Annotated in this window: 53 protein-coding genes (1 of these 53 running past the window's edge); 24 read left to right on the top strand and 29 right to left on the bottom strand. The window is 55.1% G+C overall.

The annotated features are described in order from the left end of the window. The 4 genes from mukB to ACMWJS_RS00535 all read left to right on the top strand — a co-directional run. Positions 1 to 1073, top strand: partial view of a chromosome partition protein MukB gene (gene mukB / locus ACMWJS_RS00520; RefSeq protein ID WP_414746440.1) — the 3' end only. It extends 3379 nt beyond the left edge of the window; 1073 of the gene's 4452 nt are visible here — the last part of the coding sequence; its start codon lies beyond the left edge, outside the window; its stop codon occupies positions 1071 to 1073. A gap of 178 nt (positions 1074 to 1251) precedes the next feature. Beyond that, positions 1252 to 3075, top strand: coding sequence for a L,D-transpeptidase (gene ldtD, locus ACMWJS_RS00525; RefSeq protein WP_414746441.1), 1824 nt, complete (start codon positions 1252 to 1254; stop codon positions 3073 to 3075). Between the two features lie 174 nt (positions 3076 to 3249). After that, positions 3250 to 3801, top strand: coding sequence for a YcbK family protein (locus ACMWJS_RS00530; RefSeq protein WP_014169403.1), 552 nt, complete (start codon positions 3250 to 3252; stop codon positions 3799 to 3801). A gap of 20 nt (positions 3802 to 3821) precedes the next feature. Beyond that, positions 3822 to 4469, top strand: coding sequence for an MBL fold metallo-hydrolase (locus ACMWJS_RS00535; RefSeq protein WP_414746442.1), 648 nt, complete (start codon positions 3822 to 3824; stop codon positions 4467 to 4469). Between the two features lie 48 nt (positions 4470 to 4517). Here the strand turns inward: ACMWJS_RS00535 and aspC are convergent, their stop codons facing one another. The 4 genes from aspC to pncB all read right to left on the bottom strand — a co-directional run bounded on the left by aspC (position 4518) and on the right by pncB (position 10401). After that, positions 4518 to 5708 carry an aspartate transaminase gene (gene aspC / locus ACMWJS_RS00540; RefSeq protein WP_045908377.1) on the bottom strand — a complete coding sequence of 397 codons (1191 nt, stop codon included), beginning with the start codon at positions 5706 to 5708 and terminating at the stop codon, positions 4518 to 4520. A gap of 184 nt (positions 5709 to 5892) precedes the next feature. Further along, a complete protein-coding gene (locus ACMWJS_RS00545; RefSeq protein ID WP_111966978.1) occupies positions 5893 to 7026 on the bottom strand; it encodes a porin in 1134 nt (377 codons plus the stop codon). A gap of 605 nt (positions 7027 to 7631) precedes the next feature. Then, positions 7632 to 9032 (bottom strand): asparagine--tRNA ligase, encoded by a 1401-nt coding sequence (gene asnS, locus ACMWJS_RS00550; RefSeq protein ID WP_023615887.1) that lies wholly within the window; start codon positions 9030 to 9032, stop codon positions 7632 to 7634. Between the two features lie 166 nt (positions 9033 to 9198). Then, positions 9199 to 10401 (bottom strand): nicotinate phosphoribosyltransferase, encoded by a 1203-nt coding sequence (gene pncB, locus ACMWJS_RS00555; RefSeq protein WP_048027215.1) that lies wholly within the window; start codon positions 10399 to 10401, stop codon positions 9199 to 9201. 254 nt (positions 10402 to 10655) lie between these two features. Here pncB and pepN point away from each other — a divergent pair, with 254 nt between their 5' ends. Then, positions 10656 to 13268 (top strand): aminopeptidase N, encoded by a 2613-nt coding sequence (gene pepN, locus ACMWJS_RS00560; protein ID WP_047651293.1) that lies wholly within the window; start codon positions 10656 to 10658, stop codon positions 13266 to 13268. 104 nt (positions 13269 to 13372) lie between these two features. Here pepN and ssuB read toward each other — a convergent pair whose 3' ends face one another. From ssuB to ssuE, 5 genes are read right to left on the bottom strand one after another with little or no spacing between them, the layout of a single operon-like run. Beyond that, entirely contained in the window at positions 13373 to 14143 is a 771-nt protein-coding gene (gene ssuB / locus ACMWJS_RS00565; protein ID WP_048027219.1) for an aliphatic sulfonates ABC transporter ATP-binding protein, read from the bottom strand. Continuing rightward, the gene (gene ssuC / locus ACMWJS_RS00570) at positions 14140 to 14931 is read right to left on the bottom strand and encodes an aliphatic sulfonate ABC transporter permease SsuC (protein WP_414746443.1); all 792 of its coding nucleotides are present in this window, start codon (positions 14929 to 14931) and stop codon (positions 14140 to 14142) included. The genes ssuB and ssuC overlap by 4 nt, the downstream gene beginning before the upstream one ends. Positions 14932 to 14940: 9 nt before the next feature. Then, on the bottom strand, positions 14941 to 16086 hold the full coding sequence (gene ssuD, locus ACMWJS_RS00575; RefSeq protein WP_045908372.1) for an FMNH2-dependent alkanesulfonate monooxygenase: 1146 nt from the start codon (positions 16084 to 16086) through the stop codon (positions 14941 to 14943). Continuing rightward, positions 16083 to 17045, bottom strand: a complete 963-nt coding sequence (locus ACMWJS_RS00580) for a sulfonate ABC transporter substrate-binding protein (RefSeq protein WP_334755289.1) — start codon at positions 17043 to 17045, stop codon at positions 16083 to 16085. The genes ssuD and ACMWJS_RS00580 overlap by 4 nt, the downstream gene beginning before the upstream one ends. Next, complete coding sequence (ssuE, locus tag ACMWJS_RS00585; RefSeq protein ID WP_008499940.1) at positions 17038 to 17613, bottom strand: NADPH-dependent FMN reductase; 576 nt, start codon at positions 17611 to 17613, stop codon at positions 17038 to 17040. Before ssuE ends, ACMWJS_RS00580 begins: the two co-directional genes overlap by 8 nt. A gap of 248 nt (positions 17614 to 17861) precedes the next feature. Here ssuE and pyrD point away from each other — a divergent pair, with 248 nt between their 5' ends. Together pyrD and zapC are read left to right on the top strand one after the other, a co-directional pair. Further along, positions 17862 to 18872, top strand: a complete 1011-nt coding sequence (pyrD, locus tag ACMWJS_RS00590; RefSeq protein ID WP_023618346.1) for a quinone-dependent dihydroorotate dehydrogenase — start codon at positions 17862 to 17864, stop codon at positions 18870 to 18872. A gap of 166 nt (positions 18873 to 19038) precedes the next feature. Next, positions 19039 to 19581, top strand: coding sequence for a cell division protein ZapC (gene zapC / locus ACMWJS_RS00595; RefSeq protein WP_032651189.1), 543 nt, complete (start codon positions 19039 to 19041; stop codon positions 19579 to 19581). Here the strand turns inward: zapC and ACMWJS_RS00600 are convergent. After that, the gene (locus ACMWJS_RS00600; RefSeq protein WP_334755290.1) at positions 19578 to 20687 is read right to left on the bottom strand and encodes a YcbX family protein; all 1110 of its coding nucleotides are present in this window, start codon (positions 20685 to 20687) and stop codon (positions 19578 to 19580) included. The genes zapC and ACMWJS_RS00600 overlap by 4 nt on opposite strands. 98 nt (positions 20688 to 20785) lie before the next feature. On the opposite strand from ACMWJS_RS00600, the gene rlmKL reads away from it, so the two are divergent. The 6 genes from rlmKL to rmf all read left to right on the top strand — a co-directional run bounded on the left by rlmKL (position 20786) and on the right by rmf (position 28712). Then, entirely contained in the window at positions 20786 to 22894 is a 2109-nt protein-coding gene (gene rlmKL / locus ACMWJS_RS00605; protein WP_414746444.1) for a bifunctional 23S rRNA (guanine(2069)-N(7))-methyltransferase RlmK/23S rRNA (guanine(2445)-N(2))-methyltransferase RlmL, read from the top strand. Positions 22895 to 22906: 12 nt separating this feature from the next. Further along, positions 22907 to 24814, top strand: a complete 1908-nt coding sequence (locus ACMWJS_RS00610) for an ABC transporter ATP-binding protein (protein ID WP_167212489.1) — start codon at positions 22907 to 22909, stop codon at positions 24812 to 24814. Between the two features lie 13 nt (positions 24815 to 24827). After that, on the top strand, positions 24828 to 26081 hold the full coding sequence (gene pqiA / locus ACMWJS_RS00615; protein WP_414746445.1) for a membrane integrity-associated transporter subunit PqiA: 1254 nt from the start codon (positions 24828 to 24830) through the stop codon (positions 26079 to 26081). Between the two features lie 4 nt (positions 26082 to 26085). Beyond that, entirely contained in the window at positions 26086 to 27726 is a 1641-nt protein-coding gene (gene pqiB / locus ACMWJS_RS00620) for an intermembrane transport protein PqiB (protein WP_024907768.1), read from the top strand. Continuing rightward, on the top strand, positions 27723 to 28289 hold the full coding sequence (gene pqiC, locus ACMWJS_RS00625; RefSeq protein WP_045908366.1) for a membrane integrity-associated transporter subunit PqiC: 567 nt from the start codon (positions 27723 to 27725) through the stop codon (positions 28287 to 28289). The genes pqiB and pqiC overlap by 4 nt, the downstream gene beginning before the upstream one ends. Positions 28290 to 28544: 255 nt before the next feature. Continuing rightward, positions 28545 to 28712: a ribosome modulation factor gene (gene rmf, locus ACMWJS_RS00630; RefSeq protein WP_013097261.1), complete on the top strand. Its 168-nt coding sequence runs from the start codon at positions 28545 to 28547 to the stop codon at positions 28710 to 28712. Between the two features lie 71 nt (positions 28713 to 28783). Here rmf and fabA read toward each other — a convergent pair whose 3' ends face one another. Both fabA and ACMWJS_RS00640 read right to left on the bottom strand, forming a co-directional pair. After that, positions 28784 to 29302 (bottom strand): 3-hydroxyacyl-[acyl-carrier-protein] dehydratase FabA, encoded by a 519-nt coding sequence (gene fabA, locus ACMWJS_RS00635; RefSeq protein ID WP_008499931.1) that lies wholly within the window; start codon positions 29300 to 29302, stop codon positions 28784 to 28786. A gap of 68 nt (positions 29303 to 29370) precedes the next feature. Continuing rightward, positions 29371 to 31131: an AAA family ATPase gene (locus ACMWJS_RS00640; protein ID WP_414746446.1), complete on the bottom strand. Its 1761-nt coding sequence runs from the start codon at positions 31129 to 31131 to the stop codon at positions 29371 to 29373. 186 nt (positions 31132 to 31317) lie between these two features. On the opposite strand from ACMWJS_RS00640, the gene matP reads away from it, so the two are divergent. Continuing rightward, positions 31318 to 31770 (top strand): macrodomain Ter protein MatP, encoded by a 453-nt coding sequence (gene matP, locus ACMWJS_RS00645; RefSeq protein ID WP_008499929.1) that lies wholly within the window; start codon positions 31318 to 31320, stop codon positions 31768 to 31770. 66 nt (positions 31771 to 31836) lie between these two features. Here matP and ompA read toward each other — a convergent pair whose 3' ends face one another. Together ompA and sulA are read right to left on the bottom strand one after the other, a co-directional pair. After that, on the bottom strand, positions 31837 to 32892 hold the full coding sequence (gene ompA / locus ACMWJS_RS00650) for a porin OmpA (RefSeq protein WP_008499928.1): 1056 nt from the start codon (positions 32890 to 32892) through the stop codon (positions 31837 to 31839). A gap of 354 nt (positions 32893 to 33246) precedes the next feature. Continuing rightward, positions 33247 to 33768 (bottom strand): SOS-induced cell division inhibitor SulA, encoded by a 522-nt coding sequence (gene sulA / locus ACMWJS_RS00655; protein WP_414746653.1) that lies wholly within the window; start codon positions 33766 to 33768, stop codon positions 33247 to 33249. Between the two features lie 217 nt (positions 33769 to 33985). Here sulA and ACMWJS_RS00660 point away from each other — a divergent pair, with 217 nt between their 5' ends. Then, on the top strand, positions 33986 to 34612 hold the full coding sequence (locus ACMWJS_RS00660) for a TfoX/Sxy family DNA transformation protein (RefSeq protein WP_023618860.1): 627 nt from the start codon (positions 33986 to 33988) through the stop codon (positions 34610 to 34612). On the opposite strand, the gene yccS is transcribed toward ACMWJS_RS00660, so the two are convergent. Both yccS and ACMWJS_RS00670 read right to left on the bottom strand, forming a co-directional pair. Continuing rightward, on the bottom strand, positions 34569 to 36731 hold the full coding sequence (gene yccS, locus ACMWJS_RS00665; protein WP_414746447.1) for a YccS family putative transporter: 2163 nt from the start codon (positions 36729 to 36731) through the stop codon (positions 34569 to 34571). The two genes, ACMWJS_RS00660 and yccS, sit on opposite strands and share 44 nt — an antisense overlap. Before the next feature lie 19 nt (positions 36732 to 36750). After that, positions 36751 to 37197 carry a YccF domain-containing protein gene (locus ACMWJS_RS00670; RefSeq protein ID WP_023343701.1) on the bottom strand — a complete coding sequence of 149 codons (447 nt, stop codon included), beginning with the start codon at positions 37195 to 37197 and terminating at the stop codon, positions 36751 to 36753. Positions 37198 to 37320: 123 nt separating this feature from the next. Here ACMWJS_RS00670 and helD point away from each other — a divergent pair, with 123 nt between their 5' ends. After that, positions 37321 to 39375, top strand: a complete 2055-nt coding sequence (gene helD, locus ACMWJS_RS00675; RefSeq protein ID WP_414746448.1) for a DNA helicase IV — start codon at positions 37321 to 37323, stop codon at positions 39373 to 39375. Between the two features lie 59 nt (positions 39376 to 39434). Here helD and mgsA read toward each other — a convergent pair whose 3' ends face one another. Next, positions 39435 to 39893 carry a methylglyoxal synthase gene (mgsA, locus tag ACMWJS_RS00680; RefSeq protein WP_008499922.1) on the bottom strand — a complete coding sequence of 153 codons (459 nt, stop codon included), beginning with the start codon at positions 39891 to 39893 and terminating at the stop codon, positions 39435 to 39437. 80 nt (positions 39894 to 39973) lie between these two features. Then, complete coding sequence (csgI, locus tag ACMWJS_RS00685) at positions 39974 to 40636, bottom strand: curli synthesis inhibitor (protein ID WP_262750070.1); 663 nt, start codon at positions 40634 to 40636, stop codon at positions 39974 to 39976. Positions 40637 to 40809: 173 nt separating this feature from the next. Here csgI and ACMWJS_RS00690 point away from each other — a divergent pair, with 173 nt between their 5' ends. Continuing rightward, positions 40810 to 41223, top strand: a complete 414-nt coding sequence (locus ACMWJS_RS00690; RefSeq protein ID WP_008499920.1) for a CoA-binding protein — start codon at positions 40810 to 40812, stop codon at positions 41221 to 41223. A gap of 37 nt (positions 41224 to 41260) precedes the next feature. Here ACMWJS_RS00690 and hspQ read toward each other — a convergent pair whose 3' ends face one another. Together hspQ and rlmI are read right to left on the bottom strand one after the other, a co-directional pair. Continuing rightward, positions 41261 to 41578: a heat shock protein HspQ gene (gene hspQ / locus ACMWJS_RS00695; RefSeq protein ID WP_414746449.1), complete on the bottom strand. Its 318-nt coding sequence runs from the start codon at positions 41576 to 41578 to the stop codon at positions 41261 to 41263. 60 nt (positions 41579 to 41638) lie between these two features. Then, on the bottom strand, positions 41639 to 42829 hold the full coding sequence (gene rlmI / locus ACMWJS_RS00700; RefSeq protein ID WP_045908360.1) for a 23S rRNA (cytosine(1962)-C(5))-methyltransferase RlmI: 1191 nt from the start codon (positions 42827 to 42829) through the stop codon (positions 41639 to 41641). 169 nt (positions 42830 to 42998) lie between these two features. Between rlmI and ACMWJS_RS00705 the strand changes: the two genes are divergently transcribed. Then, positions 42999 to 43808: a DUF4225 domain-containing protein gene (locus ACMWJS_RS00705; RefSeq protein ID WP_414746450.1), complete on the top strand. Its 810-nt coding sequence runs from the start codon at positions 42999 to 43001 to the stop codon at positions 43806 to 43808. Here ACMWJS_RS00705 and ACMWJS_RS00710 read toward each other — a convergent pair. Then, complete coding sequence (locus ACMWJS_RS00710; RefSeq protein ID WP_047071946.1) at positions 43805 to 44119, bottom strand: hypothetical protein; 315 nt, start codon at positions 44117 to 44119, stop codon at positions 43805 to 43807. The two genes, ACMWJS_RS00705 and ACMWJS_RS00710, sit on opposite strands and share 4 nt — an antisense overlap. A 201-nt stretch (positions 44120 to 44320) precedes the next feature. Here ACMWJS_RS00710 and ACMWJS_RS00715 point away from each other — a divergent pair, with 201 nt between their 5' ends. The 3 genes from ACMWJS_RS00715 to yccX are packed head-to-tail and all read left to right on the top strand — an operon-like array spanning position 44321 to position 45970. Beyond that, a complete protein-coding gene (locus ACMWJS_RS00715; RefSeq protein WP_414746451.1) occupies positions 44321 to 44878 on the top strand; it encodes a kinase inhibitor in 558 nt (185 codons plus the stop codon). Positions 44879 to 44888: 10 nt separating this feature from the next. Continuing rightward, positions 44889 to 45677, top strand: a complete 789-nt coding sequence (locus tag ACMWJS_RS00720; RefSeq protein WP_196095761.1) for an AraC family transcriptional regulator — start codon at positions 44889 to 44891, stop codon at positions 45675 to 45677. Between the two features lie 11 nt (positions 45678 to 45688). Then, positions 45689 to 45970 (top strand): acylphosphatase, encoded by a 282-nt coding sequence (gene yccX, locus ACMWJS_RS00725; RefSeq protein ID WP_023617863.1) that lies wholly within the window; start codon positions 45689 to 45691, stop codon positions 45968 to 45970. On the opposite strand, the gene tusE is transcribed toward yccX, so the two are convergent. The 7 genes from tusE to ACMWJS_RS00760 all read right to left on the bottom strand — a co-directional run bounded on the left by tusE (position 45967) and on the right by ACMWJS_RS00760 (position 52183). Further along, complete coding sequence (tusE, locus tag ACMWJS_RS00730) at positions 45967 to 46296, bottom strand: sulfurtransferase TusE (RefSeq protein ID WP_008499913.1); 330 nt, start codon at positions 46294 to 46296, stop codon at positions 45967 to 45969. The two genes, yccX and tusE, sit on opposite strands and share 4 nt — an antisense overlap. A 68-nt stretch (positions 46297 to 46364) precedes the next feature. Beyond that, positions 46365 to 46916, bottom strand: a complete 552-nt coding sequence (locus ACMWJS_RS00735) for a LuxR C-terminal-related transcriptional regulator (RefSeq protein ID WP_047071952.1) — start codon at positions 46914 to 46916, stop codon at positions 46365 to 46367. A 10-nt stretch (positions 46917 to 46926) separates the two neighbouring features. After that, positions 46927 to 48084, bottom strand: coding sequence for a CfaE/CblD family pilus tip adhesin (locus tag ACMWJS_RS00740; RefSeq protein WP_414746452.1), 1158 nt, complete (start codon positions 48082 to 48084; stop codon positions 46927 to 46929). A gap of 1 nt (position 48085) precedes the next feature. Next, entirely contained in the window at positions 48086 to 50803 is a 2718-nt protein-coding gene (locus tag ACMWJS_RS00745) for a TcfC E-set like domain-containing protein (protein ID WP_414746453.1), read from the bottom strand. Positions 50804 to 50875: 72 nt separating this feature from the next. Further along, complete coding sequence (locus ACMWJS_RS00750; protein WP_045908356.1) at positions 50876 to 51382, bottom strand: CS1 type fimbrial major subunit; 507 nt, start codon at positions 51380 to 51382, stop codon at positions 50876 to 50878. Positions 51383 to 51457: 75 nt separating this feature from the next. Beyond that, positions 51458 to 51712: a hypothetical protein gene (locus ACMWJS_RS00755; RefSeq protein ID WP_414746454.1), complete on the bottom strand. Its 255-nt coding sequence runs from the start codon at positions 51710 to 51712 to the stop codon at positions 51458 to 51460. 147 nt (positions 51713 to 51859) lie between these two features. Next, complete coding sequence (locus tag ACMWJS_RS00760; RefSeq protein WP_414746455.1) at positions 51860 to 52183, bottom strand: hypothetical protein; 324 nt, start codon at positions 52181 to 52183, stop codon at positions 51860 to 51862. A gap of 327 nt (positions 52184 to 52510) precedes the next feature. On the opposite strand from ACMWJS_RS00760, the gene ACMWJS_RS00765 reads away from it, so the two are divergent. Next, positions 52511 to 53266 carry a winged helix-turn-helix domain-containing protein gene (locus ACMWJS_RS00765; RefSeq protein WP_048027267.1) on the top strand — a complete coding sequence of 252 codons (756 nt, stop codon included), beginning with the start codon at positions 52511 to 52513 and terminating at the stop codon, positions 53264 to 53266. Continuing rightward, entirely contained in the window at positions 53263 to 53739 is a 477-nt protein-coding gene (locus tag ACMWJS_RS00770) for a hypothetical protein (protein WP_414746456.1), read from the top strand. Before ACMWJS_RS00765 ends, ACMWJS_RS00770 begins: the two co-directional genes overlap by 4 nt. 53 nt (positions 53740 to 53792) lie before the next feature. Here ACMWJS_RS00770 and yccA read toward each other — a convergent pair whose 3' ends face one another. Further along, positions 53793 to 54452 (bottom strand): FtsH protease modulator YccA, encoded by a 660-nt coding sequence (gene yccA / locus ACMWJS_RS00775; protein ID WP_023335168.1) that lies wholly within the window; start codon positions 54450 to 54452, stop codon positions 53793 to 53795. A gap of 270 nt (positions 54453 to 54722) precedes the next feature. Between yccA and ACMWJS_RS00780 the strand changes: the two genes are divergently transcribed. Then, complete coding sequence (locus ACMWJS_RS00780) at positions 54723 to 56351, top strand: ABC transporter substrate-binding protein (protein ID WP_048027269.1); 1629 nt, start codon at positions 54723 to 54725, stop codon at positions 56349 to 56351. Positions 56352 to 56401 lie beyond the last annotated feature (50 nt).

The raw sequence follows: 56401 nt of genomic DNA on the forward strand, positions 1-56401 counted from the left end.
ATAACGTTGAGCGTCGCCTGCACCGTCGCGAGCTGGCATATCTTTCTGCCGATGAGCTGCGTTCCATGTCGGATAAGGCGTTGGGTGCTCTGCGTCTGGCGGTGGCGGATAACGAACACCTGCGCGATGTCCTGCGCATGTCCGAAGATCCGAAACGTCCTGAACGTAAAATCCAGTTCTTCGTGGCGGTTTACCAGCACCTGCGCGAACGTATTCGTCAGGACATCATTCGTACTGACGATCCGGTCGAGGCTATCGAACAGATGGAAATCGAGCTGGGTCGCCTGACGGAAGAGCTGACCTCCCGCGAGCAGAAGCTGGCGATCAGCTCCCGCAGCGTGGCGAACATCATCCGTAAAACCATTCAGCGCGAGCAGAACCGTATCCGCCAGCTCAACCAGGGTCTGCAGAGCGTGTCGTTTGGCCAGGTGAACAGCGTGCGCCTCAACGTTAACGTGCGCGAAGCGCATGCCACCCTGCTGGAAGTGCTGTCTGAGCAGCACGAACAGCATCAGGATCTGTTCAACAGTAACCGTCTGACCTTCTCTGAAGCGCTGGCTAAACTGTATCAACGCCTGAACCCGCAGATTGATATGGGCCAGCGTACGCCGCAAACCATCGGTGAAGAGCTGCTGGATTACCGTAACTACCTGGAAATGGAGGTAGAGGTAAACCGTGGTTCAGACGGCTGGCTGCGTGCGGAGTCCGGAGCACTCTCAACCGGTGAAGCGATCGGTACCGGTATGTCAATTCTGGTGATGGTGGTACAGAGCTGGGAAGACGAAGCGCGCCGCCTGCGCGGCAAAGACATCTCACCATGCCGACTGCTGTTCCTGGATGAGGCGGCGCGTCTTGATGCGCGCTCCATTGCTACGCTGTTTGAGCTTTGCGAACGTCTCGATATGCAGCTCATCATTGCGGCACCGGAGAACATCAGTCCTGAAAAAGGGACAACCTACAAGCTGGTGCGTAAAGTGTTCCAGAACAGCGAACACGTGCACGTTGTGGGGCTGCGTGGCTTTGCGCCGCAGCCGCCAGAGTCACTGCCAGAAACCACGGCGGACGCTTCCTGACGCGTTTTCCGATCCGAAGCGGCGCCCTGGCGCCGCTTTTTTTTTAAACTTAACTTGTGCTTAGGGCTGCGTTATCTTTAAACTTCTTTACATAAGGTAAGGCAACAGCTTAGCCGTCTACCTATAATGAAAGAAAGCCCCAACGTGATGGGCATGTCGTGAAAACAGGGGGCAAGGGATGTTGCTTAAGAAAGAATGTGGTCGTCAGCTGTCGGCGCTAAGTTTATGTCTGGCAGTGATGTTTGCTCCACTGTTAACCGCCCAGGCCGACGAGCCTGAAATTGTGCCGACTGACAGCTCGGCAACGACAGGCACGCAGCCTACGTCGTTGTCCCAGCCGCTGGAACAGTCTCCGGCGACGGCTATCATGGCCGGTATTAAGCCGCTGCCGGAAGGCATCGATGCCGAATCGCTCAGCCAGCAGCTGAAGTCAGGGTTGCCGTCAGGCTACACGCCGGTCTATCTCAATCAGCTCACGCTGCTCTATGCTGCCCGCGATATGAAACTGATGTGGGAAAACCGCGATGCCGTGCGCGCCTTCCAGCAGCAGCTGGCGGAGGTCGCGATTGCAGGGTTTCAGCCGCAGTTTACAAAGTGGGTTGAGCTGTTAACCGATCCTGCCGTGTCCGGTCAGGCACGGGACGTCGTGCTTTCCGATGCCATGATGGGCTATCTGCAGTTCGTGGCGGGTATTCCGGTCAATGGCAACCGCTGGCTGTACAGCGACAAGCCGTATAAGCTGGCGACGCCGGCGCTGTCGGTGATTAACCAGTGGCAGTTAGCCCTGGATAACGGCGAACTGCCGCGCTTTATTGCCAGCCTTGCACCAGCGCATCCACAATATGCCACTCTGCACGAGTCGCTTCTCGCGCTGGTGGGCGACTCGCGTCCATGGCCGCAGATGCGCGGCACCGCGACGCTGCGTCCGGGGCAGTGGAGCAGCGATGTGCCTGCTCTGCGTGAGATCCTGACGCGCTCCGGTCTTCTTGATGGCGGGCCACATATCGCTCTGCCTGGTGACGATCCACAAAACGCGGCGGTCAGCCCGTCAGCGCCCGTGAAAGAGAAAAAAGCGATTGCCGTCAGCAATAAACCCGCAGCATACGATCGTGAGCTGGTTGCGGCAGTGAAGCAATTCCAGGCCGCTCAGGGACTGGGAGCCGATGGCGTCATTGGCCAGACGACACGAGACTGGCTGAACGTATCGCCTGCGCAGCGGGCTGGGGTGCTGGCGCTTAATATCCAGCGTTTGCGCCTGCTGCCTGGAACCCTCTCTACCGGGATTATGGTTAACATTCCGGCGTATTCACTGGTCTATTACCAGGACGGTAGCGAAAAACTGGCGTCACGCGTGATTGTCGGGCGTCCGGATCGCAAAACGCCGATGATGAGCAGCGCGCTGAATAACGTGGTGGTTAACCCGCCGTGGAACGTGCCACCGACGCTGGCGCGTAAAGACATTCTGCCGAAGGTCTGGAACGATCCGGGTTATCTGGAACGTCATGGTTATACGGTGATGCGTGGCTGGAACAGTAAAGAGGCCATCGATCCTTATATGGTCGACTGGTCGACAATCACGGCTTCTAACCTGCCGTTCCGTTTCCAGCAGGCACCGGGGGCGCATAACTCTTTAGGGCGTTACAAATTCAATATGCCGAGTTCTGACGCTATCTATCTGCACGATACGCCGAACCACAATCTGTTTCAGAAAGATACGCGCGCGCTGAGTTCTGGCTGCGTGCGCGTGAATAAAGCCTCGGAGTTGGCCAATATGCTGCTGCAGGACGCGGGCTGGAACGATACGCGCATTTCGGATGCCCTGAAGCAGGGGGATACGCGTTACGTTAATATTCGACACAATATTCCGGTCAATCTTTACTATCTGACGGCGTTTGTTGGCGAAGACGGGCGGACTCAGTACCGTACAGATATTTACAATTATGATCTCACCGCGCGATCTGGCGCACAAATTTTGCCAAAAGCGGAACAATTAATCAGGTAAATGAAGCAGTTCGGGAAAAATGATTGTCGTAAGTTAGGGTGAATAAGGGGCTATATCGCTGCAAGCCGCGTATTCACTGGGGTTGGGCGCCTTGACGTACCCGGTTTTGCCAGTTAAGGTGCCCTTCGTGCGCTAAGCATATTACGATTTCTTTTACCTGTAGACCTGATTATCATGGACAAATTTGACGCTAATCGCCGCAAACTGCTGGCGTTAGGTGGTGTTGCGCTTGGCGCAGCGGCCATCTTGCCGACGCCAGCATTTGCCACCCTCTCGACACCTCGTCCGCGAGTTTTAACACTCAACAATCTTCATACCGGTGAGTCGTTAAAAGCGGAGTTCTTCGATGGCAGAGGCTATATTCAGGATGAATTAGCAAGACTTAACCATTTTTTCCGTGATTTCCGCGCGAATAAAATTAAAGCCATCGACCCAGGACTGTTTGATCAGCTTTTCCGCCTTCAGGGCCTGCTGGGTACCAGCAAGCCGGTGCAGCTTATTTCTGGTTATCGCTCGGTTGATACCAATAATGAACTGCGCGCCCACAGTCGCGGGGTAGCGAAAAAAAGCTATCACACGAAGGGCCAGGCAATGGATTTCCATATTGAGGGCGTTTCGTTAGCCAATATTCGCAAAGCTGCGTTATCTATGCGCGCAGGTGGTGTAGGATATTACCCCAGCAGCAACTTTGTGCATATTGATACCGGTCCGGTTCGGCACTGGTAATAACGAAACACAGGAGCAGTATGAACTATCGTATTATTCCGGTTACCGCGTTCTCCCAGAATTGTTCACTCATCTGGTGCGAACAGACTAAACTGGCCGCGCTTGTCGATCCCGGCGGTGACGCTGAGAAGATCAAGCAGGAAGTCGCCGACAGCGGCGTGACGCTCATGCAGATTTTACTGACGCATGGTCATCTCGACCATGTGGGCGCAGCGGCTGAACTGGCTGAACACTACGGCGTGCCGATTGTCGGTCCGGAAAAAGAAGATGAGTTCTGGCTGCAGGGGTTACCTGCCCAAAGCCGCATGTTTGGCCTTGATGAGTGTCAGCCCCTGACGCCCGATCGCTGGCTGAATGAAGGAGAGCGCGTTAGCATAGGGAATGTGACTTTACAGGTGTTGCATTGTCCTGGGCATACGCCAGGCCATATCGTCTTCTTTGATGACCAGTCCCGTCGGCTGATCTCCGGCGATGTGATTTTCAAAGGTGGCGTAGGACGCAGCGATTTTCCGCGCGGCGATCACGGACAGCTGATTCAGTCGATTAAACAGAAGTTATTGCCGCTGGGTGATGATGTGACGTTTATCCCTGGGCACGGTCCGATGTCGACGCTGGGCTATGAACGGCTCCATAATCCGTTCCTTCAGGATGAAATGCCTGTCTGGTAACCCGCATAAAAAAAGCCTGCATAATGCAGGCTTTTTTATAGGCGCAAATTACAGTACGGCGACAATCGCTTCGCACAGCGGCGCCATGTTGTCAGGCGTCATGCCTGCAACGTTCACGCGGCCAGACGCCACTGCGTACACGCCGAACTCTTCACGCAGACGCAGAACCTGCTCTTTGGTCAGGCCGCTGAAAGAGAACATGCCGTTCTGTTTGATGATAAAGCTGAAGTCGCGATCCGCGCCTTTCTCCGCCAGGGTGTTCACAAACAGCAGGCGCATGCGCTGAATACGCTGACGCATATCGTTCAGCTCTTGTTCCCAGATGGCGCGCAGCGCATCGTTGCTCAGGATAGTCGCAACGACAGATGCACCGTGAGCCGGCGGGTTAGAGTAGTTAGCGCGGATAACGGATTTCATCTGGCTGAACGCGCGATCGACGGTCTCATCGTTAGCCGCAACCAGCGTACAGGCACCTACACGCTCATTGTACAGACCAAAGTTCTTGGAATAGGAACTGGCAACGATCAGCTCCTGATGCACGGCAGCGAACGCGCGCAGGCCTTCAGCATCTTCTTCCAGACCACGGGCGAAGCCCTGGTAGGCAAAGTCAAACAGCGGCAGCCAGCCTTTCTCTACGGACAGCTTCGCCAGGTGTTCCCACTGCTCAAGCGTTGGATCGATACCGGTTGGGTTGTGGCAGCAGCCGTGGAACAGCACCACGTCACCCGCTTGCGCTTCGTTCAGGCTTGCCAGCAGGCCGTCAAAGTCCAGAGAGTGGTTTGCTGCGTCGTAGTAGGCGTATTCACGCACTTCCAGACCCGCAGAGTTAAACACGCTCTTGTGGTTCGGCCAGCTTGGATTGCTTACCCAGACACGCTTCACAGAGGTGTTTTTCGCAAGGAAATCCGCCGCCACGCGCAGCGCGCCGGTACCGCCCGGGGTCTGAGCTGTACGGGCACGTTTGTCACTCACAATTGCGCTGCCTTTACCGAACAGCAGCTCCTGGGTGCAGCGACCAAATTCAGGGATACCATCAATACCGAGGTAGTTTTTGGTGGTTTCGTTTTCCAGCAGATACTGCTCAGCTTTCTTTACGCTGGTCAGTACCGGAGTTTTGCCGGTTTCATCTTTATATACACCAATACCCAGGTTGATTTTGCCAGGGCGGTCGTCGGCACGAAACAGATCGGCCAGGCCCAGAATCGGGTCGGCAGGAGCGGCGGTAATGTTCTCAAACATGACGAAGTTCCATTGTGATTACAGAAGTGAAATCCGCTATCAGGTTAACGGTAGATTTACAAAATGCCAACCGTTTGCGACGAAAAGCGTGCGGCTTTTCAAAAGTCGCCATTATTTTCTGTCAGGCATAAAAAAACAGGGCCGAAGCCCTGTTCATTAAGCATATAACAAAGTGGTGTACTGATTAGAACTGGTAAACAGCTGCCAGGCCAACCTGGTCGTCGGTACCAACCCAGCCGCCGCCAGTGCGCTTGGCCTGATCTTCGTCGATCAGGTTGATACGGTAGTCAGCAGATACGTTGAAGTTTTTGTTGAAGTAGTAAGTAGCACCAACTTCAACGTACTTAGCCAGATCTGCATCGCCGCCAGATACGGTGTTCAGGTTTTTACCTTTACTCTGGACGTAGGAGAGGGATGGACGCAGGCCGAAGTCGAACTGGTACTGAGCAATGACTTCGAAGTTCTGGGTTTTATTCGCTACGTTGAACACGTCGCCATCAGCATCCGGAGTATTAGAACCGGTGCTGTTGCCCAGGATGCTCATGTTGCGGGTTTCTGCATACACAGCTGCCAGATACAGGCTGTTGGCATCGTATTTACCGCCAATTGCCCATGCTTCAGCTTTGTCGCCCTTACCATCGGCCTTCTGGTCAACAGTACGGTTAGCATTGCTGTACGCACCAGTCAGAGCAAAGCCACTGCCGAAGTCATAAGCTACAGAGTAACCAACACCGTCGCCATTCGCACGACGCAGGTCAGCGCGTTCGTTTTTAGCCTGGTACTGGAGACCGAAGCTCAGACCATCAACCAGACCGAAGAAATCGTTGTTACGGTAGGTCAGCAGGCCAGTAGAACGGCTGGTCATGTAGTTATCAACATAACCACCACCCCAGGTTTCGCCGGACCAGGTTGGCGCCATGTCGGTGTAGGATTCTACATCGTATACGATGCCGTAGTTACGGCCGTAGTCGAGGCTACCAGCGTCAGCCATTTTCAGGCCAGCGAAAGCCAGACGAGTACGAGTAGAGTTGTTTGCAGATTGTTCACCTTCCGCAGAGCTTGCCAGTGCACGGTATTCCCACTGACCATAACCGGTCAGTTGGTCGTTGATCTGAGTTTCGCCTTTGAAACCGATCTGAGCGTAAGTTGAATCTGAGTTATTGGTGTTATCACCATTGGTAACGAAGTCACGCTCAGCATTAACTTTCCCGTACAGATCCAGTTTGTTGCCGTTCTTGTTATAGATTTCTGCAGCGTTCGCTGCACCGGCTACCAGCAGGGCAGGGATTACCACTGCCAGAATATTGCGCTTCATCATTATTTATTACCCTCATTGGTTTTTTTATGACACTCGCCACTGCCGTCAATAAATTCTGTCAATAAATATTTCCGGAACTATTGATGAGAGTTTGGTGTCTTTATGTATCTGACAGGCATCTTTCCATTCGCCGAAGCGTTTCGCTAGCCTGAAAGTGCTACAATTCTCAAGATTAGGTAACCAAAAGAAAATATGTGTAACTAAATATGTATTTTTGGGAACTTTGTGAACCACCTCAAACTTCAGAGCGCCCTGGCGAATTAAGCGACAGGACATATCCTATATATATGAATTCCTTATGATTAATTTGGATAAAGGCATTTCATATAAACAGACGCTAAACGACTCGTTTTTTCTTATGGCGCCGAAAAGCCTTCTGGACGGCTGTAAAGCTGATTGAAATTTGTGCTATCGCTTGAGAATGTAATAATCGCAATAAGAATGGGGTTTGTTTTTTGTGGCTGGATATTTCGTGGAAATAAAACGTAACAACCAGGGATTGTGACGGGGTGATGGTTTAAAGAAGCTGACTTTGCGCTGACGAAAACTGACAATGCAGAATAAAATAATGGCCAGCATAAGCTGGCCATTTTAGTCTTTACTGATTAGAAGCTGGCGTTACGTGGTGTACGTGGGAACGGAATCACGTCACGAACGTTCTGCACACCGGTCACGTAGGCGATCAGACGCTCGAAGCCCAGACCAAAACCAGCGTGCGGTACGGTACCGTAACGACGCAGATCGCGGTACCAGCTGTAGTCCGCAGGGTTGAGACCCATCTCTTCCATACGCGCGTCCAGCACGTCAAGACGCTCTTCACGCTGTGAACCACCGATGATTTCACCGATGCCCGGCGCCAGGACGTCCATCGCTGCCACGGTTTTACCGTCTTCGTTAAGGCGCATATAGAAGGCCTTAATGTCTTTCGGATAGTTTTTAACGACAACCGGCGCTTTGAAATGCTTCTCGGCCAGATAGCGCTCGTGCTCAGACGCCAGGTCTACGCCCCAGTAAACCGGGTTTTCGAACTTCTCACCGCATTTCTCGAGGATCGCCACCGCGTCGGTGTAGTCCACCTGCGCAAAATCGGCAGAGACGAAGCGCTCCAGACGGGCTACTGCGTCGCTGTCTACGCGCTCGGCGAAGAATTTCATGTCGTCCGGACGCTCTTCCAGCACCGCTTTGAAGACATACTTCAGCATTGCTTCCGCCAGACCCGCAACATCGTCCAGGTTGGCGAACGCCACTTCAGGCTCCAGCATCCAGAATTCCGCCAGGTGACGGCTGGTGTTGGAGTTTTCGGCACGGAAGGTAGGGCCAAAGGTATAGATTTTAGACAGCGCGCAGGCGTACGTTTCGCCGTTGAGCTGACCGGATACGGTCAGGAAGGCCTCTTTACCAAAGAAGTCTTTGTCATAGTCCACTTTACCTTCCGGGGTGCGCGGCAGGTTTTCGAGATCCAGCGTTGAGACGCGGAACATCTCACCGGCGCCTTCCGTATCGGACGCGGTGATCAGCGGGGTAGACACCCAGAAATAACCCTGCTCATCGAAGAAACGATGCAGCGCCTGCGCCAGCGTATGACGTACGCGAGCAACCGCACCAATCAGGTTGGTACGTGGACGCAGGTGCGCCACTTCACGCAGATACTCAATGCTGTGACGTTTAGCCGCCATCGGATAGGTATCCGGATCTTCAACCCAGCCGGTGACTTCAATGGCAGAAGCCTGAATTTCGAAACTCTGACCCTGACCCGGGGATGCCACGACCACGCCGGTGACAATAACGGAACAGCCCGTCGTCAGGTGCAGAACGTCATCATTGTAATTGGGCAGAGAATTATTAATGACGGCCTGTACAGGATCAAAGCAGGAACCGTCATAGACGGCAAGGAAGGAGATGCCAGCTTTAGAATCTCGGCGGGTACGCACCCATCCGCGCACGGTGACTTCCTGGTCAACGGCGACACGGCCCTGGAGTACGTCGGCTACAGGCACAACGCTCATAATATTCTCTCTGTTAATAGTCGGAAAAAATAAACACTTGTCCACCCTTATGGGGGGATATCTATGTTACCTGCCATCCGCTATCAGACAAGTAAATTTCGCAGTCAAAAGAGAAGAATTGAGAAATAAATAAGAAGAGGGGAGCCATGAAGGCTCCCTTAAGCGCTTAACTGGCTTTTTTGATCTGGGGAAGATCGAAGGCTTTACGCAATGCGCGGACAAACGCCTTGTCATGGCAGATGGTTTTGCCCGGGCTGTCGGAGAGTTTCGCCACCGGCTTGCCGTTACATTCCACCAGCTTTATCACGATATTCAGAGGTTTTACCTGAGGAATATCGCAGGTTAACCGGGTACCAATCCCGAAGCTCAGGTTCACTCTGGCGTTGAAATGGCGATAGAGTTCGACGGCTTTCGCCAGATCGAGGTTATCGGAGAAGACCAGCACCTTGCTCATCGGGTCAATACCCAGTTTCTCGTAATGGGCAATGGCCTTCTCGCCCCACTCAATCGGATCCCCTGAATCGTGGCGTAGCCCCTGATAACGCTCCGCAAATTCAGGTCCAAAGTCGCGCAGGAAGGCATCCATCGTAATACAGTCGGTGAGGGCGATCCCGAGTTGATTCGGGTACTCCTCAAGCCATGCAGCCAGTGCCGCGCGCTGGCTGTTTGCCAGGTCAGGGCTGATCTGCTGATGCGCCTGGAACCACTCGTGTGCCTGGGTACCCATTGGCGTCAGGTTGAGGCGACGGGCCAGATCGTAGTTACTGGTGCCCACGAACCATGGCTCCTGTTGCAGACGTTTAACGATGGCCTCCTGGACGTCGCGCGAAAAACGGCGACGGGTGCCAAAGTCCATCAGGCGGAAGCGGGACATGTCCAGCCCTGCGGTCAGCGTGGAGAAGTCAGCGAGCTTGTTTTCCAGCGAGGCGACCGCCTGCGCTACGCCCGTTTCCGGTGAGCGATAGCGGTGAGCCAGTTCGCTGATCACCGCCAGAAGCGGCACTTCCCACATGATCACTTCCCGCCACGGACCTTCAAGGCGAATATCCAGCTTGCCGTTATCGTTAACCACGGTGACCTGCTCCGGTCTATAGCGGAAATCGCGCAGCCAGTTCAGGTAGTCGGCTTTGAAGAAAGGCAGGCCAGAAAGCCACTGATATTCCTCGTCCTGCAGCGTCAGATGCTGCATAGCATTGACCTGTTCACGAATGGCGTCTGCGTAGATACCGAGCAAGTCGTCGCCACGGCAGCGGAATTCCGCCGCGACATGAACGTCATAGTAATGGTGGAAAACGGCTTGCTGCATATGCAGTTTATACGCGTCGGTATCCAGCAACGTATGCAGAACTGGAGAAGCGAATTGAGTCATAGGTGCGCAGTAGCATCCTCTCACAGGAGCGTTTAGTACAATAAACAACTCCGGAGTATACCTTGTTTAGTGATTTATTGAACCCCGATCACAACATAAGCGCGTTTTATGGTCGAGGGCATTTTGTGCCCCGTGTTATACAAATGTAGCAAAAAAAGGTGTTGACCCTGAAAAGATGAACATTCTGCATAGCGCGTTTTGCGCAACAGGAATATATTGAAACGTTACTCGACAAACGATGCATAAGGTTTTCTATGACACAACAGCCACAAGCCAAATACCGCCACGACTACCGTGCGCCGGATTATCTGATTAGCGAAATCGATCTGACTTTTGACCTGGATGCCACTAAAACCGTTGTCACGGCGGTGAGTCAGGTGACGCGCCACAGCGCAACTGCCGTGCCGCTGCGTCTGGATGGCGAAGACCTGACGCTGGTCTCCCTGCATATTAATGATGAAGCCTGGTCGGACTATAAAGAAGAAAACAACCAGCTGGTCATCGACAACCTGCCGGATCAGTTTACGCTGCGCATCGTGAATGAAATCAGCCCGGCCGCCAATACCGCGCTGGAAGGGCTGTACCAGTCTGGCGTGGCGCTGTGTACCCAGTGTGAAGCGGAAGGGTTCCGCCACATTACCTGGTATCTCGACCGCCCGGATGTCCTGGCGCGCTTCACCACTAAAATCATCGCCGATAAAACCCTGTATCCCTTCCTGCTCTCCAACGGCAACCGCGTAGGTGAAGGCGAGCTGGAGAATGGCCGTCACTGGGTTCAGTGGCAGGATCCCTTCCCGAAACCGTGCTACCTGTTTGCGCTGGTGGCGGGCGATTTCGACGTGCTGCGCGACACCTTCAAAACGCGCTCAGGCCGCGAGGTGGCGCTGGAGCTGTTTGTTGACCGTGGTAACCTGGACCGCGCGCCGTGGGCGATGACCTCGCTCATCAACTCCATGAAGTGGGATGAAGAGCGCTTCGGCCTCGAATATGACCTCGACATCTATATGATCGTCGCCGTTGATTTCTTCAACATGGGCGCAATGGAAAACAAAGGCCTGAACGTCTTTAACTCCAAATACGTGCTGGCGCGCACCGATACCGCCACCGATAAAGATTATCTCGATATCGAACGCGTCATCGGCCACGAATATTTCCACAACTGGACCGGTAACCGCGTCACCTGCCGCGACTGGTTCCAGCTGAGCCTGAAAGAGGGCCTGACCGTCTTCCGTGACCAGGAGTTTAGCTCCGATCTGGGGTCACGCGCGGTGAACCGCATCAACAACGTGCGAACCATGCGCGGCCTGCAGTTTGCGGAAGATGCCAGCCCAATGGCGCATCCGATCCGCCCGGATAAAGTCATCGAAATGAACAACTTCTACACCCTGACGGTGTATGAGAAAGGCGCTGAAATTATCCGCATGATCCACACTCTGCTGGGTGAAGAGAACTTCCAGAAAGGGATGCAGCTCTACTTCGAGCGTCATGACGGCAGCGCGGCCACCTGCGACGATTTTGTGCAGGCAATGGAAGATGCCTCTAATGTCGATCTTTCCCACTTCCGCCGCTGGTACAGCCAGGCCGGTACGCCGATTGTTACCGTCAAAGACGATTACAATCCAGAGACCGAGCAGTACACCCTGACCATCAGCCAGCGCACGCCGCCGACGGCAGAGCAGGAAGAGAAATACCCGCTGCATATTCCGTTCAGCATTGAGCTGTACGATAACGAAGGCAAAGTGATCCCATTGCAGAAGGGCGGTCACCCGGTACACCACGTGCTGAACGTGACCCAGGCCGAGCAGACCTTTATCTTCGATAACGTCTATTTCCAGCCGGTGCCTGCGCTGCTGTGTGAATTCTCCGCGCCGGTGAAGCTGGAGTACAAGTGGAGCGATCAGCAACTGACGTTCCTGATGCGTCACGCGCGTAACGACTTCTCCCGCTGGGATGCCGCACAAAGCCTGCTGGCGACCTACATCAAGCTCAACGTAAACCGTCATCAGCAGGGCCAGCCGCTGTCGCTGCCTGTTCACGTAGCTGACGCGTTCCGCGCGATCCTGCTGGATGAGAAGATTGACCCGGCGCTCGCCGCTGAAATTCTGACCCTGCCGTCAGCAACGGAAATCGCGGAGTTGTTCGAGATTATCGATCCGATCGCGATCGTGGCGGTGCGTGAAGCGCTGACCCGTACGCTGGCTGCTGAGCTGGCGGACGAGTTCCTCGCCATTTATAACGCCAACAAGCTCGACGCTTATCGCGTTGAGCACGCGGACATCGGTAAACGTTCTCTGCGCAACACCTGCCTGCGCTATCTGGCGTTTGGTGAAACCGAGCTGGCGAACACCCTGGTGAGCAAGCAGTATCACGAAGCGGATAACATGACCGACGCGCTGGCTGCGCTGGGCGCAAGCGTTGCCGCCGAACTGCCGTGCCGCGATGCGCTGATGCAGGAGTACGATGACAAGTGGCATCAGGATGGCCTGGTGATGGACAAGTGGTTCATCCTGCAGGCGACCAGCCCGGCGGCCGATGCGCTCAGCAACGTGCGCAGCCTGCTGAAGCATCGCTCCTTTACCCTCAGCAACCCAAACCGCGTGCGTTCGCTGATTGGCGCGTTTGCCAGCAGCAACCCGGCCGCGTTCCACGCCGAAGACGGCAGCGGTTATCAGTTCATGGTGGAAATGCTGACCGAGCTGAACAGCCGTAACCCGCAGGTGGCGTCGCGTCTGATTGAGCCGCTGATCCGTCTGAAACGCTACGATGCGAAGCGTCAGGCGAAGATGCGTGCCGCGCTTGAGCAGCTGAAAGGGCTGGAAAACCTGTCTGGCGATCTGTACGAGAAGATTGCTAAAGCCTTAGCGTAATGTAGAAAAAAGCCTGGTGGGCAGGTAAAAGCAAAACGGCAACCTCGGTTGCCGTTTTTAGTGTTTTCTCCCTCTCCCACATGGAGAGGGCCGGAGTGAGGGGATCAGACATTAGCCTTAACTCGCCGCAACTCCGTTTCCCCTCGCTTCATCACCCGATCCAATACCTCAGCCTCCAGCTCCGCCAGTCTTGCCGAACCCACGCGACGAGGCCGCGGAAGATCCACCGTCAGATCCAGACCGATTTTCCCTTCCTCTATTAACAGCACCCGGTCGGCCATTGCGACGGCTTCACTCACGTCATGCGTCACCAGCAGTACCGTAAAGCCGTGCGCCTGCCAGAGGGATCCAATCAAATCCTGCATTTCGATTCGCGTCAGGGCGTCGAGCGCGCCCAGCGGTTCATCGAGCAACAGCAGGCCCGGACGGTGAATTAACGCCCGCGCCAGCGCCACGCGCTGCTTCTGTCCACCCGAAAGGGCAGCAGGCCACTCATCGGCGCGATTTTCCAGCCCAACGGCGGCCAGCGCCTGGCGGGCTTCATCCCGCCAGCTGCCCTTAAGGCCAAGCCCGACATTGTCGATAACCGTTTTCCACGGCAGCAGCCGCGCGTCCTGGAACATCATGCGGGTATCGTCCTGGATATTCGCAAGCGGCGTTGTCCCTGCCAGAATGTCGCCACCGTTGGGGGCTTCCAGACCGGCCAGCAGCCGTAGCAGCGTACTCTTGCCGCCGCCGCTGCGACCGACAACGGCCACAAACTGTCCGGCGGGAATATGCAGATCCAGCCCGTTAAGAATGGTGTTTTCGCCGTAGCGTTTGGTGACGCCGTTCAGCAGTAACGGGGTCCCCTGATTCAGTCGTGCCGTATTCATGCTTTCGCCTCCTGAAGGGTATAGGCCGGGTTCCAGCGCAGCCAGCTGCGCTCCAGCCACTGGGCGCTGACGTCAGCGAGTTTGCCGAGCAGGGCATAAAGAATAATGGCAACCACCACCACGTCCGTTTGCAGGAATTCACGGGCGTTCATCGCCAGATAACCAATCCCGGAGTTGGCTGAGATGGTTTCCGCCACAATCAGCGTCAGCCACATCAGGCCGAGCGCAAAACGCACGCCGACCATAATGGAGGGCAGGGCGCCCGGCAGAATCACATGAATAAAGAGGGAAAAACCCGATAAGCCGTAGCTGCGTGCCATCTCTACCAGACCGCGATCGATATTGCGGATGCCGTGCCAGGTATTGATGTAAATCGGGAACAGCGTGCCCAGCGCCACGAGGAAGATCTTGGCACTCTCATCAATTCCAAACCACAAAATGACCAGCGGGATCAGCGCCAGATGCGGCACATTACGCAGCATCTGGATAGAAGTATCCAGCAGCCGTTCACCCCAGCGTGAAAGGCCGCTGATCAGGCCCAGGACCAGCCCGATGCTGCCGCCGATGGAAAACCCGATCACGGCGCGCCAGGAGCTGATCGCCAGGTGCTGCCACATCTCTCCGCTAACGCTCAGCGACCAGAACGCTTCTACAACGCCCTCCGGAGAGGGCAGAATGCGGCTCGACAGCCAGCCGGTAGACGATGCGAGCTGCCAGAGCGCCACAATGCCGACGGGTAAAAACCACGGCGCGGCGCGCAGCAGCCATTTTTGTGAGGTGGCAGACATGATCACTCCTTAGCTCTGTGCGGCTTTGCGTGGAATGAATTCGTTCGCCACGGCTTCGCCCTGAAGCTGAAGCCGCTGCGGCTGTGGCACCTCCGGAATGGCGACATCCAGGTGCGGGAACAGCAGTTCGCCCACCTTGTACGCCTCTTCCAGATGCGGATAACCGGAGAGAATAAAGCTGTCGATGCCCAGTTCGGCGTATTCATTGATGCGCGCGGCCACGGTCGGGCCGTCGCCGACCAGCGCTGTGCCCGCACCGCCGCGTACCAGGCCGACGCCTGCCCACAGGTTCGGGCTGATCTCCAGATTCTCGCGCTTGCCGTTGTGCAGGGACGCCATCCGGTGCTGCCCGACGGAGTCGGTTTTGGCAAATGCGGCCTGGGCTCTGGCGATCGTTTCATCATCCAGATGGGAGATCAGGCGGTCCGCCGCCTGCCAGGCTTCTTCATTGGTCTCGCGCACAATCACATGCAGACGGATACCGAAGCGCACCTTGCGGCCATGGGCGGCCGCTTTCGCGCGAACCTGGGCAATTTTTTCTTTTACCAGCTCAGGCGGTTCGCCCCAGGTCAGATAGAGATCGACCTGCTCTGCGGCCAGATCCTGCGCCACATCCGACGACCCGCCAAAATAGAGCGGCGGGCGCGGTTGCTGAACTGGTGGGAAGTAGAGCTTCGCGTCGCGAACGTGAATATGCTTGCCTTCAAAGGTGACGGTTTCCCCTTCCAGCAGACGTCGCCAGACGCGGGTGAACTCGGCGGAGGCCTCATAGCGTTCGGTATGGTCGAGGAACACGCCGTCGCCCGCCAGCTCCTGCGGATCGCTGCCCGTCACCAGGTTAAACAGGGCGCGGCCGTTGGACAGTCGGTCCAGCGTTGCCGCCTGACGTGCCGCCACGGTGGGGGAGACGACGCTCGGGCGTAACGCGACCAGGAACTTCAGACGCTGGGTGACCGGGATCATCGACGCGGCGACCAGCCACGCATCTTCACATGACCGTCCGGTTGGGATCAGCACCCCGGTGAAACCGATTCGGTCTGCTGCCTGAGCAATCTGCTGCAGGTAGCCATGGTCAACCGGGCGTGAACCCTCTTCTGTGCCAAGATAGTGTCCATCACCGTGGGTGGGTAAAAACCAGAAAAGATTCAGACTCATGATTTAGCTCCTTCTTTGCCTGCGGGTTGCCAGATGCGTTCGCGAATAGTGACCTGTTTTGGAACCAGGTGATTTTGATAGAAGAGGTCGGCCGTTTGCTGCTGAAGCGCGGCGACGTGCGCGTCAACGGGCGTAATGGTGGTCGGCGGACGGTGGTTGAGATAGCTCGCGATCACCGGCTCAGGTAAGCCCATGGTTTTCGCCAGCAGGGCAATGCTCTCCTGACGTTGGCTCTGAGTCAGGGCATCGGCCTGGGTAAAGGTATCCAGCACGCCCTGAATAAATGTGCCGTTCTTTTCCGCATAAGGGCGCGCGGCCAGATAGAACGAGCCGGTTTGCTTCAGCGTGGTACCGTCTTTCAGCACGCGAACGCCGCCCTGCAGTAATGCGGCGGAGTAGTACGGATCCCAGATGGCCCAGGCATCAACGTTCTTCTGCTGGAACGCGGCGCGCGCGTCGGCAGGCGTCAGGTAAACAGGCTGAATGTCAGTGAACTTGAGCCCGGCCTCTTGCAGGGCACGCAGCAACAGGTTGTGTGAGCTGGAACCTTTCTGGAATGCGACCTTATGGCCTTTGAGATCGGCGACGGTTTTAATATCGCTGTTTTCAGGCACCAGGATCACCTCGGCCTTCGGCTTGGGCGGCTCAACGCCTACATAGACGAGGTCCGCTCCCGCCGCCTGGGCAAATATTGGCGGAATATCGCCCGTGCTGCCGAGATCGATACTGCCCACGTTAAGGGCCTCCAGCATCTGCGGGCCGGCAGGGAACTCCACCCAGGAGAATTTGGTGTCCGGGAAGCGTTTTTCCAGAAGCTGGTGGCTTTTTGCCAGCACCATGCTGACGCTGCCTTTCTGATAGCCGATACGTAAGCTTTCCGGAGCCGTTTCTGCGGCATGGGCCAGCGAGGTAAATGCCATCAAACCGGCCAGTCCGATGCGGGTTAAGATTTTAAACATGGGCGACTCCTTGAGGCTGACCAAACGCCGGGGCCTGGATATCCCGGCGATGCAGGGCATGCCAGAAGGTTTCCAGAGCGTTATCGAGGCGGGTTTGCAGGTTGGGCGTAAAGTGGGGTTTGTGCTGATAGTCGATAACCTGTGAGTCATCGGCGAAAACGCCGTGGAGGATCTCCTGCGCTTTCAGCGCGTTCAGCACCGGCTTCAGGGCGTAATCCACGGCCAGTAAATGGGCAACCGTACCGCCCGTTGCCAGCGGCAGCACCACCTTTCCGTCCAGCGCGCGTTCCGGAAGCAGATCGAGCAGGGTTTTCAGCGCCCCGGAAAAAGAGGCTTTATAAATGGGCGTTGCCACGATCAGGCCGTCCGCGCCGTTAAGTTGCTCAATGAGGGTTTTCAGCGCGGGGCTGTCGAAACGGGCGTAGAGCAAATCTTCAGGTTCGAAGTTATGCAGGTTCCAGTGGCACACTTCCACATCCAGAGCATTCAGTTTTTCACGGGCATATTCCAGCAGGGCGCTGGAGCGTGACGGGAATCGTGGACTTCCGGCCAGGGTAATGACGCGCATACTTCCTCCTTATAACTAATTGTTTGCTTTTATCTAACATTCATAACAATTTTAAGGAGTGTGACACCGCGCGTTTATTCCACTAAATGATTTATCTGCAATTAAAATGCGAAAAAGTGCATAAGAAATAGACGGGGAGGTAAACGATTGCGTTTTACGCTGATTTTTTGCCGCAGGTCAATTCCCTTTCGCGCCGGGATCGCCCATAATCCCCTCCCGGTTTGCACACCGGGAATCCAGGAGAGTTCATGTACTACCCCTTCGTTCGTAAAGCCCTTTTCCAGCTCGACCCTGAGCGCGCTCATGAATTGACATTCCAGCAATTACGTCGTATTACCGGAACGCCTCTGGCCGCGTTGGTGCGCCAGCATGTGCCGGTAAAACCTGTGCAATGCATGGGGCTGACCTTTAAAAATCCGCTGGGTCTGGCGGCCGGTCTGGACAAAAACGGCGAGTGCATTGATGCCCTGGGCGCGATGGGCTTTGGCTCCATTGAAATCGGCACCGTTACCCCGCGCCCGCAGCCGGGAAATGACAAGCCGCGCCTGTTCCGACTGGTGGAAGCCGAAGGGCTGATCAACCGCATGGGCTTCAATAACCACGGTGTTGATCATCTCGTCGAGAACGTAAAAAAAGCCCACTTTGACGGAATTCTGGGCATCAATATCGGCAAAAATAAAGACACGCCGGTCGAGCAGGGTAAAGATGACTATCTGATTTGTATGGAAAAAGTCTACGCCTATGCCGGTTATATTGCGGTGAATATTTCTTCCCCCAATACCCCGGGGCTGCGATCCTTACAATATGGTGAGGCGCTGGACGATCTTCTGAGTGCCATTAAAAATAAACAAAATGAACTCCAGTCGATCCATCATAAATATGTTCCTGTCGCGGTTAAGATCGCGCCGGATCTTTCTGCCGAAGAATTGATCCAGGTTGCCGACAGTTTAGTTCGTCATAATATTGATGGTGTGATTGCGACCAATACCACCCTCGATCGCTCCCTCGTGCAGGGAATGAAAAACTGTGACGAAGCGGGTGGGTTAAGCGGGCGTCCGGTGCAATTAAAAAGCACTGAAATTATTCGTGCTCTGTCTGCGGAATTAAATGGCCGTCTGCCGATTATTGGCGTCGGTGGCATTGACTCGGTGATTGCTGCGCGCGAGAAGATGGCAGCGGGTGCGTCACTGGTGCAAATCTATTCCGGTTTTATTTTTAAAGGGCCGCCGCTGATTAAAGAAATTGTTACTCATATCTAATCTTTTCTCTTAATCAGACAACCAGGGCTTTATTTCCAGCCCTGGTTGTTTTATATTCCGTCACTGTTGCTTATTTAGACATTATAGTCTTTTATTAATGGTGTTATAAACGAAGCGGCGATCAGGACATTTTTAGTACAGGACGTTTCGGGGACGGGAGAGAAACATGCGAATTAAACCTGACGATAACTGGCGCTGGTATTTTTGCGACGAGCATGACCGAATGATGCTCGACTTAGCCAATGGCATGTTGTTTCGCTCTCGTTTTGCCCGCCGAATGTTAACCCCGGACGCCTTTTCCCCGTCAGGCTTTTGCGTTGATGACGCTGCGCTGTATTTCTCCTTTGAGGAAAAATGTCGCGATCTGGTGCTCTCGAAAGAGCAGCGTGCCGAGCTGGTATTAAATGCGCTGGTGGCTATCCGTTTCCTGAAACCGCAAATGCCAAAGAGCTGGCATTTCCTGCCGCACGGCATGAACTGGACCCCGGCAACGGGTGATGCGGCCAGCGTCAATCTGAGCGATACCGCAGAAGAGGTGAGCCTGCTGGTGGTGGAGCCCGGCGAAAATGCCGCGCTCTGTTTGCTGGCCCAGCCCGGCGTGACGATTGCCGGGCGGACAATGCAGCTTGGGGATGCCATTAAGGTTATGAACGACAGGCTGAAGCCCCAGCTTCGCGTGGATGCCTTCAGCCTCGAGCAGGCGGTTTAAGCTTCCAGCTGTACGGACGTTTTCGGGACGCAGCTACAGCACAGAATTGTGCCGTCATTTCCAATTGCCGATTTTTTCAACGCACTCACTTCGCCATCCACCAGCCTGATGCGGCAGCATCCGCAAATTCCTGCGCGACAGGAATAGGGGATGCGGATCCCTGCTTGTTCCAACTGCTCAAGCAATACCTGCTGGTTATTACCCCGGATCACGTTGCCCTGCCAGTGAATCTCTACCGCAGCGGCGACGTTTGTCTCAACGTCGACAAACTCCTCTTCCTGACCCGAGCCGTACACCCTTGCTGGCCCACGGGCGAGCACTTCTACCTCATCACCAACGCGGATCGCGCCGCTGGAGCGCGGGATCAGGTTCTGGCCGAAATCGACATCACCGTTATCCTGCGCGGTGCGGAATGACTGCAGCGTCTTCAACGGTTCGCCGGAAGGGTGCTTCTGACCTTTCTCCGGGCTGACCGTCGTGAAAATGCAGCGGCTGCACGGCTTCACCACGTCAAAAATGACGCTGCCAATGCGGATCACTTTCCAGGTATCTTCGTCCCAGGCCTCTGCACCCGTCACCACCAGGTTCGGACGGAACTGTTCCATCTGAACGCTGGCTTTGCAGCGGCCTTGTAAATCACGCAGCGAGGCTTCGTTGGTCAGCAGGAACGGGAAGCCATCGGCGAAGGAGAGGGGAACGGCATCGTGGCGCTTCACGCGACGCGTCAGTTCAGGCCCAACCCAGCGCAGCTGCACGTCACGGGAAAAGAAGTCGCTCAGCCAGCGGTTAATCTCATCCGGGGCGATGCGCGCGGTAAAATGATTACCCCACACTTCCGTTGGCGCATCGACGGGCGCAAAATCAGCAAAGCGAATCACCGCGCTGGAACCGTCCGGTGCGGTAAGGTGCAAACCGTCGTGAAGCGGGGAAGGGGTAAAGCGAACCATCTGAGGGAACTGGCGTGCGGTAATGAACGTACCGTCAGGCTCGGTGACCATAAAAATACGATCAAAGGCAAATCCGCTCATGTCGGCCAGCGCGTGAGAGACGCCGATGCCGCGCATGGATTTCACCGGATGAATAAAAAGCCTGGATAACGTCGCCACTGCACACTCCCTCGAATGAAAATAAGCCTTCAACTTTATGACATACACGCCATATTAGCTATAATGCGCGACAATTTTCTAAGAGTAAAAGTGACGATATGAATTCTCTGTTTGCCAGTACGGCCCGTGGGCTGGAAGAGCTGTTAAAAACTGAACTGGAAAGCCTGGGCGCGCAAGAGTGCCAGGTGGTTCAGGGTGGTGTCCATTTTGAGGGCGACACGCGGCTTATTTACCAGAGCCTGATGTGGAGCCGCCTGGCGTCGCGCATCATGCTGCCGATGAAGGAGTGCAAGGTCTATAGCGACCTTGATCTCTATACCGGCGTACAGATGATCGACTGGACAGAGATCTTCACCCCGAATGCCACCTTTGCGGTGCATTTCAACGGCGTGAACGACGAGATCCGCAACAGCCAGTACGGAGCCCTGCGCGTAAAAGACGCCATTGTGGACTGCTTCACGCGTAAAAATAAGGAACGTCCCAACGTCGATCGTGAAAACCCCGATCTGCGTATTAACGTCTGGCTGAACGGCGACACGGCGAGTATCTCCCTCGATCTGAGCGGCGCGGGCCTGCACCTGCGCGGCTACCGCGATCGTACCGGCATGGCACCCATCAAAGAGACCCTGGCGGCCGCGATTGTGATGCGCTCCGGCTGGCAGCCGGGCACGCCGCTGCTCGACCCGATGTGTGGTTCCGGTACCCTGCTGATTGAAGCGGCTATGCTGGCCACCGACCGCGCGCCGGGACTGCACCGCGGCCAGTGGGGCTTCAAGGGCTGGGCGCAGCACGATGAAGCGCTCTGGAAAGAGGTCAAAGACGACGCGCAGACCCGCGCGCGGAAGGGGCTGGCGGAATATACCTCTCATTTCTACGGCTCCGATAGCGACCCTCGCGTCATTGAGCGTGCGCGCAGCAACGCCCGCCGTGCTGGTATCGGCGAGCTGGTCACCTTTGAAGTGAAAGACGTGGCCAACCTGACCAACCCGCTGCCAAAAGGCCCGTACGGTACCGTCATCAGCAACCCGCCATACGGCGAACGTCTCGATAGCGAACCGGCGCTGATTGCCCTGCACAGCCTGCTGGGCCGCAATATGAAGGACCACTTCGGCGGCTGGAACCTGTCTCTGTTCAGCGCCTCGCCGGAACTGCTGAGCTGCCTGCAGCTGCGCGCCGATCGCCAGTTTAAAGCGAAAAACGGCCCGCTGGACTGCGTGCAGAAAAACTACCATCTGGCGGAGAAGGCGGCCGACAGCAAGCCGTCCGGCGTGGCGGAAGATTACGCCAACCGCCTGCGCAAGAACCTGAAGAAATTTGAGAAGTGGGCGAAGCAGGAGGGCATTGAATGCTATCGCCTGTACGATGCCGACCTGCCGGAGTACAACGTGGCGGTTGACCGCTACGCGAACTGGGTGGTGATTCAGGAATATGCGCCGCCGAAAACCATTGATGCACAAAAAGCGCGTCAGCGCATGCTGGACGTCATTGCCGCCACCATCGCCGTGCTGGGTATTGCGCCAAACAAGCTGGTGCTGAAAACGCGTGAACGTCAGAAAGGCAAAAACCAGTACCAGAAGATGGGCGAGAAGGGCGACTTTATCGAAGTGGGCGAATACAACGCGCGCCTGTGGGTCAACCTGACCGACTATCTGGATACCGGTCTGTTCCTCGACCACCGTATCGCCCGCCGCATGCTGGGCCAGATGAGCAAAGGCAAGGACTTCCTGAATCTCTTCTCCTATACCGGCAGCGCCAGCGTGCATGCCGGTCTGGGCGGCGCGCGCAGCACCACCACGGTGGATATGTCCCGTACCTATCTGGAGTGGGCGGAGCGCAACCTGCGTCTTAACGGCTTAACCGGACGTCAGCATCGCCTGATGCAGGCTGATGTGCTGGGCTGGCTGCGCGATACCGACGAGCAGTTTGATCTGATCTTTATCGATCCGCCGACCTTCTCCAACTCCAAGCGTATGGAAGATAGCTTTGATGTACAACGCGATCACCTGCGCCTGATGACCGACCTGAAGCGCCTGCTGCGCAAAGGCGGCACCATTATGTTCTCGAACAACAAACGCGGCTTCCGTATGGATCATGACGGCTTAGCAGCCCTGGGACTGAAAGCACAAGAAATCAGCCAAAAAACGCTGTCTCAGGACTTTGCCCGTAACCGTCAAATCCATAACTGCTGGTTGATTACCGCGGTCTGAAAGGAAAAATAAATGTCTTTAATTAGTATGCACGGCGCGTGGCTCTCCTTCAGCGACTCACCGCTTCTCGACAATGCAGAACTGCACATCGAAGATAACGAGCGCGTCTGTCTGGTGGGCCGTAACGGCGCGGGTAAATCCACGCTGATGAAAATCCTTAACCGCGAACAGGGGCTGGATGACGGGCGTATTGTTTACGAGCAGGATCTGATTGTCTCCCGCCTGCAGCAGGATCCACCGCGTCACGTGACCGGCAGCGTTTACGATTTCGTGGCGGAAGGGATCTCCGAGCAGGCTGAATACCTGAAGCGCTATCACGAGATTTCGCATCTGGTGATGACCGATCCGAGCGACAAAAACCTCAACGAACTGGCGAAAGTGCAGGAGATGCTCGATCACCACGGTCTGTGGCAGCTTGAAAACCGCATTAATGAAGTGCTGGCACAGCTCGGCCTGGAACCCGATATGGAGCTCTCGGCGCTCTCCGGCGGCTGGCTGCGTAAAGCGGCCCTGGGCCGCGCGCTGGTCAGCGGGCCGAAGGTGCTGCTGCTGGACGAACCGACCAACCACCTGGATATCGAAGCGATCGACTGGCTGGAAGGTTTCCTGAAAACCTTCAGCGGCACCATCATCTTTATCTCGCATGACCGTTCGTTTATTCGCAATATGGCGACGCGCATTGTCGACCTCGACCGCGGCAAGCTGGTGACCTATCCCGGCGATTACGATACGTATCTGCTGGAGAAAGAAGAAAACCTGCGCGTGGAAGAACTGCAGAATGCCGAGTTCGACCGCAAGCTGGCGCAGGAAGAGGTCTGGATCCGCCAGGGCATCAAAGCCCGCCGTACCCGTAACGAAGGCCGCGTGCGTGCCCTGAAGGCGATGCGTCGCGAGCGCAGCGAACGCCGTGAAGTGATGGGCAGCGCCAAAATGCAGGTGGAAGAGGCGTCCCGTTCCGGCAAGATTGTCTTTGAAATGGAAAACGTCAACTATCAGGTTGACGGTAAAGTGCTGGTGAACGATTTCTCCGCGCAGGTTCAGCGCGGCGACAAAATTGCGCTCATCGGCCCGAACGGCTGCGGTAAAACCACGCTGCTGAAGCTGATGCTGGGCCAGCTGCAGGCCGACAGCGGACGTATTCACTGCGGGACCAAGCTGGAGGTCGCCTACTTCGACCAGCACCGCGCGGAGCTGGATCCGGACCGTACGGTGATGGACAACCTCGCCGAAGGTAAGCAGGAAGTGATGGTGAACGGCAAGCCTCGCCACGTGCTGGGCTACCTGCAGGACTTCCTGTTCCATCCGAAACGCGCCATGACGCCGGTGCGTGCGCTGTCCGGCGGTGAGCGAAACCGCCTTCTGCTGGCGCGCCTGTTCCTGAAGCCAAGCAACCTGCTGATCCTCGATGAACCGACGAACGACCTGGATGTCGAAACGCTGGAATTACTCGAAGAGCTGATTGACGGCTATCAGGGCACCGTGATGCTGGTCAGCCATGATCGTCAGTTCGTTGATAACACCGTGACCGAGTGCTGGATCTTCGAAGGTGAAGGGCGAATTGGTCAATATGTCGGCGGTTATCACGATGCAAAAGGGCAGCAGGCACAGTCGCTGGCGACGAAGCAGTCAAAGTCCAAAATAAGTTCTGAACCTGCTGTAACAAAAGCAGAAACTGTCAAGAAAACCTCGGCTAAACTAAGCTATAACCTGCAGCGCGAACTGGAGGGGCTACCGCAGCGTCTTGAAGAGCTGGAGGCTGCGCTTGAGGATCTGCAAAAACAGGTTGCTGATGCGTCATTCTTTACTCAATCGCATGACTATACTCAGAAAGTACTGTCAGAACTGTCCGCGGCTGAAAAAGCCCTGGAAGAAGCATTTGAGCGCTGGGAGTACCTTGAGTCTCTGAAAAACGGCGCATAAACAGGGATAACATATGTGTGACCAGCACCATGCCGACAGGCATATTTTATGCTCGCAATGCGATATGCTCGTGGCGTTGCCAGAGCTTGGTCACGGACATAAAGCCCTGTGTCCACGTTGCGGTGCGACGTTGACAACCGAGTGGGACGCGCCGCGGCAGCGTCCCACTGCTTACGCTCTGGCAGCCTTGTTTATGCTGCTCCTCTCCAATCTCTTCCCCTTCATCTATATGAAGGTGGGGGGGATCACCAGCCAGGTGGATTTGCTTGAAATCCCGGGTGTGATGTTCTCAGAAGATTACGCCAGCCTGGGGACCTTTTTTCTCCTGTTTGTCCAGATAGTCCCGGCTTTTTGCCTGGTCGTCATCCTTTTGCTGGTGAACCGCGTCAGGATGCCGGCACCGCTGAAAATCCGACTGGCGCGTATTCTTTTTCAGCTCAAAAGCTGGGGGATGGCCGAGATTTTTCTGGCGGGGATTCTGGTCAGCTTCGTGAAGCTGATGGCGTACGGCGACGTGGGGATTGGCAGCAGCTTTATTCCCTGGTGTCTGTACTGCGTTCTGCAGCTGCGCGCCTTCCAGTGTGTGGACCGACGCTGGGCGTGGGACGATATCGCGCCAGCGCCGACGCTTGCTCAGACGGTGAAGGTCGGCGTGCCCGGCATTCGCCAGGGGCTTCGCTCGTGCCCGTGCTGTACCGCCGTGCTGCCCGCCGATCTCAACGTCTGTCCGCGCTGCGAAACAAAGGGGCACGTACGCCGTAAAAATAGCCTGCAGTGGACGATGGCGCTGCTGGTCACGTCCGTCATGCTGTATCTGCCAGCCAATATTCTGCCAATCATGATCACCGATTTGCTCGGTGACAAAATGCCCTCGACGATCCTCGCCGGGGTGATACTGCTCTGGGGCGAAGGTTCCTATCCGGTCGCTGGCGTCATCTTTATCGCCAGTATTATGGTGCCCACATTAAAAATGATCGCCATCGCCTGGCTCTGTTGGGATGCGAAAGGGCATGGGAAACGCGATAGCGAACGCATGCACCTGATTTATGAAGTGGTCGAGTTTGTCGGACGCTGGTCAATGATTGACGTGTTTGTCATCGCCGTTCTCTCTGCGCTGGTGCGGATGGGCGGTTTGATGAGTATTTATCCTGCGATGGGGGCTTTAATGTTTGCACTGGTCGTGATCATGACCATGTTTGCGGCCATGACCTTCGACCCTCGTTTATCGTGGGATCGTGAGCCTGAATCAAGCCATGAGGAAGAGTAAGAGCATGGAAAATAAGAGTGGAGAGGCGAAAGTGCAGAAGGTCAAAAACTGGTCTCCGGTGTGGATTTTTCCCATCGTGACTGCGCTGATCGGTGCCTGGATCCTGTTTTATCATTACAGTCATCAGGGACCGGAAGTGACGCTGATAACCACCAATGCCGAGGGGATTGAGGGCGGTAAAACGACCATCAAAAGCCGTAGCGTGGATGTGGGCGTGGTCGAAAGCGCAACCCTGACGGACGATTTAACCCATGTGGAGATTAAGGCGCGCCTTAATGCCGGCATGGAAAAACTGCTGCACGGCGATTCCGTTTTCTGGGTCGTTAAGCCGCAGGTGGGGCGAGAAGGGATCAGCGGCTTAGGGACGCTGCTTTCGGGCGCCTACATTGAGCTGCAGCCCGGCGCTAAGGGTAACCAGCCAGCCAAATACCAGCTCCTGGACTCACCGCCGCTTGCGCCACCTGATGCCAAAGGTATCCGCGTGATCCTCGACAGCAAAAAAGCAGGTCAGCTCACGGCGGGCGACCCGGTTCTGTTCCGCGGCTACCGGGTCGGGTCGGTTGAGAAAAGCACATTTGATCCGCAGAAACGCGCGATCAGCTATCAGCTCTTCATTAATGCGCCAAACGATCGCCTGGTCACCAGCAATGTCCGCTTCTGGAAAGACAGCGGGATCGCGGTGGATCTGACCTCGGCAGGTATGCGCGTTGAAATGGGTTCGCTGACCACACTGTTTGGCGGCGGCGTAAGTTTTGACGTGCCGGAAGGCCTGGATTTAGGGCAGCCGGTCGCAGAGAACACCGCTTTCCGTCTCTTTGACGATCAAAAAAGCATTCAGGATGCGCTCTATACCGATCACGTTGACTTCCTGATGTTCTTTAAAGACTCCGTTCGCGGCCTGCAGCCGGGGGCGCCTGTTGAGTTCCGCGGTATTCGCCTCGGTACGGTTGGGCAAGTGCCGTTCTTCGTCCCGGGTCTGAGCCAGATGCTGGATGATGACTATCGCATTCCGGTGCTGATCCGCATTGAGCCGGAGCGTCTGCTAAACCAGATTGGCGAAAATCAGGATATTGCAGCTCATATCTCTCAGCTGATGGAACGCGGTTTGCGCGGGTCGCTGAAAACCGGCAACCTGGTCACCGGTGCGCTGTATGTGGATATGGACTTCTACCCGAAAGCACCGCCAATTACCGGTATCCGTGAATTCGGTGGCTATAAGATCATCCCAACGGTGAGCAGCGGCCTGGCGCAGATCCAGCAGCGTCTGATGGAGACGCTGGATAAGATCAACAATCTGCCACTGAATCCGATGATTGAAGCGGCGACCGGGTCGTTACATCAGAGTCAGGAGACAATGCAGCGCCTGCAAACCACGCTGGATAACATCAACAAGATCACGGCGAGCCAGAGCATGCAACAGCTGCCGCAGGACATGCAGAAAACGCTGCGTGAGCTGAACCGCAGTATGCAGGGCTTCCAGCCGGGCTCAGCAGCCTATAACAAGATGGTGGCAGATATGCAGCGTCTTGATCAGGTCCTGCGTGAACTGCAGCCTGTTCTGAAAACGCTCAACGAGAAGAGCAACGCGCTGGTGTTCGAAGCGAAAGATAAAAAGGATCCTGAGCCGAAGAGGGCAAAAGAATGAAAAAGTGGCTATTGATGGTTGGCGCTCTGCTGTTAACGGCGTGCAGTTCAGGGGTAGAGAATAAAAGCTACTATCAGCTGCCTGTGGCGACCCACAGCGGCGGGCAAAGCACGGCGAGTCAGGGAAACCGCCAGCTGTGGGTTGAGCAGGTTGCCGTGCCGGATTATCTGGCAGGAAACGGCGTGGTCTATCAGACCAGCGACGTTAAATATGTGATTGCGACCAACAACCTGTGGGCCAGCCCGCTGGATCAGCAGCTGCGCAACACGCTGGTGGCCAATCTGGGTAGCCAGCTTCCGGGCTGGGTTGTCGCGTCGCAGCCGCTGGGTAACGATCAGGATACGCTAAACGTCACCGTAACGGGCTTCCACGGCCGCTATGACGGTGCAGTGGTGATCAGCGGGGAGTGGTTGCTGAATCATCAGGGGCAGCTGATTAAGCGTCCTTTCCATCTGGAGCTGAAGCAGCAGAAGGATGGCTATGACGAAATGGTGAAAGTCCTGGCTCAGGGTTGGGCGCAGGAGTCGGCCAGTATCGCGAGAGAGATTTCCCGGCTGCCATAAGTAAAATTCATCATCAAAAACCGCAATCGGTCTGTCGCTGATTGCGGTTTTTTTTCGTTTTCACTTCAGGTTGTTACTTGTGCCACGTCACAATTTTTGTACAAATGATCTTCCAGGTAGCTCACAAATATGACACCCGTATGAATTTTGAACATTGACGATGCGACTAATTCGGGGTATTCGTTATCTGTGCCTGTGCAGATAGTGCAGACACTGTTTTCTTTCCACCAGACAAAAGAATGAGGGAAACGAGGCATGAAGAGACAGAAACGAGATCGCCTGGAACGGGCTCATCAACGTGGTTATCAGGCCGGCATCGCTGGACGTTCTAAAGAAATGTGTCCTTATCAGACGATAAATCAAAGGTCACAATGGCTTGGAGGCTGGCGAGAAGCCATCGGCGACAGGGCACTCATAGCCTGATAACGTCTCTTTTAAAAAAGAAACCTCCGCAATGCGGAGGTTTCGCCTTTCCGGGGGTGCAAAAAGCACGATCAGAACGCGGACGTGTCCTGGAACAGGCCAACCTTCAGGTCGCTTGCGCTATAGATCAGACGACCGTCGACCAGCACTTCGCCATCAGCCAGGCCCATAATCAGGCGGCGGTTAACGATGCGCTTGAAGTGAATACGATAGGTCACTTTCTTCGCTGTAGGCAGAACCTGGCCGGTGAATTTTACTTCGCCTACGCCCAGCGCGCGGCCTTTACCTTCACCACCCAGCCAGCCAAGATAGAAGCCAACCAGCTGCCACATCGCATCCAGACCCAGACAGCCAGGCATTACCGGATCGCCGATAAAGTGGCAACCGAAGAACCACAGGTCCGGGTTGATATCGAGTTCTGCTTCTACGTAACCCTTATCGAAGTTGCCGCCGGTTTCGGTCATTTTCACGACACGGTCCATCATCAGCATGTTCGGGGCCGGTAACTGTGGGCCTTTCGCGCCAAACAGTTCACCGCGACCAGAGGCAAGAAGATCTTCTTTTGTATAGGATTCGCGTTTATCTACCATGTTCTCAGTAAGCCTTATTTTAGTGAAGGACGCAGGATAGCTAACACGTGTACGCTGAACAAGTCCGATCAGTTCGAACTAAACCAGCCCAGCCAGCGTAACGGCCATGGATAACGATGACGAGCATCCTGCTGTGTCGCCTGAGCAATACGCTCCTGGATAGTCTGCATCAGGGTGGTTTGCCCTTCGCCATCCCATACCAGGTTTGTCAGTAAGGGTAGTGCATCCTCAATCCCTTCGATGGCCCAGATAGCGAACTGCTCATGTTCAACCGCATCCAGGATCTCCTGACTGAGGCTTAAATGGCGTGCGTTGGGAGCCGGAATAATCACACCCTGCTTGCCGTTTAAACCGCGCTGCTGACAGATTGAGAAGAAGCCTTCAATTTTCTCGTTGAGGCCACCCACAGGCTGCGCACGACCAAATTGATCCACCGAACCGGTGATCGCGATGTTCTGATTGATGGGCACTTCCGCCAGGGCGCTGATTAAGGCGCACAGTTCAGCCATAGAGGCGCTATCGCCATCCACTTCGCTGTAGGACTGCTCAAACGTCAGCGAGGCGGAGAAGGGGATCTGTTGCTCAAGCTGCAGTTCAGACATTAAAAACGCCTGCATGATCATCATGCCTTTGGCGTGAATGTTTCCGCCCAGCTCGGCTTTGCGTTCGATATCGGTAAACTCGCCATCGCCAATATGCACAACGCAGCTGATACGAGACGGCTCCCCGAATGCGCGCGGATGGCCAGGAAATTCAATTACCGACAGGGCGTTAATCTGCCCGACGCGTTCGCCTTCGGTTTCCACCAGAATTTGTTCCAGCAGAATTTCATCCTGCATACGGTCAGCAAGATAGCCTTCTCGCCACTCTCGTTGAGCCAGCATCTGGGTGAGTTGTTCTCCGGTGAACGCACCGTTACCGCTAATCACACCCACTTCACGCAGCTGCTTGCCGATCCAGAGCGGGCAGAGTGGCAGCGTTTCCTGGTCACCGGTATAGCGCACCGCTTCGCGGATCAGGCCTGGCCACGCGTCAGCCGCAGGCGTTGGCAGCGCAAAACGTTCGGCAACGGCCATCACCCACTGACACCACTGCGCCATATCGTCGGCATCGGCAATCTGGATATTGTCTTCGTATTCGCTATATACCGCCTGCTCAGCCAGTTCCGGCTCCATTTCCTGGAAATCCGCCAGCGATTCACGATCGCCCGTCAGCACGACGGTTAACGACAGCGGCATAGACGGAACAGAGACGGGCAGAGGACGGGACTCATCGTAGCCGACCCAGTCGAAACGCTGCTGGTGCACGATGGTTTTCAGACGCATCCACAGCAGCGGCTGCGAGAGCAGGGTACGCAGTGAGATAATCAGAACACCGCCATTTGCGCGATGTACCAGCCCCGGCTGCAGCGAAAGCTCGCCGTTAAACTGGCGCAGACAACCAAAGAGTTGTTCTGCCTCGACCCAGTTCGCGGTAATCACCTCGCCCTTGGCGGCAAAACGACCGTCGGCCTGTGCCGCCGGTTCGAAAGTGACATCATGTCCCGTAATACGATACTGGCCGCCAAAAACGGCATTCGCTTCCGGCTTTAACTGACGCACGGCATCCCCGAACAACGTCAGGTATTCCGCTTCTTCCGGGGCTTTGAGCAGCATAAAAGGCGCAGTTGCCCATGGGCTTAATACCTGCTCCAGCGCGTAATGCAAACGGGGCTGCGTATCGCTAAGGATGAATTCGTGTTCTTTTGCGAGATCTGGCTGTGCAAACAGTTCCTGATAACTTTCGGTATCCGGAACAAGGTCACGCCATGCAAGTTTCGTAATGGTCAAAGTTGATGTTTTTTAGTCAGATGTAAAAGCGTGGAGTATACCGTAAGCGGGGGGCTGTACCCAAGCAGGATTGGGGATTTCGACAGGGTGATTGGCTGCATTCACTCACAGGATATGATTTCTTTTCAGCAGATTGCTAAAAAACTGATATTCTGAACAGAGTTACGTGGTAACACTGAGATCGCAATGAAATATCAACAACTGGAAAATCTCGAAAGCGGCTGGAAATGGAAGTACCTGGTCAAAAAGCACCGTGAAGGGGAGCTGATCACCTGCTACATCGAAGCCAGCGCTGCACAAGAAGCCGTGGATATTTTGCTGACCCTCGAAAATGAACCGGTACAGGTTAACGGCTGGATTGAGAAACACATCAATCCTGCCTTGTTAAACCGGATGAAGCAAACTATCCGTGCGCGACGCAAACGGCATTTTAATGCTGAGCATCAGCACACGCGCAAAAAATCAATCGACCTGGAATTTGTTGTCTGGCAGCGCCTGGCCGGGCTGGCACAACGACGGGGCAAAACGCTGTCGGAAACCATCGTGCAGCTGATTGAGGATGCAGAACATAAAGAGAAATACGCCAACCAGATGTCGACACTGAAGAACGACCTTCAGGCGCTGTTGGGTAAAAAGTAGATTTTTTTACTTTTCTTCAGACAATAAAAAACCCCGCATTGCGGGGTTTTTTTATAAGACGATAACTTATGCCGCTGGCTGAGTTACAACGTCTTTGATGCCTTTAACTTCGATCTCTACGCGACGATCTGGAGCCAGGCAGTCGATCAGTGCAGCGCGAGCTTTCACGTTGTCACAGGTGTTGCCAGTAACTGGGTTAGATTCGCCCATACCACGTGGGGAGATCTTGTTAGCTGGGATACCTTTAGAGATCAGGTAATCAACAACAGACTGAGCACGTTTCTCAGACAGTTTCTGGTTGTAAGCGTCAGAACCGATACGGTCGGTGAAGCCCAGAACCACTACAGAACCGTCTTTAGGATCCAGGTTGCTCAGCTGGGTGTACAGCTGATCCAGTGCCTGCTGGCCTTCTGGTTTCAGAGTCGCTTTGTTGAAGTTGAACAGAACGTCAGACTTCAGAGTGAAGTGCTTGGTCTGTACTTCTGGAGCTGGAGCCGGCGCTGGAGCAACAACTGGTGCTGCTTCTTCCTGCTGGCCGAAACGGTAGGAAACACCTACGCTCAGCATGCCGTTGTCTGGACGAACACCAACGGTGTTGCCGTCGCCGATGTTGTTAACCCACTGGTATTCCAGACGGGTAGCGATGTCACGGGTCATAGCCCACTCAACGCCACCAGCGAATACTGGGGAAACACCGGTGTCATGGTCGTCGCCAGCGATGCTGTTGCTGGAGTCAGCGCGCCATACCATGCCGCCCAGACGGGTGTACACGTCCAGATCGTCAGTTACTGGGTAACCCAGTTTAGCGGTCAGCTGAACGCCCTGTGCTTTGAAAGCGCCGTTTACGGTGTCGCCTTTGTATGGCATACGACCTAACCAGTCGTAACCCATTTCAAAACCAACATACGGGTTAACCTGATAGCCACCGAACGCACCTGCACCAAGCTGGCTCTCGTGAGTTGGGCCATCATTGTTCAGGCTGCTGTTGTACCAGCCAGTGTCGTGGAACTGAGACCAGCCCAGTTTACCACCTGCATACCAGGTATTATCTTTCGGAGCGGCCTGCGCTACGGTAGCGAAGCCAGCCAGTGCCACTGCAATCGCGATAGCTGTCTTTTTCATTTTTTGCGCCTCGTTATCATCCAAAATTCGCCATGAAAGTCTCAAGAGAGAATCACGGTTAAATCCTTCACCGGGGGGCGTGGTCAAATATAAATCTACCGATATCTTCGGCTTAGGCCGAGCACCCCTGGCGATGTAAAGTCTACAACGTAGCTGAAAACTTACAAGTGTGAAGTCCGTCAGGCATATGAAAAAAAAAGTTCCGTATACCGATTATTTAACATTTTTCGAACGAATTTTGTGCAATAAAATTAAGGAGAACCGCACCAGACAAGCCTTGCCGCAATTTTGAGGTCGGGAACTAAAACCTCATCTTGCGGTCAAAAAAAATTCCAGGAAAAATCTTAATTTCACTCAATGATACAAATTTGAGTGAATTTTTAGCCCAGAAAGTTGTCCTCTGCGGTAAGAATCCGATCGAACCGGACGCATAATGAACCCGATCGCATTCCCTTCTTCAGCAGCTTCAGTCAGGCGGAAATGTTCCTCTTCCGTCAACTCTTCCGTCAACTCTTCCGGTAACCAGCCAATCACCACGCTGTAATTCCCTGTGCGTAACGCGCGGATCATCGACTCAACGGTATCGCAAGGCGAGAGCTGATTAATCTGCATGACCTTGGTCAGCGGAAGGCCGGCGGACTGAACCCACTCGCGGCTCAGCTTTTGCTGAGGCGTGAGCCAAAGCTGCCAGCGCGATTGCTGACCGAGCTGTTGTAATAACGGTAGTAACAGAAGTTGCGTTAACAAGGGCTGGTCTTCACGATAAACCACTTCACTGATAATCCCTGTGGAAACACGCTCGACGGAATTCTGCGCGACATTGCCTGCGGCAGAAGAGAGAGAGATTGCGCGATTTGCATAGCCTGAAGTGTGCATATTCATTCCAGCCCTGTAGTTACTGTATGGATATACAGTAACTCCTGTATGCCCAAAGATCAACCTCATTTTCGGAAAGCGACTCGCAAAATTCATTCAATCTTGATGCCCCTCGAAAAATCATCTTGCTCAATGACGATAAGTTGCCTATTTTCCTGCTAACGGATCCGCTAGTAAGAAATTTTGTTGTTAGTCTATGATTCTGAAGGGAAATATCATGAAAAAGATATCTTATGAACGGATTTATAAATCCCAGGAATACCTGTCCCCGTTGGGCGAGATTCATCATCGCGCGCTGTTTGGCGGCTACACCCTGGCGGTGGATGATGCGGTCTTTGCCATGGTGTCCGATGGCGAACTTTATCTTCGTGCGTGTGAGGAGAGTGCAAAATACTGTGTAAAAAACGCCTCCTCCTTTTTGACGTTGATGAAGCGAGGCCGCCCGGTGCTGCTCAACTATTATCGTGTGGATGACGGATTATGGCAGGACAGGGAGCGGTTGCTTCAGCTCTCCTCGTTTGCGCTCAGTGCGGCAAGGAAAGAGCGCTACCAGCGTCATCAACGAAACCGTCTTAAGGATCTGCCGAACCTGACCTTTCAGCTTGAAGTCTTGCTCTTTGAAGCCGGTATCACCAATGAAGAAACGCTGCGGGCGTTGGGCGCCAGAGCGAGCTGGTTGAAGATGCGGGCAAAGAATAAAGCGCTCAGTATTAAAGTTCTGTTTGCGCTGGAAGGGGCTATCGAAGGGCTGCATGAGGCGGCACTCCCGGCAGGCATCCGCCGGGAGCTGACGGAGTGGTTTAATGCGCTGCCTGAGCCACAGGAGAGTCGTTCCTCCAGATAGCGATGTGCTGTTGCAGCCGACAAATTTCAGGCAGCAGAGCGATAAGCAGGCCTATCTGCTGAAGAACCAGCGGCGCTTTGCTGTCGTTTCCCGGGTCAAGGTGCGCAATGCGTTGAGCCAGTTCATCCAGAGCCTGTTGCACACGCGGTTCATCGGCTGGGCGGTGATGCAGTGCATCATCGACATAGCAGACGGCGTCATCAAGGAGGTTGAGAATTCCCGGGTTGGTGAGCTTCTCACGGTGGGCCCCCAGCGTCGAAATATAGCTGGTGAACGTATGGTTAAGGCAAAGCAGGCGAAACGCGGTTTCACGAATCTCTGCCGTGGCGCGTGGCTCCGTTGACATATTAGAGACAACGGAAGCCAGTTCAGCATCACTGTTATGCGCGTCGCGACGTGCTATCCGGTAAGCCAGACGGTTATCGCGGCCCTGGTGATACTGCTCCAGAATAGCGTCAAGGTAACGACAGTTGGCATTCATCGCCCTGTCTACCACGCGCGGCAAATTGCGAAAACGCCAGTCCGGCCAGATAAAGCTGACCGCGGCCCAGGCGATCGCGCAGCCAATCAGCGTATCAATCACGCGGGGCAGGGCGACTTCAAACCCTTCACCCAACAGATTAAAGCAGAGCAGCACCAGCAGCGTGATGAACATGGTGGCATGGGCGTACTGCACGTTGCGAAACGCGAAAAACAGCACGCCGGTGATCACAATCAGAATCAGCTGCCCTTCGACGGAAGGCACGAAATAGAGCACCGGCAGGCCGATTGCGACGCCGACCAGCGTGCCGATAATGCGCAGCGCAAGACGGTGCCGGGTGGCGTTATAGTTCGGCTGACAGACGAACAGGCTGGTCAGCAGGATCCAGTAGCCATGATGCAGCCCGGTTATCTGGATAAAGGCATACCCGACGCAGAGCACCAGCGACATTCTCACCGCGTGGCGGAAGAGAGCCGACTCTGGGGTAAAGTTGCGGCTCAGGCGAAGCCACATATCGCTAAAACTGTGCACGCTGTCATCAGCAAGCTGATTGTCCACTTCACTGGCCGGAAGTGCCATCGCCTGCTCGGACTCAATGGTCGCCAGCTGTGCGTCAATCGCCCGCAGGTTGTTCAGCAGAAAGCCCAGCGCTTTGATGTGTTCCGGTGACGTTCCGCTGGCCTGAACGCGGTCGAGCGCCGCGTCAAGATGGCTGAAGACGCGTTCAAAACGTGGGTCATGCTGATAGGGCGTGCGCAGCAGAATGGAGCGCGAGAGCTGCTGGCACGCCTGGGACTGCATGGACAGCAGGCGCTGGAAGCGGAACATCACGTCGCTATAGCGGAACTTCTCGCGCAGGGCGGCATACTGCACGTGTGAGGAGCTGGCACGTTCATGAATGTCCTGGGCGGCAAAATAGTAGTGCAAGGTTCTTCGCGTTCCGCGCTGACCACGATCGCCGCGCAGACGGGTCAGCAGAGAGGCTTTTGTCTGGTTGAGGGTGGCAACCAGCTGGCCATTAGCCAGCGCCAGATCGTAGAGCGGCGCCTGGCTTTCTTCCTCGATATCCGGGTCGAACAGCCGGGATTTCAGTTCCAGATAGTGGGCTAGCTGCTCAAAGCTGCGGGCAAGGTTGTCCTGCAGAGGGCGAACCGGGAAGAGCAGATGACCGGTTAAGGTCAGCAGGTTATACCAGATGGCACCGAGCAACAGCAGAACCGGCTGCTGGTACCACTGGTCGTAGAGGGATGCGCCCAGCATGGTGTAGATGGCGATCAGCAGGGCGCCAAACGCGATAGTGGCATAGCGCTGCCCAAGGCCGCCCAGCAAAATAAACCCGCTGGTTGAGAGCGTCAGACCCAGGGCAAACAGCCAGGGCCAAGGGAAAAGTAACTCAACGGACGCTGATGCAATAAAAAAGCAGACGAGCGTGATGACCAGGTTACGTAAACGCCCGGCCAGACGATCGTCCAGGTCCGCCAGCGCCCCGGCCACAACGCCCAGCGTGAGTGGGATGGTGAGTTTGACATCATTCAGCCACCAGGGCAGGGCAACCGTGCCGCAAAGCGCGATAAATATCCTGACGTTATAAAGCCAGGTGCTGTTCCAGGTATAACGGCGAAGCAGTGGGCTTAGCATAAACGCGGCCAGTCCTTAGTTACTGAAAACGACGACGCGCATTGGCTTCACGCGCCGCCTGGGCCACTTCGACCGGAACAACCCTGCGCCCGACGGGCCAAAGAGCGATCGCGGCGATCTTAAAGTTCGCGATCCCAACCGGAATACCAATAATCGTGATGCACTGCGCAATCCCCGCAAAAATATGCATGATGCAGAGCCACCAGCCGAAGAAAATCAGCCACAGAATGTTCAGCAGGGTTCCGCCCGTATTCATCAGGGCGTTTTTGTTCTCCGGATTCAGCTCGTCAACGTGGATGGCTTCATTCCCGTAGGGGACGAAGGAGAGTTTTGTGATTTCCCAGCAGGAGCGGGTCAGGGGGAGCGTAAAAATCAGGACGATGCTCACCAGCGTGGCAAAAAGCCAGGAAAGGGTGGTGGCAAAACCGCCCAGCACAAAATTCAACACATTCAGAACGGTACGCATAAACCCTCACTTCCTTTCGATAAAATTAACGCCCAATGATTGTAACGTTTTTTTAGGCTGGAGCACCTTAAAACTGGCAGTTACACTGTCAGGTAAATTATCTCTTCGTGGATTTGGCGGAACATGGAACTGAAAGCAACGTCGTTAGGCAAACGTCTGGCGCAACACCCTTATGACAGGGTGGTTCTCCTCAATGCCGGGGTAAAAGTCTCCGGAGAACGCCACGAATACCTTATTCCGTTTAATCAGCTTCTGGCTATCCACTGCAAACGCGGGCTGGTGTGGGGCGAACTGGAGTTCGTACTGCCTGACGATAAAGTCGTGCGTCTTCACGGCACCGAGTGGGCAGAAACCCAGCGTTTTCATCATCACCTGAACGCGCTCTGGCAGCGGTGGAGTCAGGATATGAGCGTGATTGCCGCCGGGGTGCTTCAGAAGGTGCTGGACGATATCGCGCAAAGCAACGCGCAGCATTCGTGGCTCACCCGTCAGCAGACCGCCGGGCTACAGCAAAAAATCCGGCAGGCACTCTCGGCGCTGCCGATCTCCGTGACGCGTCTCGAGGAGTTTGACAACTGTCGCGACGCCTGGCGCCAGTGCCAGGCCTGGCTGAATGATAAGGATAAAAGCCGGCTCGCCCATAATCAGGCCTGGACGGACGCCATGCTCACCCAATACGCCGACTTTTTCAGTACGGTGGAGTCTTCGCCGCTCAACCCGGCCCAGGCGCGCGCGGTGGTTAACGGCGAGCAGTCGCTGCTGGTGCTGGCGGGGGCCGGTAGCGGTAAAACGTCGGTGCTGGTGGCCCGTGCCGGCTGGCTGCTGACGACCGGGGAAGCGGTCGCCGATCAAATTCTGCTTCTGGCCTTTGGTCGCAAGGCGGCCCAGGAGATGGACGAACGGATCCAGGAACGTCTGCATACCCGGGATATCACGGCCAGAACCTTCCATGCCCTTGCCCTGCATATTATTCAGCAGGGCAGTAAAAAAGTGCCTGCTATCAGTAAGCTGGAAAACGACGCGCAGGCGCGTCAGGCGCTGTTTATCAAAACGTGGCGCCAGCAGTGCAGTGAGAAAAAGGCGCAGGCGAAAGGATGGCGTCAGTGGCTCGAGGAGGAGCTCAGCTGGGACGTGCCGGAAGGCAGCTTCTGGCAGGATGACAAACTGGCGCGTCGGCTGGGTTCACGGCTTGACCGCTGGGTCAGCCTGATGCGAATGCACGGCGGAACGCAGGCAGAGATGATTGAAAGCGCGCCGGAGGCGATCCGCGATCTGTTTTCGAAGCGGGTCAAGCTGATGGCGCCGCTGCTGAAGGCCTGGAAAACCGCGCTGAAAGCGGAAAATGCCGTCGATTTTTCCGGCCTGATCCATCAGGCCATCATCATTCTTGAGAAGGGGCGTTTTGTCAGTCCGTGGAAGCATATTCTGGTGGATGAGTTCCAGGACATCTCTCCGCAGCGTGCAGCATTGCTCTCAGCGCTGCGGGCGCAAAATAAGCATACCTCGCTGTTTGCGGTGGGGGATGACTGGCAGGCCATCTATCGCTTCAGCGGGGCTCAGCTTTCGCTGACGACCGCATTCCACCACTATTTTGGCGAAGGCGATCGCAGCGATCTGGACACGACCTACCGCTTCAATTCACGGATTGGTGAAATTGCCAACCGCTTTATCCAGCAGAACCCGCATCAGCTGGCAAAACCGCTCAATAGTCTGCGGCCAGGGGATAAAAAAGCCGTGACCCTGCTGGCGGACGATCAGCTGGAACCGCTGCTGGACAAGCTCAGCGGTTACGCGAAGCCCGATGAGCGTATCCTGGTGCTGGCGCGTTACCATCACCTCAAACCCGAGGCGCTGGAAAAAGCGGCCACCCGCTGGCCGAAGCTGCAGCTTGAATTTATGACGATTCACGCCAGCAAAGGGCAGCAGGCCGACTATGTGATTGTCATGGGGCTGAAAGAGGGCAGCGACGGTTTCCCGGCTCCGGCCCGCGAGTCGGTCATGGAGCAGGCCTTGCTGCCGGTGCCGGAAGACTTCCCGGATGCCGAAGAGCGGCGTTTGCTGTATGTGGCCATGACCCGCGCGCGCCATCGCGTGTGGCTGCTGTTCAATAAAGAGGAGCCATCCGTGTTTGTCGATATTTTGAAGAGTATTGATGTGCCGGTGGCGCGGAAGCCTTAACGAAGACGGGCAAGGATGGGTAGGCCGGGTAAGGCGTAGCCGCCACCCGGCAAAAAAAGCTACTTCAATCTCTCTGAAAGATAACGCTGATAGTCCGGAATAAGGATATCTACCGGCGAGTTAAACTGCGGCGATTCGATGATGAAATCCGCCGTCGAGAGGTTTGTCGCCACCGGAATATTCCACACCGTCGCCAGACGCAGCAGGGCTTTGACATCCGGGTCGTGCGGAACCGCGTTCAGCGGATCCCAGAAGAAGATCAGCACATCAATCTTCCCTTCGGAGATCTGCGCGCCGACCTGCTGATCGCCACCCATCGGGCCGCTCAGCATGGCGTTCACCTCCAGACCCGTTTCGCGCTGGATCAGGTTACCGGTAGTGCCGGTTGCCGACAGGGCGTGCTTTTCCAGCAAAGACTGATGGCGGCGAACCCAGTTAAGCAGCATTTGTTTACAGTGATCGTGCGCCACCAGAGCAATGTGTTTGCGTTCTGGGAGCGTGCGTGTTGTCAGTTCCATAATCATATCCATCAGGTTAACTGCCTACACGATGACGGGAACCGTTTGACGCTGCAAGAGAAAGGCGTAAAAAATGTGGCTTATGATGAAGGTTGTTGTTTTGCCCACTGTAAAAATCGGGCCCGCGTGTCGGCATCGGCCTGCTGGAACCAGAATTTAAGGCGTTGTTCTGTCAGGGTCTGGGACTGGGGAGGAATGACGTCCAGTTCTGAGACGCCGGAAAGCAGCGTACTGTCGTCAGCCATCATGGTGGCAAACTGAGGAAGCGACGCGCGTTTACCCGCTTTGTTATAGGTCTGCGTCGCGGCCTCGTAGTCCGGACCTTTCGGTGAGGTCGTCAGCGCCAGAATATCAAGCTTCACCGGAATCGGCATCGCATCCCCGTCCAGCAGTTCAATGCGGGGGGACGCGTCGAAGGCCGCCGATTCTTTCTCCGTTTCAATACGAGGCAGGGTAATGTTGACCTGACTGATTTGCCGGGTATTAAAGCTGACAATCAGCGGCGGGGAGATATACATCCTTTGCTCGTGATTCGCCAGACCGATCGATTTTTCCACCCGGAATACCAGCTGATGCGGCCCGTTATCCAATTCGATGCTGTCCGCACCGCGCAATAAGGAACTGGAGACCTTTTTTCCGTCCAGTACCAGGAGATCAATATCGGTAGAGAGCCGGAGCGTGGTAGCAAAAACGCAGACCGGCATCACTAACGCAATCAGAGCAGTGGCAATACCGGTTTTCATAGAAGGCTCCCGTCAGAAATCCTGTCGCCGCATTAATGTATCTAAATTTTTCGAGAATCATGTTTACTAACATATAGACATATTTCGCCGTTTTGCCCTCATGCGTCGGTATGGGATGGATGGTTGAGATGTGCGGTTTGGCGTACACTTTTAAAAAAGCCAGGAGAAAAACCATGAAAGAGAACGATATTGCCGAGATTCTGACATCCACGCGTACCATTGCGCTGGTGGGCGCGAGCGATAAACCCGATCGTCCAAGCTATCGGGTGATGAAATACCTTCTCGATCAGGGCTACCACGTCATCCCGGTCTCGCCAAAAGTGGCGGGGAAAACCTTACTGGGCCAGCAGGGTTATGCCACGCTCGCTGACGTGCCGGAAAAAATTGATATGGTTGATGTCTTCCGAAACTCTGAGGCGGCGTGGGAAGTGGCGCAGGACGCTATTGCCGTCGGGGCGAAAACGCTGTGGATGCAGCTGGGCGTGATTAACGAGCAGGCTGCGGTGCTGGCGCGGGATGCGGGGTTAAACGTCGTCATGGATCGCTGTCCGGCGATCGACATCCCCCGTCTGGGGCTGGCGAAATAATAAAAAAAAGCCCGTTCATCGGGCTTTTTTTACACGCTTAGTTCCGCAGGCGCGGAGCCTGTAACTGTTTGCGGATAGTCTGAGCAAGTTCATCCATAGTCGGTTGCTCCGGATGCTCTTCCTGCAGCTCGCCGCTGAGCTGCGCTTCAGCAAGATAGGTGTGAACGGGTTGTCCATCATCCCCCTCCATCACCACATGGTACCAGGGCGCGGCGCGAAGCTCTGCGCTCACCGCCAGTTCGTCTGCTGACGGTTCATCAAGGGAATACTCCGGGTCGATATCCACGACCACACCCAAATACCCGAGCAAAGTGTGGCGGACCTGCTGGCCGATACCGAATTTGCTGGCAATCATAGTCACCTCCCGGGAAATACGACTTACACGTTATGTGCGGGCAATATTTCTCTTTTCAAGTTACATGACGCGACAGGCAAACCCTTTCAGATACAGTCCTTCCGGGTAGGTAGCAATCACGGGGTGATCGGCTGCCTGACGGAACTGCTCTATAAATTGTACATCACGGCCAGCATCTATTGCGGCATCGGCGATGATTTTCTGAAATAAATCTGTGGTCATCAGGCCGGAGCAGGAGAAGGTGAGCAGAACCCCGCCCGGATTCAGCAGCTGGATGGCCAGCATGTTGATATCTTTATACCCACGGCACGCGCCCATCAGCTGGCTTTTGTTTTCCACAAACTTTGGCGGATCCATCACGATGACGTCGAACTTCTCGCCCTGATCGCGATATTTACGCAGCAGCTTGAAGACGTCGTCACGTATAAATTCGGCTTTGCTCAGATCCAGCTTATTCAGCTCGACGTTTTGTTTTGCCACGTCCAGCGCTTCCTGCGAGGTATCCACGCTAACCACCTGGGCACAGCCGCCCATCAGCGCCGAAACGGCGAAACCACCGGTGTAGGAGAAGCAGTTGAGCACGCGTTTGTCGGCAACGTACTGACGCGTAGCCAGACGACTGTCGCGCTGGTCGAGGTAATAACCCGTTTTGTGCCCGCCCTGAATATCCACCAGCAGCTTCATGCCGTGCTCTTCAATCGGCAGCAGGGCAGGCGGCAGTTCACCCGTGACCGGACCCTGGGTCAGCTCCATGCCCTCTTTTTTGCGCACCGCCACATCGCTGCGGTCGTAAATGGCGCACTGCGGGAACAGCGTTTGCAGGGCGCTAATCAGCGCAGCGCGCTGGTATTCCGCCCCGGCGCTCAGAAGCTGTAGCACCAGGAAGTTACCGAAGCGATCGATGGTCACGCCCGGCAGACCGTCGGACTCACCGGCAATCAGGCGGTAGCTGTCCAGCCCGTCGCGTTTTGCCAGCCACTCACGCCACTGCTGCGCCTGCTGCAGACGACGCACGAAGAAGTCGATGTCGATGGTTTCGTCTTTATCGAAGGTCCAGACGCGGGCACGGATCTGGGACGCTGGCGAGTAAGCACCTCGCGCTAACCATTTCCCCTGGTGGTCCACGATATCAATGGTTTCACCGAGGCTGGCTTTGCCTTCCATACGGGCAACCGCGCCGGAAAAGACCCAGGGATGACGGCGCAGTAATGATTTCTCGCGCCCTTTGGCTAACACTAAACGTACACTCATAATTTGCTGTTCTGTCGATTTCAGGGAAATGGCGCGTAGAGTAGCACATCAAAACGGATCAGAGCTTGTTGAAATCATTTTCTGTTGTTCCTGATCGCGTCGCACGTAAAATAATCAAAGCGATGGAGTAATTAAGCTCGTTACCGTTAAAAAGCCGGAGGGAATCAAAATGGATATTGCGTTACTAAATAAGGGAAGAAACAGGGCATGGTCTGAGACCATGGTTAATCTGGAGGCGCGTAAGCTCGTTGATACAGCCAACCAGTTATCAGCCTTCTACCTTCAGGACGGGCTTTGTCGTATCAAGTTTGTAGAAGAAATAAAACAGGTCGTTGAAAAGGAGTTTGCAACAGCGCGTCATGCCAGAACAGATGAAGAATGTATGGTTTGCATCAAGAATCTTCGAGCTGAAACGGAAAATCTTCGTGAGCAAGAGCATCTGCTAAGAACCCGCGCCGCGCAGCTTTATGCAAAAGTCGAGTTTGTCAGGGAAAATAATAAAATTGTCGGATATGTCATTTCGGCAGTGAATGTTGTGCTATCAGGCGTCGTTTTGTTTGGTGGATTTGTGATGTTATCCACTATGGGGCCGATAGGCATGTTTGCAGGAGCTGTCCTTATTGCTGATGGAATTAACGGGTTGACCCGGGAAGTACTCAACTTTGATCTACCAGCAGGACAAAAACCTTCACAGGGAATGATTGCTGATACCGTTATGGAAACAGCTCAGTTTATGGGGTTCAGTCCCAACTCAGGATTGGCTTTTTATAACGGTGTTACTCTTGGTGCCAGTGTCTATAGTATCGCTGGACTAGCCCGAAAAACGGGAGCGTGGAGATTGTTTCGATGGCTTCCACACGATTACTATCGCAAAGTCAGTACGATGGGCGCGCCTAAACTCACGATGAAGATTGTCGGATATGGCGTTAAAGCCAAGGTCATTTTTGATCTGATAACAACAGATAACGGAATCCGTTAATCTCTGGTGCTTTTTCGGTAACGCCAGGATTTATACGACAGTACAGGAGGCTGTGCAAGAGTCATAATGCTTACCCCTATGATAATCGCCAGCCCCCACGCCAATGCTTTGAGAGGTGAACTGAAAACGACAAGTATAATCAGGATCGTGAAGCATACACTGGCTACCCAAAGTAAGGTATTAAATCGACGGGCGAGATCGTAAATCGCCTCTTCAAGCGTTCCACCGTATCTCTCAACGTTATTTTTTATCTTCTGCAAGTCAGACAGTGTGAAACCAGAACGCAACAGAGCTTCATCAGTGACATTCATATCGTTTTCCTTTCACGCAAAAAATCCCATTTACTGTTTGTACACGTACATACTCACGGTGCGTAGAGTAGCACATTCAGCAAGGCGCAATCATCTGCGGATGCCGTTGAGCGTTTCGGCACAAAATCAAATCGCTTAGGCACATTGGGGCATTGTTGCGTGCTTTATCTTAGGGTTTCCGGTTCAGCAAAGGAAATACCCATGAAAAAGCGTAGTGTCATCACAATAGCCGCTCTGACGGCAATGAGTTTTCAGGTTTTCGCAGCAACGCCTTTCAGCATGACCAGCCGGGATATTTCCGGCGACCGGCGGTTAGCGTCACCGCAGGTGTTTGAGGGATTTGGCTGCCATGGTGGGAATACCTCACCGCAGCTGGTGTGGACAAATCCGCCAGCCGGTACGAAAAGTTTTGCCATTACGGTCTATGACCCGGATGCGCCTACCGGCAGCGGCTGGTGGCACTGGACTGTAGCCAACATTCCCGCGAAGACAATGAGGCTGCCCGCTGGTGCCGGTAACCCAAATGGCGAAAAATTACCTGCTGGCGCTGTGCAGGGGCGTAATGATTTCGGTTATTCTGGATTCGGCGGCGCATGTCCGCCCGCAGGCGATAAGCCCCACCGCTATCAGATTACCGTCTGGGCGCTGGACGTGGATAAACTGCCCGTCGACAAAAATGCCAGCGGCGCGCTGGTCGGTTTTATGCTCAATAGTCACGTTCTGGCAAAGACTCAGTTAACAGCAACCTACAGCAGATAAGGATGGCGGGGTGCAGGAGTTCCATTTTCGACATAAACATCTCACGGCGGGTGAAGTGAGTGCCAGCAAAATGCATCGCCTGCACCAGGTTAAGCTCTTTTTCCCGGCGATTTGCCATATCACTCACGGCAGTAAGGTGATTGTGCAGGACGATAACCGCCTGGTGGCAACCCGGGATGAGCTCATCATTATTCCTGCCAATACGGCGATGGAGATCATCAATCAGCCTGCAAACGGTCTGTTTCACTCGGACTTGCTGATGTTATCGCCGGAAATTGTTGCCGAGTTTAAAGCGCATTACCTGAAATCCTGGCCGCGCACGACGCTTCATTCGCTCTGCGCTCCGCTGAGCGAGGGGCTGGCGTTTATGTGGGATAACCTGCTGCACGCCGTGCGTCAGGAGTTACCGGAGGCGTTGCAAAAACATCAGGCCTTCGGTCTGTTGCTGGCATTGCTGCATGACGGCGTGGCAGGTCCGCTGCTTATTGAGCGAAACAATAACCTGACCGAGCAGGTGCGACAGTTCATCATGCTGTCGCCCGCCAGAGCCTGGACCGCGCAGGATGTCGCCAGCCGTCTCGCATTAAGCGTGCCGACGCTGCGCAGGCGGTTACGCGAGGAGTCACAGAGTTTTCGCCAGATTGTGGAGGAGGTGAGGATGGCCGTGGCTTTGTCACAGCTACAGTCAACCCGATTACCGATCGGCGAAATCGCATTACAATGTGGGTATCTGTCCAGCTCTCGTTTCACCGCCCGTTTTCGGCAACACTACGGCTGTTTGCCGAAAACGCTACGTTAAGGAGAAGAAGAATGTCTAAAGTCTGTACTATTGCCTGGGTTCACGGCGTTGTTCAGGGCGTCGGGTTCCGCTACAGCACCCAGCGCGAGGCCGTTCAGCTTGGGCTAACGGGATACGCGCGCAACATGGATGACGGCAGCGTTGAAGTGGTCGCCTGCGGCGAAGCGGAGCAGGTCGACAAGCTGGTGGCGTGGCTGAAAGCGGGCGGGCCGCGCAGCGCGCGGGTTGATAAGGTACTAACGGAACCGCATCAACCCGGCCGGGAGTACGTTAACTTCGGTATTCGCTACTAAATGCACTTCACCGGTTTAGGCAGGCCGGCAATTTTGGTGGCCTGTTTTGCCGGGCCTTTCGGGAACAGACGATAGAGATAGCGGCTGTTGCCTTTCTCTTCACCGAACTTATTGGCCATCGCCTTGACCAGCATGCGGATGGCCGGAGAGGTGTTGAACTCGAGATAAAACTCGCGCACAAAACGCACCACTTCCCAGTGTTCGGGGGAGAGGGTAATGCCTTCGTTTTCCGCAATTTTCTCCGCCAGCGGTTCGCTCCAGAGCGTCGTATCTTTCAGATAGCCTTCGCTATCGGTCTCAATTTCCTGGCCTGCAAAAATGAACATAATCTTCTGTCGTAGGTGAAAAATCGGCGACAGTGTAGCAAAAAAGCGGGCTCAGGATAAACCGTGACCTACAGGAGCAGCTGAAGCAGATTGTTGGCATTGAGCTTCTTCAGCGCGTTGCATTTATGGGTTGAAACCTGTTTCTCCGACATGTGCGTCACGATGGCAATGTGGCGGACCGGCAACCCGGTCAGCATCAGATCGAGCACGTTGAATTCAGGAACGGTCAGGCAGCAGTCCAGGCTTCGAACGCGACGTGGCTCTTTTGCCAGCAAATACGCCGCATCGGCAACGGCGATCCTGTCGTCGATGATATAAAGCGTTAGCGTACTGAAACGCTTGCGTAAATGCGTCGCCAGCGCCCACCCCTTTTCGTTGCAGACCAGATAAAGGCTACCTTTCCAGCGGGCGGCTTCCAGCCTGAGCAAAATGTTGATCAGCGCCTGATGCGTCGCCGCCACGGAAAAACGGCAGCGGACGACCACCACGCGGCGGGTAAGCAGCGTTGGCTGCCATTGTACGGTATCGCTTATGACCTCTGGCTGGACGCCCCGACGCAGCAGCGCATAGCGCAACCCTTCGGCGTAAAATCGATTATTGTCGAGAATGGCGTAACTCACGGTGACCTCGTTATAACGTGCTGGGCGTATAGATAACGCGCAGCGTGCCGGTATAGTCGCCTGCGTTTTTGCTGCTGGCGGCAAACGCAGGCGTTTTCAGGATAATCGGCGCAGGAATGCACAGTACGCTTTCGCGTCCGCCCGGCAGCACGACCTGCCGCAGATACTGCGGATCGTTAGTGCCTTGCCAGACTATGGTTTTACCGTTCGCGACCGTTTCGGTTGCGCCTGTGACGGGATGGGTGACGGAGACCTGATAGTCGAGACGATCCCGCGCATCGGTCTGGCTTCCACCGCGCCGCCGGATAGAAAACGCCCCTTCGGCACGCCCCTCTGAGGGAAGCCCGTCATCCTCAAAGCGCAGATAGGCGCGGGTGCTGGTGCTGTTTTTGCCGTCGTACAGGCACATATCCAGCGTGTTTTCCCCCCGGATCTCGCTGCCCCCGGGGCGCCCCGGGAAGTTGGTCAGGTTGAGGTTAACGATGGGCGTGGAGTGCGGAAAGGCCGGCAGATAGATCTGCTGATTACCTGGATCGACCACCTCAATGCGAATATTTGCCTGCCATTTGGCGATGGTGAGATAGCCAGGACAGCCGACATTCACGTCATTGAAGTTCCCGCCGCAGTCGGCGCTTCCCCACTGGCGCAGGTTCTGCTTCAGCGTGGCGGTCCAGATCCCCGGCAGGGCGAGCTTATCCAGTTCGCTTTTCACGATATAGAAATCGAAGTAGGGCTCTCTGTTCCAGGCTGAGACGTCGACCGTTCCTCCTGTCACGAAGCTGGCGAAAGTAAACACTTTATTGTTGATAAACATGTAGTGATCGCCATACACCTTGATATCCACCGTCTTGCTGGTGAGAGCATGCGTAAAACGCAAGTTGATGGCATAAGGCGCGGCTGGGTTCGCCGAGAACCAGACCGGGGCGTTCATGCAGGCGCCGTTCGTGGTGTCAGTCCGGGACTCACAGGTCAGGGTGTTACGTCCCCACTTTTGAGGATCGGCGGGGTCATAACCACCCGATTCATGAAACCAGATGTCAAAACGCGCAGGCGGTGCCATACGATCGAAGCTGATCCCAACGCTGGAGTTTCGTCCCGCGGGGGCGCCCGCCAGCGTCTGGCCAGCCCACAGGCTTAACAACAGTAAAATAAAGAGGCACTTAATCACATCATTTCCCTTTAGTGAGGTTATCGGTGTTCATAGCCGTCGGGCCAGCAGGGACTGACCGTCCGGCCAGCATCAGCTGTGCCTGCTGCTGGACGGCATCCGGCAGGGCGGAGAAAGTTAATTCCTTACAGGGAATCGAACCGACGTAACGCACGACGTCGCGCATACTCTTCACGTTCAGCGCACACTGATAAAATTGCTGCTGACGCACCAGGTAGAGGTTATGCAGCAGGGCGTCGCTTTGCGCGCTAAACCCGCCGTTGCCAAGGTCACTCCAGCCGTTCACGTTCAGCGGCACGCCGCCGATAAACGGCGAATGGTGCTCGTCGGTTAACTGGCCAAGCCAGGTGTAGCTTGCGGTCGTTTGCACGTCCCGGCGCAGCAGTTTGCCTGGCACCATAAACAGCGTTCTGCTGCCTGACCCTTGCGTGATTTCACTGCTGGCTCCCCGGGAGACGTCCAGCGATTCGTTAATCGTCAACGTCGTCTGCTGATAGCCCGGTACCGCGAAGAGGGCGCGGCTATTGCCCGGAATGTCTGCGCTCCCGCTGTTATCCAGCGACACGGCGACACGTGGATCCTGAGCATCTTCCGGCGTCGCCACGTTCACCGCGACGGCGGAAGCAGGGCGACCGTCGCTCCAGCGGCCCAGCCACAGGCCAGAGCGGGACAGCGCGAGCGTTGAGCTGTAGTTGCCGCTGCTGCTCAGCGTATGGCGACGATCCTGACGATCCCAGGCGTCGCTGACGGTCAGGCTTCCGTTGCCATATCGTCCGCCCTGGCGCGTATAGGCTGAGGTATTCAGCGAGTCGCTGTTAATGCCCGACGCGCTGAGGCCGTACTCATTTTCACCGCGGGCATCGGCATACCAGTTATGCGCCACGCTGTAGCTCAGCTGGTTTTTTTCACGCTGCTGGTGCTGCCATGTCGCGCCCAGAGAGGTGTAGCTTGACGCATCACCCTGACGGTTATGCGCCATGGACAGGCTCACGCTCAGGTAGCCGCCTTTATCCCTGCCGTCGCGGGCGTCATCGTTACGCATAAACAGGTTAATGCTGCTGTTAATGTTCAGGCCTCGGGTGCTAAAGGCATTGCTCAGGCCAGCCTGCCAGGCCCGCGTGCGCGAGCGGGTCATATAGACCGATTCCCACGGCAGACCCGCATCGTGGCGATCGTCACTGTCCGGCAGCTCCCGGCGTGAAACGTACCGGCCTTCGTTGCGGTTATCCGAATACCCCAGGCTCGCATACCAGGCGCCGACCGGGACGGAGAACATCACCGAGAGGGTGCGATAACAGCCATTCACGGCGTCAAATCCCGCGCTTTGGGTGTTGCAGTTTTCAGCGGATAACGCGTTGCGATAGACGCTCAAATAAAAACCGTCGTTGTAGCTGATTTGCTGAATATTGCCGCGCTGGCCTTCGCTGCCGTAGAGGTAGCTAAACCGGGTACTCAGCACGCCATCGATCGGGCCCGCGTTGAAGCCCCGGCTCCAGTCGAGCGCGTTCTCCAGGAAACGCTGGTTTTTCTTGAACGTTGCGCCGCTGGTCAGCGCCAGCGTCGGGGTCACGGGCAGACGAACGCCCGCCTGCGCAACCGCGCGGCGTTCTTCGTTTTGATCGCTGTTGTCGGTTTCGCCCGCCTGCAGGAACCACTCGACGCGGTCAAATGGCGTAATGCCGGTTCGGGTAAACGGCACCTGCTCGGTGCGCGTCAGCCGGTTATTTTCATAGATGGAGAGCGTCACGGTGTAGCTCCCGTCCGGGAACGAACGCGTGTCCAGGGTTTGCGCCCCGGCATTCAGATAGAAGCTCGCCAGCAGCTGATTTCCACGGCGGGCATCGATACGCGCGTCATGGGAAAGCAGCACGGTAACAGGGGTTCCCTTCGACTGCTGAACCGGGTTCATCCATGCCCGTGTTGAACCGGTGCGCAGGCCGCGAATTTTGCCCAGCGGCAGCTGGCTGAGGTTGATATTTCCGCCCGCGTTACTGAACAGATCGCGGGTATCCATCTCACCTAACTGGACATAGTACTGACGCAGGATATCCTGGCGGAACCAGGCGTTGTTGACGGTGACCTCCTGCTGCTGCTGGTGCCGTGAACGCTGCCCCAGCCAGGTCCAGTCGAGATTTACGTAGCCGTCCTGGGTGAGCGCCAGCGCGCCGTTGCCCTGCACGGTTGCCGACTGATAATCCCTGTCGGCAACGAAGTTAATGTTCTGCTGATGGATCAGCGCATTTTCGGTGCCCTGAGTGGGCTGATACCATTGATTCTCTGCCGTCTGCTTAGGCAGAAATTTCTTGTCCAGGAACAGGTTAATGCGGGCGTTATTCTCGTCATAAATAATGGCCGCGCGGTCGGTATTGATGTAATCACAGCCCGTTGCGGAGCCGTTGCTGCTGCAGGCCAGGTTGCCGTTACGGGCAAGCGGAACGGCCAGCGCGGCAGACACGGTGGCAACGAGGGATGGGTCGTCATTAAACCGGCGTTTGATGGCCGCTACCACGGTTTCAGGTGCGACAAAGCTCACCGTTTCAAGCGTGATATCCGTTTCAAAAAGGCCAAGCGCCTCGCCGTAGAGGTTCACCTCAGTCCACAGGCGCTGCGTCTTCGCCAGGTCTTCAAAACCTGGCGGGACGGCCATCCCTGCGCAGGCGAGTTGGATGGAAGCGGGTAACAAAGCAACAAAGAGGAGGGTATTTCTGTGAAACGCCATGAACGAGCCTCGACATCATCCTGACGTCAGAGGGTGAGCACCCTCTGACGTTATTCCTTAGGTGCTGTGGTGTTACGCACCGCCTTCCGTGGTCGTCGCCTGCGTCAGCATCAGGCTGACAACGCCGCTGTACTGACCGGTTTTCAGAATGCCTTTGGTGGTCTGGGAAATGGTCAGCGGCAGTACCGCTGAACCGTTTTCAATGCTCCCCGGGAACAGTTCGGCGCCGGTATATTCCACATCTGCGGTAGAGAGGGTTTTATCACCCAGAATCACCGTCATTGGGATGGTCTCAGCACCGTCGGCATTCGCCAGCTTCGCGGCGCTTACCAGACGGACTTTTACGTTGCTGGTCGCGGAGTTAGACCACACCTTGGTATTCAGACGGTAGCTTTCCAGGCCACGGCCAGGCAGGTACTGCATATCGATGCTTGCCGGCAGCGGCGTGTTATCGGCCTGGGTCATATCCAGCTGTGAATCAACGCTGGCGTTGACGGTAATATCTTTTTGAATCGCCAGCGCGTTAACGGACGTGGTCATCGCGGCAACAATCATCAGAGGTTTAAAATACTTACGCATTGATATCTCCATATTTACAAATGAGCACCCTGGCTCTTTAAACAAACCCTTTGGGGTCTTTACGGTAACGTCGTGTTATTGCACGACGGGTAAATCAGCTTCTTCAGCGGTTTTATTCAGCCAGTTGAAGTAGCGGAATTTATATTTCTGGCCTTGTGCCTTCGCGAGCGTTTTTAATTTCCGTTCAGTATCCGGATAAATCGTCGCGTCTTCTTTAATCCATCTGCACGACGAATCCGCATCACAAATACCGATCTCTCTCAGCGGCACGCGCAACGTGCCGTTGTTTTTTAACGTTCCCCTCTGAGGGTCAATCGACAGCGAAACCACGCTTTTTTCCGGTGCGAGATGGATCAGGGCGCCCCAGATTACATTGACGCCCAGTCTTGCCGTCGCAGCAGGGCGTTCTGCCTTGCCCGGAATAATGCTGTCAGGCTGCTTGACCCCTTCAAAATAGACGCGCCAGGTCGTCGCTTTTTACGGGGGCGTAAGCGATACCAGGCGAACCACGCGCATTGCGCCTGCCGCAAGGGCGAATTTTTCCGGCGTGACAACAACGCCACCCTCTTTCCACGAGGCCACATCAATCTCTTTTTCCTGGGCTGTGCCGGGATTAAGAATTTTCTTTTGCCTCACCCGAATGAACTGAATATCATCCGTTTTTGACGCCACCTTAATTTGCGCCGCACCGGACTTATCCACGTTAAGTTCCATGGGATACACGCTCATATTGGCCAGTGCCATTTCCGGGAAAAATGGCAATGACAGCGCGGCGACATAAAAGGCGGTTGTGACGCTCACTCTTTTTTTCTGTTTCACGATCAAGTCTGCCTGCTCTGAGTTTAAAGGCGGCGCGTTAACACCAGGACACCGTCTGCTTTCGTATCGCTTCAGGGCAGGGAAACTTTAACCAGAACAGCGGTTTGTGAAAATTTGTATTAATTAACTCGTTATATACAGTTTTTTATCCTGATTTTCTGGCTTTAAGGTTGTATAGTTAAGCGAAAATACCGCGACCAGGGATGGAGAGAAAATTCCTTCTGATGAAAAAATAAGCAAGTCAGGAGGGGGTTTTCATGTCGATGTACCAGGGATTAAAAAGCATGCGGTAACAGCCGAGAATAAAAGATGTTTTTTATATGCAATAATTCGTTGTTATTTGATCCTGAAGCACATGCAATAAGTCTTGTTGGGCAACCGGAATCTGTATTAACGCTTTCGGCCCCCGCCGTTCGCCTTTTACAGGAATTTATTAAGCACAAAGGGCACGACCTGAGTCGGGAGGAATTGATTACCCGCGTGTGGGAGGAGTTTGGCTTTACGCCATCGGGAAATAATCTCAATAAAGCGGTGAGCGAATTACGTAAAAGCTTCCAGGCACTGGGAGAGGGGTACGAATTTATCGTAACCGTACCCCGTTATGGGTTTCGTTTTGAGGCCGATGTGATTTTTCAGCCCGGAGAGCGTATTCAACCCGCCGAACCGCAGCCTCAGTCTGCAGCGAAAGTGGAAAAGCCACAACGCGCTTCCCTGAAACGATGGGGGATGACGGCCGTATTGATTATTGCTGCATTGGGGGCGAGCTTCTACTTTAGCCGGCAGCAGGGGATATTCGTTCCGGCGAAACTCATGCCGGTTAAGGAGAAAATCGCGCATTGTCGTCTCTGGATTATCAACGATCACGGAAGACCGCTGGTGTTATCGAAATTAGCGGCGCAGCTGGCTGCCAATAACGTGGCGTGCGAACGAGAGGAGTACGACATTTATTATTTCAGTGCCCGTTTTTCTATTGCCGCCGCAGATGAGGTGTTCATTGGCGCCTGCCCGGTCAGTCAATCCAGCCTGTGCAAAACCATCCGTTATAAAAGCGGGGCACAAAAATGAAAATAAAACTTCTTTTTGGGCTGGGTGGTGCATTGGTCGGCAGTGCCCTGGCGCTGTTTTACTATTCCGGCTGTGTGTTTAAAAAGGATGTGCTGGCCTGCAGCACCGAATTTAACTTTACGCGCAATGAGGGAAAATCCAGCGAAGTGAAGGTCAATACCGTTGCCCAGTTCTATTTTCATCAGGACGGTACCGGAGTGACCACCTATAAAGGCGCGGCAAGGGCTGACGGGCAAAATCTGATCGTTGACAGGGACGTGGATTTTACCTGGCAGCAGCGGGACGATGATAACGTCATTGTGTTGAGCTACACCGAAACCTGGCGTCGACACAACGACAATACGCCTGACGCCCAGTGGGGAAGCTTTGCCAGCCCGACCGCACGCTACTATCTCACCATCTCTGAACTCTCGCCTTCCGTGTGGCTGATTCAGGACCGGCGCTATCCGACCTATATTTGCCGGGGTGAGTAGGGCATAAAAAAAGGAGAATGCCGGGGCATTCTCCTTTTTCATATCCGTTGCGCTTAATCGCGGCTGGCGAAGCCCAGGATGCTCAGCAGGCTGACGAAGATATTGTACAGCGACACATACAGGCTCACGGTGGCGCGAATATAGTTCGTTTCACCGCCGCGAATGATGTTGCTGGTTTCAAACAGGATCGCGCCGGAAGAAATCAGAATAAACACGGCGCTGATCGCCAGATGCAGGGCAGGCAGCTGCAGGAAGATGTTGGCCACCATACCCACCAGCACCACCACAACACCCGCCATCAGCATGCCGCCGAGGAAGGACATGTCCTTACGGGTGGTCAGCACGTAGGCCGAGCAGCAGAAGAACACCAGTGCGGTACCGCCCAGCGCCATACCGATAAGGTCACCCATACCGGCAGACAGATACGCGTTCAGCATCGGTCCCAGGATGTAGCCCAGGAAGCCGGTGAAGGCAAACGCGGACAGAATACCGACCGGTTTGTCAGCGGTTTTGTAGGTCAGGAACATCAAACCATACATACCCACCAGGGTCAGGATCAGCCCCGGAGACGGCAGCATCAGCACGGTGCTGGCGGTGGCGGTGATCGCGGAAAACGCCAGCGTCAGGCTGAGCATGAAATAGGTATTGCGCAGCACCTTGTGGGTGCTGAGTAGCGATGTGCGGTCGCGTGAGGAAGTAATTATACGATCCATGAGTCACTCTCTTATGACAGATGTAATTAACGGAAAGAATAGGAAACGGCGCGTCACTCTCAAAGTGGTTTTACCCATCTTTACTCAGCAGGTTAGCGCGGGAGCTGGTTGTTTCTTCTGCATAAATACGTTTCACCAGTATGAACAGCGGTTTGACGCGATTAATCAGATCAACCTCTTATAGGTTACTGAAAATTATTGCGTTATTACCATAAGGCCGCTAAGAGTTATTTCCGGATCGTCACAAAAACAGACAATAAGGCGAAGGAAATGAAACCACAAACACGCACGCGCTTTACGCTCTCTTTACTTACCGCCGGGATCCTGTGCGCCAGCACGGCAGCCTGGGCGGCTAACGTGCCGGCAGGAACGCAGCTGGCCGATAAGCAGGAACTGGTCAGGAACAACGGTAATGAGCCCGCGTCGCTCGACCCGCATAAAGTCGAAAGCGACGTCGAATTCAATATTATCAGTGATTTATTCGACGGGCTGGTCAGCGTTTCCCCGTCGGGTGAAGTTCAGCCACGGCTGGCGGAAAAATGGGAGAACAAGGACAACACCGTCTGGACGTTCCACTTGCGTCCGGGCATCACCTGGAGCGACGGCACTGCCATTACCGCGGAAGATGTGGTCTGGAGCTGGCAGCGTCTGGTTGATCCTAAAACCGCTTCACCGTATGCCAGCTATCCCGGCAACATGCACATTGTAAATGGTGCGGATATCGCCCAGGGGAAAAAAGCGCCCGATACGCTGGGCGTGAAAGCCATTAACGACACCACCCTGGAAGTGACATTGACGCAGCCTAACGCGGCGTTCCTCGCGATGCTGGCGCACCCGTCGCTGGTGCCGGTGGATAAAGTCCTGATTGGCCGCTTTGGCGACAAGTGGACCAAGCCTGAACATATCGTCACCAGTGGGGCCTATAAACTGTCCCAGTGGGTGGTCAACGAACGCATCGTGGCGGAGCGTAACCCGCGCTACTGGGATAATGACCATACCGTGATTAATAAGGTCACCTATCTGCCTATCACCTCCGAGGCCGCGGATGTGAACCGCTATAAAGCGGGTGAAATTGATATTGTCTACACGGTGCCGATCAACCAGTTCGCGCAGCTCAAGAAAACCCTGGGCAGCCAGCTGGATGTCTCTCCGCAGCTGGCGACCTATTACTACGAATTCAATACCACCCGGCCGCCGTTCAACGACGCCCGCGTGCGCAAGGCGCTGAACATGGCGCTCGATAAAGACATCATTGCCGGAAAAGTCTTAGGGCAGGGGCAGCGCCCGGCGTGGCTCATCAGCCAGCCGGATATCGGCGGCGTTAAGCTTCAGAACCCGGACTACGCCAGTTGGCCGCAGGACAAGCGCATCGCTGAGGCGAAAAAACTGCTCAACGAGGCCGGGTACAACGAAAGCCACCCTCTGAGCTTTAACCTGCTCTATAACACTTCTGAATCGCACCAGCGTATCGCGATTGCGGCCAGTTCCATGTGGAAAAAGAACCTCGGCGTGGAGGCGAAGCTGCAAAATCAGGAGTGGAAAACCATGCTGGATACCATGCACACCCACAACTTTGACGCGGTGCGTTACGCCTGGATTGCCGACTACGACGACGCGGCGACCTTCCTGAACAACTTCCGCACCGGCGACAGCGAAAACACCAGCCAGTACAGCAATCCGGAATATGACCAGGCGCTGGTGAATGCCGCAAAAGCCAAAACAACGGAAGAGCGGGGTAAGTTCTACCAGCAGGCGGAAGATCTGCTGGGACGCGATGTGCCCGCCATTCCGGTTTATCACTACGTCCGTACGCACCTGGTTAAACCGTGGGTGGGCGGATTTACGCCGGATAAGCTGGGGTACTATTACACGAAAGACATGTACATCAAAAAACACTAGGCCTGTGCTGATAAAATCGTCGATGTGTTGTCAGTTCAACCGATTAAACA

Source organism: Enterobacter sp. HK-058-C-ECC (assembly GCF_047531125.1).
GTDB lineage: Bacteria > Pseudomonadota > Gammaproteobacteria > Enterobacterales > Enterobacteriaceae > Enterobacter > Enterobacter quasiroggenkampii.

What these genes read in the sequence shown, in the direction of transcription:
- ompA (WP_008499928.1), bottom strand. Translation starts at nt 32,892, where the DNA reads ATGAAAAAGACAGCTATCGCGATTGCAGTGGCACTGGCTGGCTTCGCT.
- ssuC (WP_414746443.1), bottom strand. Translation starts at nt 14,931, where the DNA reads ATGTCTGCCACCTCACAAAAATGGCTGCTGCGCGCCGCGCCGTGGTTT.
- tusE (WP_008499913.1), bottom strand. Translation starts at nt 46,296, where the DNA reads ATGTTCATTTTTGCAGGCCAGGAAATTGAGACCGATAGCGAAGGCTAT.
- ACMWJS_RS00660 (WP_023618860.1), top strand. Translation starts at nt 33,986, where the DNA reads ATGAAAAAGATATCTTATGAACGGATTTATAAATCCCAGGAATACCTG.
- yccX (WP_023617863.1), top strand. Translation starts at nt 45,689, where the DNA reads ATGTCTAAAGTCTGTACTATTGCCTGGGTTCACGGCGTTGTTCAGGGC.
- pqiC (WP_045908366.1), top strand. Translation starts at nt 27,723, where the DNA reads ATGAAAAAGTGGCTATTGATGGTTGGCGCTCTGCTGTTAACGGCGTGC.
- yccA (WP_023335168.1), bottom strand. Translation starts at nt 54,452, where the DNA reads ATGGATCGTATAATTACTTCCTCACGCGACCGCACATCGCTACTCAGC.
- zapC (WP_032651189.1), top strand. Translation starts at nt 19,039, where the DNA reads ATGCGAATTAAACCTGACGATAACTGGCGCTGGTATTTTTGCGACGAG.
- pqiA (WP_414746445.1), top strand. Translation starts at nt 24,828, where the DNA reads ATGTGTGACCAGCACCATGCCGACAGGCATATTTTATGCTCGCAATGC.
- rlmI (WP_045908360.1), bottom strand. Translation starts at nt 42,829, where the DNA reads ATGAGTGTACGTTTAGTGTTAGCCAAAGGGCGCGAGAAATCATTACTG.
- ACMWJS_RS00750 (WP_045908356.1), bottom strand. Translation starts at nt 51,382, where the DNA reads ATGCGTAAGTATTTTAAACCTCTGATGATTGTTGCCGCGATGACCACG.
- ACMWJS_RS00710 (WP_047071946.1), bottom strand. Translation starts at nt 44,119, where the DNA reads ATGAATGTCACTGATGAAGCTCTGTTGCGTTCTGGTTTCACACTGTCT.
- ACMWJS_RS00765 (WP_048027267.1), top strand. Translation starts at nt 52,511, where the DNA reads ATGTTTTTTATATGCAATAATTCGTTGTTATTTGATCCTGAAGCACAT.
- rlmKL (WP_414746444.1), top strand. Translation starts at nt 20,786, where the DNA reads ATGAATTCTCTGTTTGCCAGTACGGCCCGTGGGCTGGAAGAGCTGTTA.
- ACMWJS_RS00535 (WP_414746442.1), top strand. Translation starts at nt 3,822, where the DNA reads ATGAACTATCGTATTATTCCGGTTACCGCGTTCTCCCAGAATTGTTCA.
- ACMWJS_RS00745 (WP_414746453.1), bottom strand. Translation starts at nt 50,803, where the DNA reads ATGGCGTTTCACAGAAATACCCTCCTCTTTGTTGCTTTGTTACCCGCT.
- sulA (WP_414746653.1), bottom strand. Translation starts at nt 33,768, where the DNA reads ATGCACACTTCAGGCTATGCAAATCGCGCAATCTCTCTCTCTTCTGCC.
- ACMWJS_RS00770 (WP_414746456.1), top strand. Translation starts at nt 53,263, where the DNA reads ATGAAAATAAAACTTCTTTTTGGGCTGGGTGGTGCATTGGTCGGCAGT.
- asnS (WP_023615887.1), bottom strand. Translation starts at nt 9,032, where the DNA reads ATGAGCGTTGTGCCTGTAGCCGACGTACTCCAGGGCCGTGTCGCCGTT.
- yccS (WP_414746447.1), bottom strand. Translation starts at nt 36,731, where the DNA reads ATGCTAAGCCCACTGCTTCGCCGTTATACCTGGAACAGCACCTGGCTT.
- ACMWJS_RS00580 (WP_334755289.1), bottom strand. Translation starts at nt 17,045, where the DNA reads ATGTTTAAAATCTTAACCCGCATCGGACTGGCCGGTTTGATGGCATTT.
- pncB (WP_048027215.1), bottom strand. Translation starts at nt 10,401, where the DNA reads ATGACTCAATTCGCTTCTCCAGTTCTGCATACGTTGCTGGATACCGAC.
- ACMWJS_RS00705 (WP_414746450.1), top strand. Translation starts at nt 42,999, where the DNA reads ATGGATATTGCGTTACTAAATAAGGGAAGAAACAGGGCATGGTCTGAG.
- ACMWJS_RS00780 (WP_048027269.1), top strand. Translation starts at nt 54,723, where the DNA reads ATGAAACCACAAACACGCACGCGCTTTACGCTCTCTTTACTTACCGCC.
- rmf (WP_013097261.1), top strand. Translation starts at nt 28,545, where the DNA reads ATGAAGAGACAGAAACGAGATCGCCTGGAACGGGCTCATCAACGTGGT.
- ACMWJS_RS00545 (WP_111966978.1), bottom strand. Translation starts at nt 7,026, where the DNA reads ATGATGAAGCGCAATATTCTGGCAGTGGTAATCCCTGCCCTGCTGGTA.
- matP (WP_008499929.1), top strand. Translation starts at nt 31,318, where the DNA reads ATGAAATATCAACAACTGGAAAATCTCGAAAGCGGCTGGAAATGGAAG.
- ACMWJS_RS00610 (WP_167212489.1), top strand. Translation starts at nt 22,907, where the DNA reads ATGTCTTTAATTAGTATGCACGGCGCGTGGCTCTCCTTCAGCGACTCA.
- ACMWJS_RS00715 (WP_414746451.1), top strand. Translation starts at nt 44,321, where the DNA reads ATGAAAAAGCGTAGTGTCATCACAATAGCCGCTCTGACGGCAATGAGT.
- ACMWJS_RS00530 (WP_014169403.1), top strand. Translation starts at nt 3,250, where the DNA reads ATGGACAAATTTGACGCTAATCGCCGCAAACTGCTGGCGTTAGGTGGT.
- pepN (WP_047651293.1), top strand. Translation starts at nt 10,656, where the DNA reads ATGACACAACAGCCACAAGCCAAATACCGCCACGACTACCGTGCGCCG.
- ssuD (WP_045908372.1), bottom strand. Translation starts at nt 16,086, where the DNA reads ATGAGTCTGAATCTTTTCTGGTTTTTACCCACCCACGGTGATGGACAC.
- ssuE (WP_008499940.1), bottom strand. Translation starts at nt 17,613, where the DNA reads ATGCGCGTCATTACCCTGGCCGGAAGTCCACGATTCCCGTCACGCTCC.
- mgsA (WP_008499922.1), bottom strand. Translation starts at nt 39,893, where the DNA reads ATGGAACTGACAACACGCACGCTCCCAGAACGCAAACACATTGCTCTG.
- ldtD (WP_414746441.1), top strand. Translation starts at nt 1,252, where the DNA reads ATGTTGCTTAAGAAAGAATGTGGTCGTCAGCTGTCGGCGCTAAGTTTA.
- ssuB (WP_048027219.1), bottom strand. Translation starts at nt 14,143, where the DNA reads ATGAATACGGCACGACTGAATCAGGGGACCCCGTTACTGCTGAACGGC.
- ACMWJS_RS00690 (WP_008499920.1), top strand. Translation starts at nt 40,810, where the DNA reads ATGAAAGAGAACGATATTGCCGAGATTCTGACATCCACGCGTACCATT.
- pqiB (WP_024907768.1), top strand. Translation starts at nt 26,086, where the DNA reads ATGGAAAATAAGAGTGGAGAGGCGAAAGTGCAGAAGGTCAAAAACTGG.
- aspC (WP_045908377.1), bottom strand. Translation starts at nt 5,708, where the DNA reads ATGTTTGAGAACATTACCGCCGCTCCTGCCGACCCGATTCTGGGCCTG.
- hspQ (WP_414746449.1), bottom strand. Translation starts at nt 41,578, where the DNA reads ATGATTGCCAGCAAATTCGGTATCGGCCAGCAGGTCCGCCACACTTTG.
- csgI (WP_262750070.1), bottom strand. Translation starts at nt 40,636, where the DNA reads ATGAAAACCGGTATTGCCACTGCTCTGATTGCGTTAGTGATGCCGGTC.
- ACMWJS_RS00670 (WP_023343701.1), bottom strand. Translation starts at nt 37,197, where the DNA reads ATGCGTACCGTTCTGAATGTGTTGAATTTTGTGCTGGGCGGTTTTGCC.
- helD (WP_414746448.1), top strand. Translation starts at nt 37,321, where the DNA reads ATGGAACTGAAAGCAACGTCGTTAGGCAAACGTCTGGCGCAACACCCT.
- pyrD (WP_023618346.1), top strand. Translation starts at nt 17,862, where the DNA reads ATGTACTACCCCTTCGTTCGTAAAGCCCTTTTCCAGCTCGACCCTGAG.
- fabA (WP_008499931.1), bottom strand. Translation starts at nt 29,302, where the DNA reads ATGGTAGATAAACGCGAATCCTATACAAAAGAAGATCTTCTTGCCTCT.